General features: G+C 57.6%; 58 protein-coding genes, 1 tRNA gene and 2 pseudogenes (1 of these 61 cut by a window edge). 34 read left to right on the top strand and 27 right to left on the bottom strand.

The annotated features are described in order from the left end of the window. The 5 genes from ACIGDJ_RS22090 to ACIGDJ_RS22070 all read right to left on the bottom strand — a co-directional run. Positions 1-1,211: the 5' portion of a hypothetical protein gene (locus ACIGDJ_RS22090; protein ID WP_157830865.1), read on the bottom strand. Its footprint begins 649 nt before the window's first position; only the first 1,211 of its 1,860 coding nucleotides appear in the window; it begins with the start codon at positions 1,209-1,211; its stop codon lies off the left edge, out of view. 157 nt (positions 1,212-1,368) lie between these two features. Continuing rightward, positions 1,369-4,881, bottom strand: a complete 3,513-nt coding sequence (locus ACIGDJ_RS22085; RefSeq protein WP_397479562.1) for a calcium-binding protein — start codon at positions 4,879-4,881, stop codon at positions 1,369-1,371. 212 nt (positions 4,882-5,093) lie between these two features. After that, a complete protein-coding gene (locus ACIGDJ_RS22080; protein WP_313005553.1) occupies positions 5,094-5,723 on the bottom strand; it encodes a LysE family translocator in 630 nt (209 codons plus the stop codon). 86 nt (positions 5,724-5,809) lie between these two features. Beyond that, on the bottom strand, positions 5,810-7,159 hold the full coding sequence (locus ACIGDJ_RS22075; RefSeq protein WP_101157485.1) for an NCS2 family permease: 1,350 nt from the start codon (positions 7,157-7,159) through the stop codon (positions 5,810-5,812). A 235-nt stretch (positions 7,160-7,394) separates the two neighbouring features. Further along, the gene (locus ACIGDJ_RS22070; RefSeq protein WP_101157483.1) at positions 7,395-7,841 is read right to left on the bottom strand and encodes a MarR family winged helix-turn-helix transcriptional regulator; all 447 of its coding nucleotides are present in this window, start codon (positions 7,839-7,841) and stop codon (positions 7,395-7,397) included. An 81-nt stretch (positions 7,842-7,922) separates the two neighbouring features. Between ACIGDJ_RS22070 and ACIGDJ_RS22065 the strand changes: the two genes are divergently transcribed. Then, positions 7,923-9,089 carry a PLP-dependent aminotransferase family protein gene (locus tag ACIGDJ_RS22065; RefSeq protein ID WP_101157481.1) on the top strand — a complete coding sequence of 389 codons (1,167 nt, stop codon included), beginning with the start codon at positions 7,923-7,925 and terminating at the stop codon, positions 9,087-9,089. A gap of 87 nt (positions 9,090-9,176) precedes the next feature. Here the strand turns inward: ACIGDJ_RS22065 and ACIGDJ_RS22060 are convergent, their stop codons facing one another. From ACIGDJ_RS22060 to ACIGDJ_RS22040, 5 genes are all read right to left on the bottom strand, one after another. Next, the gene (locus tag ACIGDJ_RS22060; protein ID WP_101157479.1) at positions 9,177-9,548 is read right to left on the bottom strand and encodes a glutathione S-transferase N-terminal domain-containing protein; all 372 of its coding nucleotides are present in this window, start codon (positions 9,546-9,548) and stop codon (positions 9,177-9,179) included. Positions 9,549-9,651: 103 nt separating this feature from the next. Further along, complete coding sequence (folE, locus tag ACIGDJ_RS22055) at positions 9,652-10,197, bottom strand: GTP cyclohydrolase I FolE (RefSeq protein ID WP_016773769.1); 546 nt, start codon at positions 10,195-10,197, stop codon at positions 9,652-9,654. Between the two features lie 77 nt (positions 10,198-10,274). Then, positions 10,275-10,832 carry a Smr/MutS family protein gene (locus tag ACIGDJ_RS22050; protein ID WP_016773770.1) on the bottom strand — a complete coding sequence of 186 codons (558 nt, stop codon included), beginning with the start codon at positions 10,830-10,832 and terminating at the stop codon, positions 10,275-10,277. A gap of 73 nt (positions 10,833-10,905) precedes the next feature. Beyond that, positions 10,906-11,226, bottom strand: coding sequence for a hypothetical protein (locus ACIGDJ_RS22045; RefSeq protein ID WP_016773771.1), 321 nt, complete (start codon positions 11,224-11,226; stop codon positions 10,906-10,908). 130 nt (positions 11,227-11,356) lie between these two features. After that, positions 11,357-11,947 (bottom strand): cysteine hydrolase family protein, encoded by a 591-nt coding sequence (locus ACIGDJ_RS22040; RefSeq protein ID WP_101157477.1) that lies wholly within the window; start codon positions 11,945-11,947, stop codon positions 11,357-11,359. 239 nt (positions 11,948-12,186) lie between these two features. Between ACIGDJ_RS22040 and prmB the strand changes: the two genes are divergently transcribed. Further along, positions 12,187-13,095, top strand: coding sequence for a 50S ribosomal protein L3 N(5)-glutamine methyltransferase (gene prmB / locus ACIGDJ_RS22035; RefSeq protein WP_101157475.1), 909 nt, complete (start codon positions 12,187-12,189; stop codon positions 13,093-13,095). A gap of 137 nt (positions 13,096-13,232) precedes the next feature. Here the strand turns inward: prmB and ACIGDJ_RS22030 are convergent, their stop codons facing one another. Then, a complete protein-coding gene (locus tag ACIGDJ_RS22030) occupies positions 13,233-14,024 on the bottom strand; it encodes a hypothetical protein (RefSeq protein ID WP_313005540.1) in 792 nt (263 codons plus the stop codon). Positions 14,025-14,123: 99 nt separating this feature from the next. Beyond that, complete coding sequence (locus ACIGDJ_RS22025) at positions 14,124-15,077, bottom strand: alpha/beta hydrolase (protein WP_101157553.1); 954 nt, start codon at positions 15,075-15,077, stop codon at positions 14,124-14,126. A gap of 130 nt (positions 15,078-15,207) precedes the next feature. Between ACIGDJ_RS22025 and aroC the strand changes: the two genes are divergently transcribed. From aroC to mtnC, 5 genes are all read left to right on the top strand, one after another. Continuing rightward, entirely contained in the window at positions 15,208-16,299 is a 1,092-nt protein-coding gene (gene aroC, locus ACIGDJ_RS22020; RefSeq protein ID WP_397479563.1) for a chorismate synthase, read from the top strand. A 34-nt stretch (positions 16,300-16,333) separates the two neighbouring features. Beyond that, positions 16,334-17,479, top strand: coding sequence for an MFS transporter (locus ACIGDJ_RS22015; RefSeq protein WP_397479564.1), 1,146 nt, complete (start codon positions 16,334-16,336; stop codon positions 17,477-17,479). After that, the gene (locus ACIGDJ_RS22010) at positions 17,476-18,102 is read left to right on the top strand and encodes a methylthioribulose 1-phosphate dehydratase (RefSeq protein WP_101157468.1); all 627 of its coding nucleotides are present in this window, start codon (positions 17,476-17,478) and stop codon (positions 18,100-18,102) included. The genes ACIGDJ_RS22015 and ACIGDJ_RS22010 overlap by 4 nt, the downstream gene beginning before the upstream one ends. Before the next feature lie 91 nt (positions 18,103-18,193). Next, positions 18,194-18,739 (top strand): 1,2-dihydroxy-3-keto-5-methylthiopentene dioxygenase, encoded by a 546-nt coding sequence (locus tag ACIGDJ_RS22005; protein WP_397479565.1) that lies wholly within the window; start codon positions 18,194-18,196, stop codon positions 18,737-18,739. A gap of 4 nt (positions 18,740-18,743) precedes the next feature. Next, positions 18,744-19,427 (top strand): acireductone synthase, encoded by a 684-nt coding sequence (gene mtnC, locus ACIGDJ_RS22000; protein WP_101157466.1) that lies wholly within the window; start codon positions 18,744-18,746, stop codon positions 19,425-19,427. 126 nt (positions 19,428-19,553) lie between these two features. On the opposite strand, the gene ACIGDJ_RS21995 is transcribed toward mtnC, so the two are convergent. Continuing rightward, the gene (locus ACIGDJ_RS21995) at positions 19,554-19,832 is read right to left on the bottom strand and encodes a DUF3509 domain-containing protein (RefSeq protein ID WP_016773780.1); all 279 of its coding nucleotides are present in this window, start codon (positions 19,830-19,832) and stop codon (positions 19,554-19,556) included. 384 nt (positions 19,833-20,216) lie between these two features. Between ACIGDJ_RS21995 and ACIGDJ_RS21990 the strand changes: the two genes are divergently transcribed. The 10 genes from ACIGDJ_RS21990 (at position 20,217) to ACIGDJ_RS21945 (ending at position 29,381) form a co-directional block, all read left to right on the top strand. Next, positions 20,217-22,055: a long-chain-acyl-CoA synthetase gene (locus ACIGDJ_RS21990; RefSeq protein ID WP_397479566.1), complete on the top strand. Its 1,839-nt coding sequence runs from the start codon at positions 20,217-20,219 to the stop codon at positions 22,053-22,055. A gap of 96 nt (positions 22,056-22,151) precedes the next feature. Beyond that, positions 22,152-22,670, top strand: coding sequence for an ankyrin repeat domain-containing protein (locus ACIGDJ_RS21985; protein WP_101157462.1), 519 nt, complete (start codon positions 22,152-22,154; stop codon positions 22,668-22,670). A gap of 134 nt (positions 22,671-22,804) precedes the next feature. Beyond that, entirely contained in the window at positions 22,805-23,335 is a 531-nt protein-coding gene (locus ACIGDJ_RS21980; protein WP_101157460.1) for a hypothetical protein, read from the top strand. Between the two features lie 71 nt (positions 23,336-23,406). Next, positions 23,407-23,598 (top strand): PLDc N-terminal domain-containing protein, encoded by a 192-nt coding sequence (locus ACIGDJ_RS21975; protein ID WP_101157458.1) that lies wholly within the window; start codon positions 23,407-23,409, stop codon positions 23,596-23,598. Positions 23,599-23,842: 244 nt separating this feature from the next. Beyond that, positions 23,843-24,718 carry a polyamine aminopropyltransferase gene (gene speE, locus ACIGDJ_RS21970; RefSeq protein ID WP_016773785.1) on the top strand — a complete coding sequence of 292 codons (876 nt, stop codon included), beginning with the start codon at positions 23,843-23,845 and terminating at the stop codon, positions 24,716-24,718. Between the two features lie 222 nt (positions 24,719-24,940). Continuing rightward, on the top strand, positions 24,941-25,174 hold the full coding sequence (locus ACIGDJ_RS21965; RefSeq protein ID WP_041479357.1) for a hypothetical protein: 234 nt from the start codon (positions 24,941-24,943) through the stop codon (positions 25,172-25,174). Positions 25,175-25,383: 209 nt separating this feature from the next. Further along, positions 25,384-25,731 (top strand): ribonuclease E inhibitor RraB, encoded by a 348-nt coding sequence (locus ACIGDJ_RS21960; RefSeq protein ID WP_101157450.1) that lies wholly within the window; start codon positions 25,384-25,386, stop codon positions 25,729-25,731. 477 nt (positions 25,732-26,208) lie between these two features. Then, on the top strand, positions 26,209-27,618 hold the full coding sequence (locus ACIGDJ_RS21955; protein ID WP_397479567.1) for a circularly permuted type 2 ATP-grasp protein: 1,410 nt from the start codon (positions 26,209-26,211) through the stop codon (positions 27,616-27,618). 12 nt (positions 27,619-27,630) lie between these two features. Beyond that, positions 27,631-28,581, top strand: coding sequence for an alpha-E domain-containing protein (locus ACIGDJ_RS21950; protein ID WP_101157446.1), 951 nt, complete (start codon positions 27,631-27,633; stop codon positions 28,579-28,581). Further along, the gene (locus tag ACIGDJ_RS21945) at positions 28,578-29,381 is read left to right on the top strand and encodes a transglutaminase N-terminal domain-containing protein (protein ID WP_397479568.1); all 804 of its coding nucleotides are present in this window, start codon (positions 28,578-28,580) and stop codon (positions 29,379-29,381) included. Before ACIGDJ_RS21950 ends, ACIGDJ_RS21945 begins: the two co-directional genes overlap by 4 nt. Before the next feature lie 117 nt (positions 29,382-29,498). Here ACIGDJ_RS21945 and ACIGDJ_RS21940 read toward each other — a convergent pair whose 3' ends face one another. Continuing rightward, positions 29,499-30,278, bottom strand: coding sequence for a c-type cytochrome (locus tag ACIGDJ_RS21940; protein ID WP_397479581.1), 780 nt, complete (start codon positions 30,276-30,278; stop codon positions 29,499-29,501). A 619-nt stretch (positions 30,279-30,897) separates the two neighbouring features. Between ACIGDJ_RS21940 and ACIGDJ_RS21935 the strand changes: the two genes are divergently transcribed. From ACIGDJ_RS21935 to ACIGDJ_RS21925, 3 genes are all read left to right on the top strand, one after another. Then, positions 30,898-32,103 (top strand): acetyl-CoA C-acetyltransferase, encoded by a 1,206-nt coding sequence (locus ACIGDJ_RS21935; protein WP_397479569.1) that lies wholly within the window; start codon positions 30,898-30,900, stop codon positions 32,101-32,103. A gap of 24 nt (positions 32,104-32,127) precedes the next feature. Then, on the top strand, positions 32,128-34,272 hold the full coding sequence (locus ACIGDJ_RS21930; protein WP_397479570.1) for a 3-hydroxyacyl-CoA dehydrogenase NAD-binding domain-containing protein: 2,145 nt from the start codon (positions 32,128-32,130) through the stop codon (positions 34,270-34,272). Between the two features lie 92 nt (positions 34,273-34,364). Further along, on the top strand, positions 34,365-35,087 hold the full coding sequence (locus ACIGDJ_RS21925; RefSeq protein WP_101157433.1) for an amidotransferase: 723 nt from the start codon (positions 34,365-34,367) through the stop codon (positions 35,085-35,087). Positions 35,088-35,169: 82 nt separating this feature from the next. Here the strand turns inward: ACIGDJ_RS21925 and ACIGDJ_RS21920 are convergent, their stop codons facing one another. The 3 genes from ACIGDJ_RS21920 to ACIGDJ_RS21910 form a co-directional block, all read right to left on the bottom strand. Continuing rightward, the gene (locus tag ACIGDJ_RS21920; protein ID WP_101157431.1) at positions 35,170-36,141 is read right to left on the bottom strand and encodes a magnesium and cobalt transport protein CorA; all 972 of its coding nucleotides are present in this window, start codon (positions 36,139-36,141) and stop codon (positions 35,170-35,172) included. A 134-nt stretch (positions 36,142-36,275) separates the two neighbouring features. Next, positions 36,276-36,998, bottom strand: coding sequence for a 1-acyl-sn-glycerol-3-phosphate acyltransferase (locus ACIGDJ_RS21915; RefSeq protein ID WP_101157429.1), 723 nt, complete (start codon positions 36,996-36,998; stop codon positions 36,276-36,278). Positions 36,999-37,218: 220 nt separating this feature from the next. Continuing rightward, positions 37,219-37,908 carry a crotonase/enoyl-CoA hydratase family protein gene (locus ACIGDJ_RS21910; protein ID WP_313005511.1) on the bottom strand — a complete coding sequence of 230 codons (690 nt, stop codon included), beginning with the start codon at positions 37,906-37,908 and terminating at the stop codon, positions 37,219-37,221. Between the two features lie 295 nt (positions 37,909-38,203). On the opposite strand from ACIGDJ_RS21910, the gene ACIGDJ_RS21905 reads away from it, so the two are divergent. From ACIGDJ_RS21905 to ACIGDJ_RS21885, 5 genes are all read left to right on the top strand, one after another. Then, positions 38,204-38,293 (top strand) — tRNA-Ser (locus ACIGDJ_RS21905). 203 nt (positions 38,294-38,496) lie between these two features. Further along, on the top strand, positions 38,497-38,715 hold the full coding sequence (locus tag ACIGDJ_RS21900; RefSeq protein ID WP_150638705.1) for a hypothetical protein: 219 nt from the start codon (positions 38,497-38,499) through the stop codon (positions 38,713-38,715). A 129-nt stretch (positions 38,716-38,844) separates the two neighbouring features. Continuing rightward, positions 38,845-39,156, top strand: coding sequence for a hypothetical protein (locus tag ACIGDJ_RS21895; protein ID WP_125916036.1), 312 nt, complete (start codon positions 38,845-38,847; stop codon positions 39,154-39,156). A 597-nt stretch (positions 39,157-39,753) separates the two neighbouring features. Next, positions 39,754-39,993 carry a hypothetical protein gene (locus tag ACIGDJ_RS21890; RefSeq protein WP_397479571.1) on the top strand — a complete coding sequence of 80 codons (240 nt, stop codon included), beginning with the start codon at positions 39,754-39,756 and terminating at the stop codon, positions 39,991-39,993. Continuing rightward, entirely contained in the window at positions 39,990-40,238 is a 249-nt protein-coding gene (locus ACIGDJ_RS21885; protein WP_397479572.1) for a hypothetical protein, read from the top strand. Before ACIGDJ_RS21890 ends, ACIGDJ_RS21885 begins: the two co-directional genes overlap by 4 nt. On the opposite strand, the gene ACIGDJ_RS21880 is transcribed toward ACIGDJ_RS21885, so the two are convergent. From ACIGDJ_RS21880 to ACIGDJ_RS21860, 5 genes and pseudogenes are all read right to left on the bottom strand, one after another. After that, positions 40,222-41,406, bottom strand: coding sequence for an Arm DNA-binding domain-containing protein (locus tag ACIGDJ_RS21880; protein ID WP_397479573.1), 1,185 nt, complete (start codon positions 41,404-41,406; stop codon positions 40,222-40,224). The genes ACIGDJ_RS21885 and ACIGDJ_RS21880 overlap by 17 nt on opposite strands. A gap of 106 nt (positions 41,407-41,512) precedes the next feature. Then, entirely contained in the window at positions 41,513-41,683 is a 171-nt protein-coding gene (locus tag ACIGDJ_RS21875) for a hypothetical protein (protein ID WP_178081155.1), read from the bottom strand. Then, positions 41,673-41,924, bottom strand: a complete 252-nt coding sequence (locus ACIGDJ_RS21870; RefSeq protein WP_397479574.1) for a hypothetical protein — start codon at positions 41,922-41,924, stop codon at positions 41,673-41,675. Before ACIGDJ_RS21870 ends, ACIGDJ_RS21875 begins: the two co-directional genes overlap by 11 nt. Positions 41,925-41,988: 64 nt before the next feature. Then, the gene (locus ACIGDJ_RS21865; protein ID WP_150638700.1) at positions 41,989-42,282 is read right to left on the bottom strand and encodes a hypothetical protein; all 294 of its coding nucleotides are present in this window, start codon (positions 42,280-42,282) and stop codon (positions 41,989-41,991) included. Positions 42,283-42,297: 15 nt separating this feature from the next. Beyond that, positions 42,298-43,845 (bottom strand): annotated as a pseudogene (locus ACIGDJ_RS21860) (bifunctional DNA primase/helicase); the annotation flags it as partial. Between ACIGDJ_RS21860 and ACIGDJ_RS21855 the strand changes: the two are divergent. Then, positions 43,838-44,479 (top strand): annotated as a pseudogene (locus ACIGDJ_RS21855) (hypothetical protein); the annotation flags it as partial. The pseudogenes ACIGDJ_RS21860 and ACIGDJ_RS21855 sit on opposite strands and share 8 nt — an antisense overlap. Positions 44,480-44,601: 122 nt before the next feature. Here ACIGDJ_RS21855 and ACIGDJ_RS21850 read toward each other — a convergent pair. Next, positions 44,602-45,447: a fimbrial protein gene (locus ACIGDJ_RS21850; protein ID WP_397479575.1), complete on the bottom strand. Its 846-nt coding sequence runs from the start codon at positions 45,445-45,447 to the stop codon at positions 44,602-44,604. A gap of 512 nt (positions 45,448-45,959) precedes the next feature. Here ACIGDJ_RS21850 and ACIGDJ_RS21845 point away from each other — a divergent pair. Next, complete coding sequence (locus ACIGDJ_RS21845; RefSeq protein WP_263469639.1) at positions 45,960-46,178, top strand: hypothetical protein; 219 nt, start codon at positions 45,960-45,962, stop codon at positions 46,176-46,178. A gap of 488 nt (positions 46,179-46,666) precedes the next feature. On the opposite strand, the gene ACIGDJ_RS21840 is transcribed toward ACIGDJ_RS21845, so the two are convergent. Together ACIGDJ_RS21840 and ACIGDJ_RS21835 are read right to left on the bottom strand one after the other, a co-directional pair. Next, a complete protein-coding gene (locus ACIGDJ_RS21840; protein ID WP_397479576.1) occupies positions 46,667-47,659 on the bottom strand; it encodes a hypothetical protein in 993 nt (330 codons plus the stop codon). 38 nt (positions 47,660-47,697) lie between these two features. Further along, positions 47,698-48,381: a hypothetical protein gene (locus ACIGDJ_RS21835; RefSeq protein ID WP_397479577.1), complete on the bottom strand. Its 684-nt coding sequence runs from the start codon at positions 48,379-48,381 to the stop codon at positions 47,698-47,700. 1,245 nt (positions 48,382-49,626) lie between these two features. Here ACIGDJ_RS21835 and ACIGDJ_RS21830 point away from each other — a divergent pair. The 7 genes from ACIGDJ_RS21830 to ACIGDJ_RS21800 all read left to right on the top strand — a co-directional run bounded on the left by ACIGDJ_RS21830 (position 49,627) and on the right by ACIGDJ_RS21800 (position 53,614). Then, positions 49,627-50,058 carry a LexA family transcriptional regulator gene (locus tag ACIGDJ_RS21830; protein WP_101157414.1) on the top strand — a complete coding sequence of 144 codons (432 nt, stop codon included), beginning with the start codon at positions 49,627-49,629 and terminating at the stop codon, positions 50,056-50,058. Then, positions 50,045-51,325, top strand: coding sequence for a Y-family DNA polymerase (locus tag ACIGDJ_RS21825; protein WP_397479578.1), 1,281 nt, complete (start codon positions 50,045-50,047; stop codon positions 51,323-51,325). The genes ACIGDJ_RS21830 and ACIGDJ_RS21825 overlap by 14 nt, the downstream gene beginning before the upstream one ends. A 71-nt stretch (positions 51,326-51,396) precedes the next feature. Next, on the top strand, positions 51,397-51,717 hold the full coding sequence (locus tag ACIGDJ_RS21820; RefSeq protein WP_016773801.1) for a YbjQ family protein: 321 nt from the start codon (positions 51,397-51,399) through the stop codon (positions 51,715-51,717). 189 nt (positions 51,718-51,906) lie between these two features. Then, positions 51,907-52,095, top strand: coding sequence for a hypothetical protein (locus ACIGDJ_RS21815; RefSeq protein WP_101157408.1), 189 nt, complete (start codon positions 51,907-51,909; stop codon positions 52,093-52,095). A 306-nt stretch (positions 52,096-52,401) separates the two neighbouring features. Next, complete coding sequence (locus tag ACIGDJ_RS21810; RefSeq protein ID WP_016773803.1) at positions 52,402-52,773, top strand: hypothetical protein; 372 nt, start codon at positions 52,402-52,404, stop codon at positions 52,771-52,773. 135 nt (positions 52,774-52,908) lie between these two features. Continuing rightward, positions 52,909-53,328: a YMGG-like glycine zipper-containing protein gene (locus ACIGDJ_RS21805; RefSeq protein ID WP_397479579.1), complete on the top strand. Its 420-nt coding sequence runs from the start codon at positions 52,909-52,911 to the stop codon at positions 53,326-53,328. A 118-nt stretch (positions 53,329-53,446) separates the two neighbouring features. Continuing rightward, positions 53,447-53,614: a hypothetical protein gene (locus ACIGDJ_RS21800; RefSeq protein WP_016773805.1), complete on the top strand. Its 168-nt coding sequence runs from the start codon at positions 53,447-53,449 to the stop codon at positions 53,612-53,614. A 73-nt stretch (positions 53,615-53,687) separates the two neighbouring features. Here the strand turns inward: ACIGDJ_RS21800 and ACIGDJ_RS21795 are convergent, their stop codons facing one another. Both ACIGDJ_RS21795 and ACIGDJ_RS21790 read right to left on the bottom strand, forming a co-directional pair. Continuing rightward, positions 53,688-54,116 (bottom strand): DUF6896 domain-containing protein, encoded by a 429-nt coding sequence (locus tag ACIGDJ_RS21795; RefSeq protein ID WP_101157402.1) that lies wholly within the window; start codon positions 54,114-54,116, stop codon positions 53,688-53,690. Then, positions 54,113-54,736: RHS repeat-associated core domain-containing protein (locus tag ACIGDJ_RS21790; protein ID WP_397479580.1), on the bottom strand; the 624-nt coding region annotated here is incomplete at its 5' end. The genes ACIGDJ_RS21795 and ACIGDJ_RS21790, both read right to left, overlap by 4 nt.

Below are 54,736 nucleotides of genomic sequence, written 5' to 3'. Positions count from 1 at the left end.
AAGGTGTTGGCCACTGATTGCGAAATAGGCTCTTCGAAAAAGCGTTTGCCGGGGTGGATTTCACCGGGATCGTTACCGATGCGAAACGTGGCGACCGGTTGCATTGAAGGCGCGGTGCGCAGCATCTGTTCAAACGCCTCGAAGCGAGCCGGCACAAAGTCCGGATGCTGCACGAAATAGACTTTCGGTGTGCGATTGGAGCCAACCGGCACGATCGGGTAATGAAACCAGCCCAGTTGGATTGACTCCAGAGCGGGAGGCTTGTTCAAGTGGCCCCAGGGTAACCAGAAAAACGGCGTCTGCTCGTTCGCTACGCTGGCGTCAGGCGCCGACGGGGGCGCTAGCACCGTCTGCTCGCTGGCATCCAGACGCACGCGTTTGTTGCTGCCGATAGTCGGCTCGGCGGTACGGCGAGGCACGCCAGTTGAAATTCCGGAGTGTGCTTGTGTGGTTTTCCGTCGCCAGAGCAGGCTGTCGGGGATCTGTTCAAACACGATGTCGGGGGCACTTCGGCTTGTCGCCGAGGCATGCTGGTATTCGCCATGCGGATTCTTGCGGACCATCACCGTGCCTTCTTCGGTGTCGACGAAGGCTTGCTTGAGCTTGTTGTAACGGATGCCAGCGGTCGACAGTTCCGCTCGGGTGAGAGTGTTCGCATCCTCAGGCGAAAGGTAGGCGAGGAGGCCGGTATCCGTGGCTGAGTTTCGCGCCTGGCCGGATGGCCAGCCGGGCCGCTGAATATGCCAACTGGCGTGCCCTTCAAGCTTCGTCAGGGACGGGCCGGCCACGCCTGGCGCGAACGTCATCGGCACGTAATAGCGGCCTTGCACATCCTGTTCGACGAGAAAGCGTCCTTCGCCGCCGAGTTGCGCGTAAGTGCGCTGGTCCGGGCCGGTGAACAGTCCGCTGTTTTCGCCTATCGGGGTCAGCTCGCTCAGGCGATTTTCGGGCCAGGCGACGGCATGGCGTGGGACGCTGACTGATTGGGCGGCTGGTCCCGGCATCGTGCTGACGGTGATCACGGCAGGGGCGATGTCTGCAGTACTCGACGAGGCTTTGGTCGATTCGACGCCGGATAACCCGGTGTCAGGCAGCCTGACGTTGCTGCGAGTACCTGAGCCCGATTGAACAGGTCGGGTGGTAACGGTGGTGTCGGCTGCCGTCGTCACAGCAATCTTTTTCGGTGGTTTGACCATGTGCAATTTACTCATTCGGTTTTGATATCGAGCGCTATCAGGGGCTCGCCGGATTCTTCAGGCGCACGCGCACGCGCACGCGTGGCGCAAAAGTCTGATCCGGAACAGGATGTGGAGGTTGGGTCGTTGCTGCGGCGCGGGCGTGGTCAGTGCTGACCAGCGGTCGCCCGCGTCATGCCGGTGGGACATCGAGGGCAGGCGGATTGAAAATGTGCACATCCTGATGGCTGCACCGATTGATGACTTTCAACCTCGAATATTCGACGCGGGATTTGTCGCTACGCAGGATCCAGCGATGGGCCGCAAAGCTGTAACTGAATGCGCCAAAAGCGTTGTCGGCAAAGATGATGTTGCGCACTTTGACCTCTTGGCTCGCCATCGATGCGAAAAGTTCAGGCAGGGCCTCTGCCGCGTCGGGCGCAGCAAAGAACCGCGCATCGAGGCCATCCTGATAGACCCGGTCGAAAGAAAGATCCACCACATGGACGATGCCTTTTTCAGTGATGACGCGGATCTGGTCGATCAGGTCTTCACTTTCATAAACCGGCAGGTGCACCGTGCAGGTACCGATCTGCAATTGGTTGTTTTCCAGTTTGACCTCAACCTTCCCCAGCGCTGTCGCGTCGAGCTCCCAGGTGGATGAGTAAGGCAGCCTGACCACCGCGTTGGCCAGTGCGCCCGGAGTTGTCAGCTTGATGGTCCGGTCGACGACAAGATGAATCAGGTAGGTACCACCTTCACCCTCCAGTGTTTCCAGTGCTGTCTGGTTGGCTCCGGGCGCAATAACGGCGCATACATTTTTGGCGCTGAGCTTCCACGCTTCGTTCGTTGGTAATTGGTAAGTGAACTGCCGCGCACGAAACTCAAGGGGCAACTTCAGTGCCGTCGTCCAGCACTTGAAGGCATTCGCCTGGTAGTTGTCGTCGGCAGGGGCGGCGTCGGTTTCCGCCGTAAGCTGCGCATTCAGTGCAACGCCGTCGTTGAATATCAGCAGGTACTGGTGACTGGGGCGGGCGGCCATGGTGCGCAGGATCTTGACCATGTTCCTTGGGTCAGAGCCGCCTCGCGCCCAGGCAAAATGTTGCAGCGTCAGGGTTTTATCACCCAAGTGATAGGTCAGGTCGCACGCGGCCAGCAGGTCGCTGTTTTTTGCCGATTCCCTGGCGCGGAAATGAGCTTCGACCTTGTTCAGTTCGTTGCTGGCGTAATCGAGGTGAATACAGGTAATGACGTCGGGTCGTTCGGCCGAATAAAACGTAGTGCTTTGCCCGGCGCGCGGCAGAAAATAACGCGCTTCATGCTGATGCAGGGTCCAGCATTCAGGGTTGTAATGAATGACCGGCTTCGCAGGCTTGCCGTGTTTCAGGATGAGCACTTCGATATCGACCGTCTCGCCGCTTTCGATTGTTTCCGGCAGGTCCGGTCGCAACACATAGCCGTCATCGGTCAGGAACGTCAGTTTGTTGTTTTTCAAGCGGCGCTGTTTGTTGATCGTTTCATAGACTTCATGGATGAAGACCACGCATTTGGGCCTGTCGAGAAACTCGAATCCTGACGTAATGACCAGCGAGTTCTTTTCAATGGCCCAGCTTTCGATCAGGCTGATTCGCCATGCAAATTCGATGGTACTTTCCTGCTTACCGTCTTCGATGATGCAAAAACGACCGTCCTGATGAGCGATGAAGTACTCATCGATACCTTCTTCTCCCGAAGCAATCGCATCTTTGTGCAGCAACCGGATTTGATCGTTGCCGGCACCCGCTTTTATCGTGTCGCGCCCGCGGGATTTGATGATGTTACGTTGCTCGGTGCCCGTGACGACGCTTGCCGCACTGTTCAGTGTTTCCACGTTCTCGATGCTTTCCAGAAGGCTGTGGAATGTAAAATCGGCCCCGTCGTCGGCATCGGGATTGGGCTTTCTCACTTGCAGCGTGCCGGCCTGCAAGTCGATGTCATGGCCCTGTTGCGTGAGCTTGAGGCCATCCAGCGCCAGGGTGTCGTTACCTGCGCCGCCCCTCAACTTCGAATAAGCCGAACCCTCGGCGTTTTTCGAGATGGAATCGCCGGCCGACTGGAATACGAAGCGATCGTCCTTTTCGCCACCGGTCAGGTCTTTTATTCCTGAGCCGTACTGGAAGATATTCGATTTCTTTTCCACGCCTTTGATCGAATCCTGGCCATCGCCGAGCAGCCACAAAATACGCTTGTCGTCGCCAGCAACCCCCAGCACCGCGCCGGGGGTGTCCTTGGTGACGCCTTCGCGAGCATCGATGGTGTCATCGCCACCGCGGATCACCGGGACGTTTTCGGTTTCCCAGGCATCGATTTTCGTCCACCAATTGCGTTTCCACACTTGCCTGCTGACCAGATCGACTTCGAACGCGCCATTGACCACCGCTTCGGTGGAATCCTTCAGATCGACGTCCAGCAATCGGCGGGCATTGCGCTTGAGTTGCTCGGTGTGCTGGATCAGGGTTCTGGCCCGGCTGTAGCGATCCTTGACGCCTTGCTCGACGTCCATCATGCAGAACGAGAAAAAGCCCGAGCGCCAGCGTTCGCCGACGGTGAGTTCGATGTAATCATCGATGTCGTCGACGATGCGTACCGCGCCGTAGATCTGCGATCCAATGGCCAGCATCGCGCCGGCCAGCAGCCCTGCCGGCCCCACGAACGACAACCCTGCCAGCGCAGCGCTACCGAGAATGATCGTCATGGCGGCGCTGGTGATGCTCAAGCCGGCGCTGACGTAATGGTCGATGGCCTCTTTGCCGGTTGCGTTGCTCGCGGCATTCAGCGAGCGGACGGCGGTGTACACATCGAATGGTAATGTCAGTGCTCCGCCAATCAGTCCGCCGGATCGACCGAGCCGCACCGCAAACCTGGTTTTAGCGAAGTCCTTGAAAGCGCTTTGTCCGGCCGTCAGCATCTCGGCGGCGATCTTGCTGACCCCGATGTCGATGGCAATGGAACCCAGTTCCGAGGCAATCCCCACGCTGTTGATCACGACTTCAGCGTTATCACCGGCCTTGACGGCCTGAACCACGCCACGCAAACCCATGAATATGCCGAACGCCTGAAGTCCTACGCTCGAGCCGACGGTCAGGTGCGTCTTGGCCGTGGCAACCCAGCGCCGAGTGTTTTGCGGTAACTGGCTGTGCTGCAAGTCGAGTTTCTGTGCCGAGCCGAGGAGTTTCTTGATCTTGCTGCGGTAATCAGATGAATCGATGTCATTTTGCGGGTTATCGCGGATGAGCGGCGGGGCGGTCAGCGGGCGGCGGCTGGCCATGTCGAAAAGCAAGGTCGGCAACAGGTAGGCATTGCTGCCGCTCGAAGACTTCATGTGCTGTTCGATAGCACTGGCGCTGAACTGCAAGGAGTTGATGAACGATCGTGGGGGAATGCGGAAAAAGGTGTTGTCACGGGTTAAAGGTTGGCCATCCATCGTTGCCCCCAGAGCATCGAGAGAGGCCCGGGTAATCGAGACTTCACCGATCTGGAAAGGGCCGAACACCGAGTCGTTGAATTTCAACTGATCGAGTTTGCTTTTATTCGAACTGGCCGCTGCGTTGTCATTACCGTCGTTGAAATCGATGGTCGAGGCGTTATGTTCATTGGTCTCGATCTTCATATCCGTGATGACGACCGGGTCAGTTTGAATCGAGGCTTCGCTTATCAGGGTGGCCATGTGAACGTCCTTGTTCTGGCGGGTTGTCGTAAAAACACGCCGAGATAGTACGAGGAGCGTTCCAAGCATGTATATCAACGGGTTGTTGCGGTGTATTGCGCGGCCTGCAGGAGAGTCGGGAATTGCCGACAGGCGAGGAGAGCGCCAGCCTGGACTGAACAGTTCAAGTCAGACTGGCGGGGGTTCGATAGACCGCGACGCGGTCAAGGATCTCAGTGGCTGCTGAGCAACGACGCGGCGCCGGCACCGCCGAACAGACCCGCACTGATGCGGTTGAACCAGCTCTGGCCCTTGCCGCTGCGCAGGTAACGCGCGGCGCCGTGGGCCCCGAGGCCGTAGGCCAGTTTGCACAGCAGGTCCAGCACGGTCCAGGTGGCGATCATCACCAGCAGTTGCGGCAGGAAAGGTTGCTCGGCGCTGAGGAACTGCGGCAGGAACGCGGCGAAAAACAGGATGTCTTTCGGGTTGCTCGCGCCCAGCACGAAGGCACGGGTGAACAGTGCGCGAAAGCGTGGCACGGGCGCCGTTTGCGGGACGTCGGCCCCGACCGATGGCTGGCGTGACTGTTGCCAGCTCTGCCAGGCGAGGTAGAACAGATACAGCGCGCCAACGATTTTCAGCGCGCTGAACAGTTGTTCCGAGGCTAGCAGCAATGCGCCAAGCCCCAATGCCGACGCACTGAGCAGGCAGATTGACGCCGTCACACCACCCAGAAATGCCGGGTAGGAACGACGCAAACCGTAATTCAGACTGTTGCTGATCATCAGCAACGAGAGCGGCCCCGGTATCAGGATCACCACCAGTGCAGCACCACTGAACAGCAGCCAGGTTTCCAGACTCATCGTTTTGCTCCTTTGTTGTTATCGAGATGTGCAAAAGCCCCACCCCGTAAGGGTGAGGCTGTGTTGAAGCCTGAACCGCGCAGCGCTTACAGAAAGATGAACTTGGCGATGAAGATCGCGCAGAGCACCCACAGGCTGACGGAAATTTCCTTGTACTTGCCGGTACCGGCCTTCAATGCCACGTAGGTGATGAAGCCCAGTGCAATGCCGTCGGCGACCGAAAAGGTCAGCGGCATCATGATCGCGGTGACGATGGCCGGAATCGCGTCAGTGGCTTCGTCCCATTCGATGTGGGCCATGCCGCCCATCATCAGCATTGCCACGTAAATCAGTGCACCAGCGGTGGCATACGCGGGAATCATGCCGGCCAGCGGTGCGAAAAACATCGCCGCTATAAATAGCACACCTACGGTGACGGCGGTAAGACCAGTCCGACCACCCGCGGCCACGCCGGCAGCACTTTCCACGTAGCTGGTCACCGGCGGAACACCGACCACCGCGCCGAAAACGCTGGAAGCACTGTCGGCTTTCATGGCGCGGGAGAGGTTTTCGATACGACCATCAGGGTTGACCAGGTTGGCGCGCTGGGCCACGCCCATCAGCGTGCCGGCGGTGTCGAACATGTGCACGAAGAGAAAGGCGAGCACCACGCTGATCATGCTGACATTGAATACGCCGGCGACGTTCATCGCCATCCAGGTGGGTGCCAGGCTCGGCGGCGCAGACATGATGCCCTGGTAGTGGACGAGGCCCAGGCCCCAGCCAGCGAGGGTGACAGTGATGATGCTGATCAGGATCGCGCCAAACACGCGGTGATAGCTGAGGATCGCGATCATCAAAAAGCAGATCGCCGCGAGCAGCGGGCCGGGTTCGCGCAGCGAGCCGAGTTTGATCAGCGTGGCCGGGCTGTCGACAACGATACCGGCGGTCTTCAGACCGATCAGGCCCAGGAACAGACCGACCCCGGCGCCCATCGCAAAACGCAGGCTGACCGGAATGCTGTTGAGCAGCCATTCGCGAATCCGCGAAAAGGTCAGGAACATGAACAGCACGCCCGAGACGAACACCGCGCCGAGGGCGGTTTCCCAGTTGTAGCCCATGGTGCCGACGACGGTGTAGGTGAAGAAAGCATTGAGGCCCATACCCGGCGCCAGGCCTACCGGCCAGTTGGCGTAGAGTCCCATCAACAGGCAGCCGAGCGCGGCGGCGATACAGGTGGCGACGAAGGCTGCACCGTGATCGATGCCGGCATCGGCCATGATGTTCGGGTTGACGAAAATGATGTAAGCCATGGTGATGAAGGTTGTCAGACCGGCAATCAGCTCGGTCTTCACCGTGGTGCCATGCAAGCTGAGTTTGAACAGACGCTCCAGCAGGCCATTGCGTAATGGCGGCGTGAGCTCGAGCGGCGGTGCTTCGGATTTGCGGCTTTCCACAGCGAGTACTCCTCAAGAGTTTTATTGTTATTTCCAGGGCCGGACCCATGAGGGGTGGCAGCGGCCCTTTGAGGCATACGCGAATTTGTTGACCGTGTAGTCAGGAACTCGCACGCAGTGGATTATGCTTTTGTGTACAAATAAAGCAAATATTGTTTTGGGGTTTGTCGCCGATTTTTTTGCTGATAGGGATATATGGCTCCCTTCGCGAGCCGGCTCGCGAAGGGCGGTCCCGTCACTCAAGATGTGTCTGACTTCCTCCTAGCGCCAGATTCACCGCGAGCCAACCACTCACCGCCGCTTCCCCAGCCTCGGCAAAAACGCGCTCCAGCAATTTCACCTGCTCACGGCGCAGCGCCTGTTCAAACTTTGCGCCTTCTGCGGTCAGCTCAAGCAGGCGCTTACGCTTGTCGGTCTGCGACGCCACGCTGTCGACCAGATGCATTTCCTGCAACTGGCGCAGTGGCATGTTCAACGCCTGTTTGCTCACGCCCAGTAGGGCCAGCAGCTCTTTCACGCTGAGGTTCGGGTAGCGCGCGATGAAAAACACGATGCGCTGATGCACCCGCGACAGTCCGCGGCGCTCGAGCATTTCGTCCGCCTTGGCAGTGAACGCCTGATAGCCGAAGAAAAACGCTTCCATCGCGTGTTGTTGGCTGGTCGGATTTTTAAGGTCAAGCATGTTGACGTACTCGCTCGCGCTGTCGTAATTTCAGTCAACCAGTTTGACTCATTTTCTGCCTGCCTTGCTACGGTGACCCCCATGGCTTTTTCCGAACGTGTCACGCGCCTTAAAAGTTCTTTGATCCGCGAAATCCTTGCTGCCGCCCAGCGGCCGGAGGTGATGTCGTTTGCCGGTGGCTTGCCCGCCGAGGCCATGCTGCCGAAAGTCGAGTGGGCCGACATGCCGCTTTCGCTCGGCCAGTACGGTATGAGCGAAGGCGAACCGGCGTTGCGTGAAGCCTTGGCGGCGGAGGCGAGGGCGATCGGACTTGAATGCCAGGCGAGTCAGGTGCTGGTAGTCAGCGGCTCGCAGCAAACCCTGGATCTGGTAGCCAAGTTGTATATCGACAAGGGCACGGAGATCTTGCTCGAAGCGCCGACCTATCTCGCCGCGCTGCAGATATTCCAGCTGTTCGGCGCCGGCTGCCTGACCGTCGCGCAAGAGGTCGACGGCCCGAATCTGGCGCAATTGCGCGAGCGCCTGGAGCGGCATCGTCCCGCATTCATCTACCTGATCCCGACATTCCAGAACCCGTCTGCCGTGCGCTACAGCGAAGCCAAGCGTGCCGCCGTCGCTGCGTTGCTTGATGAATTCGGCGTGACGCTGATCGAAGACGAACCCTACCGCGAACTGACGTTCGACGGCGCCAGCGCCAGACCGATCGCCGGCCGCTTGCAAAGCGCCAGTTGGATCTACACCGGCACCGTGTCGAAAACCCTGCTGCCGGGATTGCGCGTCGGCTATCTGATCGCCAGCCCCGACCTGTTTCCCCATCTGCTGAAACTCAAGCAGTCGGCCGATTTGCACACCAATCGCATCGGCCAGTGGCAGGCGCTGCAATGGATCGGCTCGGAGAAATATCAACAGCATTTAAGCGAGCTGCGCGAGTTTTACCGGCAGCGGCGCGATGCCTTCCAGGCGGTACTGGAACAGCACTTTGCTGACTTGGCAGATTGGGAAACGCCTCAGGGCGGGCTGTTTTTCTGGCTGACGTTAAAGCAACCGCTGGACACGCGATCGTTGCTCAATGAGGCATTGGCCAATGATGTGGCGTTCATGCCGGGTGAGCCGTTTTTTCCCGAGCCGGACGCGCATCACGGACATTTGCGCTTGAATTTCAGCCACATCGATCCAGCGCGGCTGGATGAAGGGTTGAAGCGGTTAGCGGCAGTCGTGCGTCGGGCGCAATTGGAGAGGGCGGCCTGAAAATAACAAACCGGCCTGAGGGCCGGTTTATTTTTGTCTGAGTACTGGCTTGCCAGCGATGGAGTAATCAGCCAAAGCCCAACCACATCAGACCGCGGCGAACCGCTTGTCCAGATAATCAATGATCACCTTGGACTCATACATCCAGGTCGTCTGGCCATTCTCTTCAATCCGCAGGCAAGGCACCTTGATGCGGCCGCCCTGTTCCAGCAGGGTCTGGCGGTCCAGCTCATTGTTTTTTGCATCTTTAAGCGCCACCGGTACATTAAGGCGATGCAGGGCGCGGCGGGTCTTCACACAAAACGGGCAGGCGTGGAACTGATACAGAGTCAGATCCTTGGCGGCGGCGTCGACTTGCGCCTGAGCGGCGGCGGGGCGTTGTTTCTTGCCCGGGCGGGTGATGAAGTCGGCGAAGATAACCAGTTGGCCGAGGCCGACACGAAGCGCTTTGACGAACACGTTGAAAGCCTCACGGTGCGAATAAAGAAAGGCGCGCAGCTTACCCGATTTTTCACTGGCGAAAAAAAACCGGCGATCAACGCCGGCTCTTTTCTGTCGCGAATTACTTGATGAGGCTGAGGAATTCGCTACGGGTTGCCGCGTTTTCGCGGAATTCACCGAGCATCACCGAAGTGATCATTGATGAATTCTGCTTTTCGACACCGCGCATCATCATGCACATGTGTTTGGCTTCGATCACCACGGCCACGCCCAGCGCGCCGGTAACTTGCATCACCGCATCGGCGATCTGGCGGCTGAGGTTTTCCTGAATCTGCAAACGGCGGGCGTACATATCGACGATCCGCGCGACTTTCGACAGGCCCAGCACTTTGCCGCTCGGGATGTAGGCAACGTGGGCCTTGCCGATGAACGGCAGCAGGTGATGTTCGCACAACGAATACAGCTCGATGTCCTTGACCAGCACCATTTCGCTGTTGTCGGAGCTGAACAGGGCACCGTTGGTGACCTCTTCGAGCGTCTGTGCATAACCACGGCAAAGATACTGCATGGCTTTGGCGGCACGCTTTGGCGTGTCGAGCAGGCCCTCGCGGGACACGTCCTCGCCCAATTGGCCGAGAATCGCGGTGTAATTCTGTTCCAGGGACATGAAACTACCTGTGGGGATTTTCGCAAAGGGCAAGGGTACGGTGGCGGACACAACCCTGCAAGTTCGGTGTGACGGCTTTATTCGTCGCGACCTTCCATCATTGTCCGTTTGAGCATCACATAAACCGCGCCAGCGCCGCCGTGGCGAGCCTGGCAGGAACAGAAACCGAGCACTTGCGCATGCTGGCGCAGCCAGGTGTTGACGTGGCTTTTGATCATCGGCCGCTTGCCATCCAGGCGCACAGCCTTGCCGTGGGTCACGCGCACGCAGCGGATTTCAAATTTCGTCGCTTCGGCGAGAAACGCCCAGAGAGTTTCCCGGGCCTTTTCCACGCTCATGCCGTGCAGGTCGAGGCTGCCTTCGAACGGGATCTGCCCGACCTTGAGCTTGCGCATCTGGCTTTCCTGCACGCCGTCCCGGGACCACATCAACTCGTCTTCCGGGCCGACATCGATCACGAACTGGTCGGAGAGGCCGTCAATGATGGTGGTGTCGCTGCGCACGGTGGCGGACTGACGCAGCTTGGCGATCTGCGCGCGGTCAGCCTTGGGTTTGCCGGTGTCGGCGCGGTCGTGCTTGATCGGCTTGACGCCCTGGATCGCACTTTTGAACAGAGAAAAATCGTCGTCTTGCATGTCAGCCTCCGCGAAGGGCGGCCAGTTTACCCAAGTCGACAGAAAACGGCCCGGCTAAAAGCCAGGCCGTTGGTCAGTCATGTTTTTTCATCAGATGCGGGGACATGTTCAATTCCCGCGATTGCCGCGCACGACGGCGGCAGCGGCGCCACAGGGCAACGCCGAAATACAGAAACAGCAAACCGACTGCGAGCATGATCGCCGAGCCCAGTGGCGAGGCGTTCAGGTCACCCAGCGCTGGCGGGCGGCCGAGCAGGCTGGCGGCGCCGGCCATCGCCAGCAGCACGCCGAACGTCGCCAGAATGGCCGAGATCGCCGCGCCAAATCGAAAACGCCAGTTGCTTTGGCCTTTGGGCCGCAAACGGCGTGCGTCAAATCCATCGGATAACTTCATTCCGACCTTCCTCAATGGTATCGGCCCTTCGACCGGGAGTTGACCGGGTTGTTCCTGAGGCTATGGCATTTGCGGCAAATCAGCGGATATAGCGGATGAGCGGCGCCAACGCGCCGCTCCAAGGGCAGGATCAGATCAGATCCTGAGTCCTGGCCAGGGTGGCGAAGTTGTCGGCCATGATCGCCATTTCCGCTTCCTGCACGCGTTCGGCGCTGAGCACGCCGCCCTTGAACGGCAGGTCGCGAGTCGCACAGGCATCTTCGACCAGGGTGCAGCGGAAACCGAGGTTCTTCGCCGCACGCACCGTGGTGCTGACGCTGGAATGGCTCATGAAACCGCAAACGATCAGATCCAGTGAGCCGAGGTTCTGCAGACGCTCAAGCAGCTCGGTGCCATGGAACGCGCTCGGCAGCAGTTTGCCGATAATGGTTTCATCGCCTTGCGGTTCCAGACCGGGAATGAATTCGCCACGTTCGCCCTGGGGGTCGAACAGGCCACCAACGGTGCCGAGATGGCGCACGTGCACGATCGGCCGACCGGCGGCACGGGCTGCGGCAACCACTTGTTTGATGTTCGCGACGGCCGCGTCCATGCCGCTCAGGGCGAGCGGGCCACTGAGGTATTCCTTCTGGGCATCGATGATGACCACGGTGGCATGGCTCAGTGTGGCCGCTGCGTAACCGCGACCGCTGAGTTGAAACATCGTTTTTGGAACGGACATTCTGGGGCTCCTCGGGGTGGGGCTTTTGCGACATTGTCCTCTGGCTGAGCGGTTCTGTGAATCGCTACCATCGTAGGCGCCGTCGTTCTTGGCCTGCAGCCTTGTCAAGTTACACGTTCCGTTCAATGCCTGATGCAAAAAAAAGAAATCTCCTACCGTTGCAGCGCGGTTTTTCCTGCGTCGTCGTCGCGCGTTTTGGCTGGTAGAATCGCCAGTCGTTTTTTCTGGAGTTCTATGCCGTGATCACTTCCCGACTTCGTACCCTGCGCGACCACATCCGTTGGGCCGTCAGCCGCTTCCATGGGGAGGATCTGTTTTTCGGCCATGGCACCGACAACGCCTGGGACGAGGCGCGTCAGCTGGTTCTGGGCGCTTTGCACCTGCCGTGGGAAATCGCCGACAGCTATCTCGATTGTGCGCTGGAAGATGACGAACTGGTCAATCTGCAGCGCATGCTCAAGCGCCGTATCGAAGATCGCGTGCCCACCGCCTATCTGCTCGGTGAAGCTTGGTTCTGCGGCATGTCGTTCATTGTCGATCAGCGCGTACTGATCCCGCGTTCGCCGATTGGCGAGCTGATTGAAAACCGCTTCGCGCCGTGGATCGGCAACGAACCGGCAAGGATTCTCGACCTGTGTACCGGTTCCGGCTGCATCGGTATCGCCTGTGCCTACGAGTTCCAGAATGCCGAAGTGGTGCTCGCTGATTTGTCATTTGAAGCGTTGGAAGTGGCCAACCAGAACATCGAGCGCCATGGCGTTGATGAGCGCGTCTACACGGTGCAGGGTGATGGTTTCGATGGCTTGCCGGGTCAGCGTTTCGATCTGATCGTGTCGAACCCGCCCTACGTCGACGCTGAAGATTTCGCCGACATGCCGGATGAATATCAGCACGAGCCGGAACTCGGTCTGGCCTGCGGTGATGATGGTCTGAATCTGGTCCGGCGCATGCTCGCCGAAGCAGCGGACCACCTGACCGAGAAGGGCTTGCTGATCGTCGAGGTGGGGAACAGCCAGGTGCATGTCGAGGCGTTGTACCCGGAAGTCGATTTCGCCTGGCTGGAGTTCCAGCGCGGCGGGCATGGCGTGTTCATGCTGACAGCCGAGCAGTGCCGCGCGCATCAGGCACTTTTCGCCGCTCGCGTCTGACCTCTTTAGGGACGCAGAGCGTCCCGGGCTGCATTCCCACGCAGAGCGTGGGAACGATCGGATCGCAGCCTTCGGCAGCTCCTACAGGATGTACATGAGTCCAGTGCAAGAGCTGCCGAAGGCTGCGATCTTTTGATCTACCGGTGTGTAGCAATCCAGATCAACAACCCCGCCTGAAACACCGCAAACGCCACCAGACACGTAATGGTGAAGCGCAAACCGGCATCTTCACGCTTGAACTTGCTGACTTTCTCTTCCTGCTTCTTCAGCTTCACTTCCTGTTCGGCCAGATTCTGCTCGGCCTGCTGCAGCATCTGCGCGGCTTCCAGAATCTCGACGATCTGCAGTTTTTCGCTGTTCCAGTCACCAAGCAGATCACCGACCTGCACAGCCTTGATGCTGCCTTTCAAATGCTGCGCGTCGGCGTAAGCCACATCAAAACCGTGTACGCGCAGAAAGTGGTCACGACGCAAGCGAGTGTCCTCGTTGAGCGCGTCCTTGTTGTTCAAGTCCATGGCTTCAACGGTGTATCCCGGCCAGCGCTTCTTTGCCCAGTTGATGCCTTGCGCGGCCATGAAGCGGCCGATGCCGCGATTCAGCGGTTCAATCTGCAAGCCGCTGTCGGGACCGAAACTCACGCGTTTTGCAGCGTGGTCGACCCACACATCAAGATGATTCTGCTCTTTGCGCACGCGCTGGTTCGGCAGTTTGATCGCCATGCGCATCAGACTGCGCTCTTTGCTGTTGCGCTCGGCGTAACCGAATTCGACGAAGCGCAACGGCCGGCCACCGGTATTGCGATCGGTCTGCAGCGGCGCCAGACGGAGCATCTTGTGGTGCTCGGCCTGAACGTCCGCCCACGGCAGCTCGACTGCGGGTGGCGCATCTTTTTCGGCGCTGATGTCGGGTGAAGTCTGGGTTTCAGTCATAACGGCGAGATCCTGTCCAAGCCCTGCTTGCCGCCAGACGTTGCGCTGGCGACAAAGGCTTATCGGCCGTTTTCTGCGAGGCTGGAGGGTAAAAGGCAGTTAACTTGCACGAATTCCCTCAATAAAGTCGATGACGGCAGCGCCCAGTTCGGCGGCCAGGGGCAAATTCGGGTCCTTGTAGGAGGCCAGTTGCCGCTTCATGTCGTTGTGGACGATGCGCAGCACGTGATTCATGCCTTCGATCACCGTCAGTTGCGCGTCCGGTTTCGCCGCCTTGAGCAGCTTCGCATCCTCGGTGCCGACCTGGATGTCGTTGCTGCCCTGGACGATCAATGCCGGCATTTTCAGCTGTGCAAAAGCTTGCGAGGGATCCTGACGAAACAGTGAAATCAGATACGGCTGCACGCTCGGGCGAAAGATCACCTGTAACGGTTGCGGCACGTTGTCATCGGTGTGGCCGGCCTTGAGGCTGTCGAGCAGTTCGTTGCTGCGCAGCATCAGTGGTGGCGGCAGGCTGCGCGCCAATTGTTCGCGAATCACCTGATCGACCGGCCGCGCACTGCCGGACAACGAGATCACCGCCGCCGCGTCCAGCTTCGGCGCAGCGAGGCTGGCGATCAGCGCGCCTTCGCTGTGGCCGAGCAGGATCAGTTTGCCGAAACGCGGGTCGGCCTTGAGCTTTTGCCCCCACGCCACGGCATCCGCCGCATAGCCTTCTACTGAAAGATTACGTTCATCAGGCGCGGCCGCCAGGCTCGCCGCGACGCCGCGCTTGTCGTAGCGCACGCTGGCGATGTTGTGTTTGGCCAGCACCCAGGCCAGACGTTTGAGGCTGTCATTGCGTCCACCGTCCGGGTTGTTTCCGTCGCGATCTGTAGGACCTGAGCCAGAAATCATCAGAACAATCGGCACCGGGCTGTCGGACTTGGGCAGCAACAGCGAACCGAAAAGTTCGCCGTTGCCGGTGTCCAGAGTGACCGGGCGTTGCAGGACTGTCGCTTGGGCAAAGCCGGTAAAGAGGGTAAGACTCAAGATCAGAACTCGCAGCATCATCACGCCATCATTGGTCAAGGTGCCGGTTGGACTCGCCAGCACCGCTAAGGTTCGAGGATGAACTACTCGGTTAGCCTGCGTATACTGGCGCGCATCAAGAATTCGGGTTTGATTTCACGGAGCGTCCTGCATGTCCGGCAATACCTACGGCAAGTTGTTCACTGTCACCACCGCTGGCGAAAGCCATGGTCCGGCGTTGGTCGCCATTGTCGACGGCTGCCCGCCGGGCCTGGAGATTTCTCTGGAAGACCTGCAGCGCGACCTCGATCGCCGCAAGCCGGGGACCAGCCGCCACACCACCCAGCGCCAGGAAGCCGATGAAGTCGAAATCCTCTCCGGCGTGTTCGAGGGCCGCACCACCGGTTGCTCGATCGGCCTGCTGATCCGCAACACCGACCAGAAGTCCAAGGACTATTCGGCAATCAAGAATCTGTTCCGCCCGGCTCACGCCGACTACACCTACCATCACAAATACGGCGAACGCGACTATCGCGGCGGCGGTCGCAGCTCGGCGCGCGAAACCGCGATGCGCGTGGCGGCCGGCGCGATCGCAAAGAAATACCTCGCGAGCCAAGGCATCGTCATTCGCGGCTACATGAGCCAGCTCGGCCCGATTGAAATTCCGTTCAAGACCTGGGATTCGGTGGAAGAAAACGCCTTCTTCAGTCCTGATCCAGACAAGGTGCCGGAGCTGGAAGCCTACATGGATCAGTTGCGTCGCGATCAGGACTCGGTCGGGGCGAAGATCACCGTGGTCGCTGAAGGAGTGATGCCCGGTCTTGGCGAGCCGATTTTCGACCGCCTCGATGCCGAACTGGCCCACGCGCTGATGAGCATCAACGCGGTCAAAGGTGTCGAGATTGGCGCCGGTTTCGCCTGTGTCGCCCAGCGCGGCACCGAACACCGCGATGAACTGACGCCGCAAGGTTTCCTCAGCAACAACGCCGGCGGGATCCTCGGCGGCATCTCGTCTGGACAGCCGATCGTTGCGCATCTGGCATTGAAACCGACCTCGAGCATCACCACGCCGGGCCGCTCGATCGACGTGAATGGCAACCCGGTCGACGTGATCACCAAGGGCCGTCACGACCCGTGCGTCGGTATCCGCGCGACGCCGATTGCCGAGGCGATGATGGCCATCGTGCTGATGGATCACCTGCTGCGTCACCGTGGGCAGAACGCCGATGTGCGCGTGAGCACGCCGGTGCTGGGCCAGCTCTGATGGCTGCGCTCAAAGCCGTCGCGGCATAACCGGCGTGGCGGCGCTTCCTTACTGGCGGCTGTCCAGTTTCTATCTGTTCTATTTCGCCTTGCTCGGTTCGACAGCGCCGTTTCTGGCGCTGTACTTCGATCACCTCGGCTTCAGCGCCGCCCGTATCGGCGAGCTGGTGGCGATTCCGATGCTGATGCGCTGTGTGGCGCCGAACATCTGGGGCTGGCTCGGCGATTACACTGGCAGGCGTCTGGCCATCGTGCGCTTTGGCGCGGTGTGCACGTTGCTGACCTTTTCGCTGATTTTCGTCAGCCAGACCTACGCCTGGTTGGCGATGGTCATGGCCCTGCATGCATTCTTCTGGCATGCGGTGCTGCCGCAATTCGAAGTCATCACCCTCGCGCATCTGCAAGGGCAGACGTCGCGCTACAGCCAGATTCGCCTGTGGGGCTCGATCGGTTTCATCATCACCGTGGTGGTGCTGGGGCGGCTGTTCGAATGGCTCAGTCTGGACATTTATCCGGCGGCGCTGGTGCTGATCATGGCTGGCATCGTCCTCAGCAGTTTGTGGGTGCCGAATGCGCAGCCGGCGCAAGGCAGTCGGCTGGCGGGTGAGGGCTTTCTCAAGCAATTGCGCCATCCCGGCGTGTTGGCGTTTTATGCCTGCGTCGCGCTGATGCAGGTGAGCCACGGGCCGTATTACACCTTTCTGACTCTGCACCTTGAACGCCTCGGTTACAGCCGTGGCGTCATCGGCATGCTCTGGGCCGTGGGCGTGGTGGCGGAAGTGCTGATGTTCATGGCCATGAGTCGCATTCTGGCGCGATTTTCCTTGCGGCGCGTGCTGTTGGCGAGTTTTCTGCTGGCGGCGTTGCGCTGGGTGTTGCTCGGTTCGTTTGCGGAATTTCTCTGGGTGCTGTTGTTCGCCCAAGTGCTGCATGCCGCGACCTTCGGCAGTTTTCACGCGGCTGCCATCGCTTTCGTGCAACGTAGTTTTGGCGCCCGCCAGCAAGGCCAGGGCCAGGCGCTTTACGCGGCACTGGCCGGCACCGGGGGAGCGTTCGGCGCGCTGTATTCCGGTTACAGCTGGAACGCCCTCGGCCCAACATTGACGTTTAGTATCGCCAGTCTCGCAGCGCTTGCCGCTGCCGTTATCATTGCCACACGCATGCAAGAGGACAGGCCATGAGCCTTACCCGTGAACAGCTCGCCCAGCAGATCGTCGACGCCGGGCGTTTTCTCTATGGCCGGGGCTGGTCGCCAGCCACCAGCAGCAACTATTCGACACGCCTGTCGCCAAGCGAAGCGTTGCTGACGGTGTCGGGCAAGCACAAGGGCCAGTTGGGTGTGGATGACGTACTCGCCACCGATCTGTCCGGCAATAGCCTGGAGCCGGGCAAGAAACCCTCCGCCGAAACCTTGCTGCACACCCAGCTCTACAGTTGGCGCGCGGAGATCGGTGCGGTGCTGCACACTCATTCGGTGAATGCCACGGTGCTGTCGCGTCTGACCCCGGAAGATTTCATCGAGTTCGAAGACTACGAATTGCAGAAAGCCTTCAGCGGCATCTCCACTCATGAATCGCGGGTGCGTGTACCGATTTTCGACAACGATCAGGACATTGCGCGCCTCGCCGCCAAGGTGCAGCCTTGGCTCGACGCCCATCCTGATTGCGTCGGTTATCTGATTCGCGGCCATGGTCTCTACACCTGGGGCGCGCAGATGAGCGACGCGCTGCGGCAGATCGAGGCCTTTGAATTCCTGTTTGAATGCGAGTTGAAAACCCGCAGCGTCATGAACCGCCAAGGCTGAGTTCACCAGAAACAGCCGTTTGCCTGATGACATGCCGCGCCCGACCGGCCTTCAAGAGCCGGACGGCGCCGCCGCTACCGAGGATTTGCCCATGAGCAGCCTGTCCGTTTATCACGTTTCCAGCCCCGAGATTCCCAACAAGGTGCTGACCCATTTCGAAGACATCGCCTCGACGTTGGCCGAGCAAGGCGTGCGATTCGATCGCTGGCAAGCCGCCACGAAGATCCAGCCCGGCGCCAGTCAGGAAGAAGTCATCAGTGCTTATAAGGAACAGATCGACAAGCTGATGACCGAGCGCGGTTACATCACCGTCGATGTGATCAGCCTCAACAGCGATCATCCGCAGAAAGCCGAATTGCGCGCCAAGTTCCTCGAAGAACACCGCCATGGCGAAGACGAGGTGCGATTTTTCGTCGCCGGGCGTGGCTTGTTTACCCTGCACATCGACGATTACGTCTACGCCGTGCTTTGTGAGAAGAACGATCTGATCTCGGTTCCCGCCGGCACCAGGCACTGGTTCGACATGGGCGAGCATCCGCATTTCGTGGCGATCCGTCTGTTCAACAACCCGGAAGGCTGGGTTGCCAATTTCACCGGCGAAGACATCGCCGGCCGCTTTCCGCGTCTGGAGGACTGAAACCGTGTCGATCAAAGTAATTCTCACCGACATCGAAGGCACCACCAGCGCGGTGAGTTTCGTGTTTGACGTGCTGTTCCCCTACGCCGCCAAACATTTGCCGGACTTTGTGCGCCAGAACGCTTCGCGTGCTGATGTCGCCGAACAGCTCGACGCCGTGCGCCGCGACAGCTTTGAGCCGCAGGCCGATGTTGAACGGGTTGTTGAAATCCTCTTGAGCTGGATCGCCGAGGATCGCAAAGCCACGCCACTCAAGGCCTTGCAAGGCATGGTCTGGGCGCAGGGGTACCGGGCCGGGCAGTTGAAAGGGCACGTTTACCCGGATGCCGTTGCAGCATTGCAACGCTGGCATGCGGCGGGCTATCAGCTGTTTGTTTACTCGTCCGGTTCGATCCAGGCGCAGAAGCTGATCTTTGGATGCTCGGAGGCCGGGGATCTGACGCCGCTGTTCAGCGGGTATTTTGATACGACATCGGGCGCCAAGCGTGAGGCGCAGTCCTATCGCAATATTCAGCAGGCCATAGGTGTCGAGGCAGACGAAATCCTGTTCCTGTCGGACATCGTCGAAGAGCTCGACGCTGCGCAGTCAGCCGGACTGAAAACCTGCGGCCTGGCGCGTGAAGGCGGCGAATTGGCAGGGCACGTGACGGTGGACACTTTTACTGGAATCGAACCGGAAGCGTTCTGAGTTAATCCAAACGAAATGTGGGAGTGGGCTTGCTCACGAAAGCGGTGTATCAGCCAGCATCTCTGTCGGCTGATACACCGCTTTCGCGGGCAAGCCCCGCTCCCACATTTTTTTGTTTAAGGCTGATTACAGCGAGTGATAGGTCGGCAGAGCAAAACGCTGCTGGCTCTGCAGCATTGCAATTTGCGGCAGCTCGCTGGCCTGTTCGGCCAGGTCACGGCGGATCGCGCTGATCGCCCACGACAGTTGGTCACCGGCATGCAGTTGCTGATACGAGAGTGCGCGTTTGAAGACTTTGCCGTCGCTGCTACGCAGAGTGAGCAGGATGCCACCGTCAGGACGTGGGGCAGTGCTGACTTCGTAGTTGGAGAACAGCGATGTAAATTTTTCTTGAATCAGGCTCATGTCATCAGCTCCGTATGTACTTGAATGGCAAGCATGCGGAGGTAGTTGCAGCGTTTGTGCCAGCATTGATGATAAATAAATCCCTTTAAAATCAGCATTTTACAAGCAATGCATTTTGCAGGCGTCGTGCAATCTGCATGAATGGCCATCGTGCATCCTGCATTTTGCGTGATTTTTCCTGGCAGAACGGAACCAAACGTCCGTACCAGAATCAGCGCTTTCCCCACCGGTGTCTCGGGATACAAATCATTGCAAAAACCGCGTGTACAGCCCCGCGAGCGCTGACGTACTTTCCCTCTCGACCCTCGACACAAACGTCGGTCGCTGCCATTACCCGATAACAAGAACAGCGACCCGCACGCCCGGGTCGAACGGGGAGCTTTCATGCGTCATGCGCCAAGCGACACGATTACCTGGGGCATGATGCTCCGCAAGCTGCCGATGATCGCCAAGGCCATCCCCCGGGTGGTCAAAGGCATGAAGGCAGCCAACGTCACTGATCCCACCCAAACGTGTGGCCTGGGCTGGACTTTCGAGCAAGCGACGCTGCGCAATCCAGACGGCGTGGCGTTACTGCAGGATGACGTTGCATTGACCTACACTCAGGCCAACCAGTGGGCCAATCGCATCGCCCATTACCTGAGCGAGCAGGGCGTTGGCAAAGGCGATGTGGTCGCGGTTTTCATCGAGAACCGTGCGGAACTGCTGGTGACGATCCTGGCGCTGGCCAAACTCGGCGCAGTCAGTGCGCTGCTCAATACCTCGCTGATGCGCGACTCGCTTATCCACAGCATCAATCTGGTCTCGCCGGTCGCCATCGTGGTCGGCGAAGAGTTGACTGCGGCCTATGCCGGCGTGCGTGACCAGGTGTCCATCGCAGCACCGCGCACCTGGTTTGTCGCTGATCACGACACCTACAGCCATCCGGGCATCGCGCCCGAAGGTTACGTCAATCTGATCAGTGCCAGTGCCGACGCCTGCAGCGATAACCCGCCAAGCAGTGCACAGATCTTCTTCGACGATCCATGCTTCTACATCTACACCTCAGGCACCACCGGCCTGCCCAAGGCCGGGGTATTCAAACATGGGCGCTGGATGCGCAGTTCGGCGAGCTTCGGCATGATCGCCCTCGATATGCGCCCGGATGATGTCGTCTACTGCACTTTGCCCCTGTATCACGCCACAGGCCTTTGCGTGTGCTGGGGGTCGGCGGTCAATGGCGCTGCTGGCTTCGCCATCCGTCGCAAATTCAGCGCCAGCCAGTTCTGGAATGATGTGCGCCGGTATCGCGCCACCACCATCGGCTATGTCGGCGAACTGTGCCGCTACCTGGTCGAGCAACCGGCCAGCGCCGATGACAACCGTCACGAGGTGCGCAAGATGATCGGCAACGGCCTGCGCCCCGGTGCCTGGGCCGCGTTCAAGACACGTTTTGCCGTCGAGCACATCTGTGAGCTGTACGCGGCGAGCGACGGCAATATCGGTTTCAGCAATATCCTCAATTTCGACAACACCGTCGGTTTCTCGCTGATGGCCTGGGAGCTGGTTGCCTACGATCACGACAGTGGCGAGCCGTTGCGCGGCGAGGATGGTTTCATGCGCAAGGCCGGCAAGGGCGAGCAGGGCCTGCTATTGGCGCGGATCGACGACAAGGCGCCGCTGGACGGCTACACCGATCCGCAGAAAACCGCCCGCGTCGTACTGCACGATGTGTTCAACAAGGGCGATCGCTTTTTCAACACCGGCGACCTGCTGCGCAACATCGGTTTCGGCCACGCGCAGTTCGTAGATCGCCTCGGTGATACCTATCGCTGGAAGGGCGAAAATGTCTCGACCACCGAAGTCGAGAACCTGTTCTTGCAGCATCCGTTGATCTCTGAAGCGGTGGCCTATGGGGTAGAAATCCCCAATACCAACGGACGTGCGGGAATGGCGGCGATCACGCCCGCCGAATCCCTGGCCACGCTGGATTTTGCCGAACTGTTGAGTTTTGCCCGGCAACGCATGCCGGCTTATGCCGTGCCGTTGTTCTTGCGGGTGAAAGTAAAAATGGAAACCACCGGGACCTTCAAATACCAGAAGACTCGCCTGAAAAAGGAGGGCTTTGACCCCGGACTCACGGGCGATGACCCGATCTTCGCCTGGCTGCCTGGCAGCGAAACCTATGTGCATGTCAGTGAGCAAATCCTCACTGAAATTCAACAAGGCAAACATCGATATTGAGTGTGGCTATTGGGGCGCTCGGAAAAAACCAAGTGACAGCCACCGTCGCGCTCGGGAAACTGTCGGCCTTCCGATAGACCGAAAATGGAGTGCCCCATGTCCGACCAAAGCCGCCAGATGACCCCTGAAGAAGCTGCCGAATTCACTGAGCAGGTTTTCAACAAGGCGCGCGACGGTGATGCCGAAATGCTTGATCGCCTGGTCACCGCCGGGCTGCCGGTGAACCTGAAAAACAGCAAGGGCGACACGCTGCTGATGCTTGCCAGTTACTACGGCCATATCGATGCGGTGAAGGTTCTGCTTAAACACAAGGCCGATCCGGAAATGCGCAATGGCAATGGCCAGAGCCCGATTGCCGGTGCAGCTTTCAAAGGCGACCTGGCGGTAGTCAAAGCACTGGTCGAGGCGGGCGCCGAGATCGAAGGTTCCTCGTTCGATGGCCGCACGGCATTGATGATGGCGGCGATGTTCAACCGCGTTGAAATCGTCGATTACCTGATCGGCCAGGGCGCTGATCCACAAGCCAGGGACGCCAATGGCGTAACCGCGCTGGATGCGGCGCGAACCATGGGCGCGGTGGATACCACTGCGCAGCTGGAGAAGTTGTTGGCTTGATAAACGTCAAGACATCGCAGCCTGTACTCGGTCAAACGCAGAATCTGTAGCAGCTGCCGAAGGCTGCGATGTTTTGCTTTTCTGCGCTATTCTTCGCGCCCGCAAAATCTACCTTCGCCACAGGATCCGCCCTCATGAAAGCCGCACTCGTCGAACTCATCAGCAAAATCAGCTCCGGCTGCATGGGCGAGGACGAGATCCTGAAAGTCGCCGACGAAGCCGCGCAGGCCTACGCTGATGCCGATGCGTTTCTGGCAGCCAATCCGGACATCAACTACGACGACACCTTCCCGATTCCGCTGGGTGAGTGGGTGGTGGTCGGCAGCCTGCCGGAAACCGTATTGTTCCAGGCCGACACCTACGTCGATCTGTTCGCGCAAATCGTTGCCTCGTTTGGCCCGGGTGTGGATTTCAACCTCAAATCCAAACAATTGGCCAAGACCGAAGCGCTGACTGCACTCAACCGCATCCAGGTGCAGATGAGTAGCCTGAACAAGGAAAACGGCGGTTACACGCTGATGAACTTCAGCCAATTGCTCGACGATGAGCTGCAGATGGTCCTTGTCTACGGGAACGATGTGCCGCGCGTGCTCGAGTTATGCGCCGAGATTGGCATCGCCGCTGCGCCGGCGCTGGAAGCCTTGAAGGTGGCCGTTCACGTCTGAACGCAATAAAAGGGAACCCTGCGCGCGACCGTCTATCCTAAAAGTGCATGCCACTATTCTGGAGCGACACCATGGGTTCCACGTTCAACGGTCTGATTGGTCTGATCATTCTTGCCCTCGACATCTGGGCCATCATCAACGTACTGAAAAGCGGCACCTCCACCGGGATGAAAATCGTCTGGGTGTTGCTGATCATCTTCCTGCCGGTGCTCGGCCTGATCATCTGGGCGATTGCCGGGCCACGGGGCAACGTGCGGATCTGAATCAGCTAACACCGCAATACCCTGTAGGAGCTGCCGAAGGCTGCGATCTTTTTGGGACGCAGAGCGTCCCCAGTTGCATTCCCACGCAGAGCGTGGGAACGATCAAAGATCGCAGCCTTCGGCAGCTCCTACAGGAATTGTGGTTGTGAGGTTCGACCTGTCATCTTCGGCAACGTAGAATGCGCGCCTTTCCCGGGCAATCGTCCCCACGATGACGCCCGCGCATTTATCGGAGCACCTGACCATGACCGTCACCAAGACCAGCGAGTACCTGGAAACCCTCTACGAAGGCTACGGCCAGCGTTTTCGCATGGAAAAACTGCTGCACGAAGTGCGCACCGAGCACCAGCACCTGGTGATCTTCCAGAACCCGCGCATGGGCCGGGTCATGGCGCTGGACGGCGTGATCCAGACCACCGAAGCTGACGAATTCATCTATCACGAAATGCTCACCCACGTGCCAATCCTCGCCCACGGCACTGCCAAGCGCGTGTTGATCATTGGCGGTGGTGACGGCGGCATGCTGCGCGAAGTGACCAAGCACGCCGGCGTCGAGCACATCACCATGGTCGAAATCGACGGCACCGTGGTCGACATGTGCAAGGAATTCCTGCCGAACCATTCCGCCGGTGCCTACGACGACCCGCGCCTGAACCTGGTGATCGATGACGGCATGCGTTTCGTCGCCACCACCACTGAAAAATTCGACGTGATCATCTCCGACTCCACCGACCCGATCGGCCCGGGCGAAGTGCTGTTTTCGGAGAACTTTTACCAGGCGTGCCACCGCTGCCTGAACGAAGGCGGCATCCTCGTCACCCAGAACGGCACACCGTTCATGCAGATCGACGAAGTCAAAACCACCGCCGGTCGCCTGCGCAGTCTGTTCCCGGACTGGCACTTCTACCAGGCCGCCGTGCCGACCTACATCGGCGGCTCGATGACCTTCGCCTGGGGCTCGACCAACCCGGCCTACCGCAAGCTCAGCCGTGAAACCCTGCAGCAGCGCTTCATCGGCAGCGGCATCGTCACGCGTTACTACAATCCGGAGATCCACATCGGCGCATTCGCTCTGCCGCAATACGTGCTGCAAGCAGTCAACAAGCCGAGCAACGACTAAGACGACCCTGCAAAAGTCCCTCCCTGTGGGAGCGGGCTTGCTCGCGAAGAGGCCGTGCCATTCGACATTGATGTGACTGGCACACCGATTCTCGAGCAAGCCCGCTCGCACATTTGTCTGTGCGTTTTTCACGATCACGGCTGTAATCCTTTTGAACCAACTATCGTGCGAAAAAGTCGAGATAGAGGTAAGCCCATTTACGGGTTGATCGAGGAGGCACTGATGCAAAAGTGGAAAGTCACTTTCGTGGATGATCACGGCGAAATTGTTGATGAAGTCTTCGAACGTGAGGAATGCCCGTCCGATGATGAAGCCGCGCGGCTCATCAAGGAGCGGCTTCTTCCGGTCGCCGCCCAGCTGGATCTCAACGATCTGGAAGGGCGCACCGCCGATGCCGGGGTGAAAAACCTCAAAACCCAGAACGGCATCGAAATCCGCAGCATCACACCTGTCTGAACACTTCCTGTCATCTCGTAAACCAGACCTTGGCAGCGGCGCTCTCTTGGGGCTACTCTGCAAGCGAGATCAGCGAATGGATCGCTAAGGTCTGGTCTTGTCAGCTACATGCTTGTTTCCCGCGCGCAACCACGTTGCCGTAGTACTTAGGCCAAAAGGCCCGGGGCGGGAATACGGAAAGTCTATCCATCAATCGAGGGGGACGATTCATGAGCACAGCCTATCAAGAAGACATCAGCAGCAAGGTTCTGCGCCGCATGAAAGAAGGCGGTTTCGATTTTTCCCGGTTCCATCCCATCGAGTTCTACGCGATTTTCCCGGACGAGGAGCGGGCGCGCAGGGCAGCAGGCAAATTTCGTGGCGAGTCCATCAATGCCCAGGTCAGTGCGCGCGACGATGGTGCCTGGTCGCTGGAATTGAGCAAAGTGATGTACGCAACCTATGACGACATCGGCGATTTTGAACAGGGCTTCTCCGCCGTGGTCGAGCCGTTGGGCGGCATCATCGAGGGTTGGGGCGTGAAGCAGGAGGTGCGCAATCGTTACCGCTTGAATTGATCTTGCGCATTGTCTGTCGAGCAACGGCTGACCTTCGGGTCGGCCGTTGTCGTTTCTGGCCTGTGCACATCGCTGCGGCAAAACCCTGAAACAAGAATCCCGGGCAAAAAAAAGCCACCGGAGAGGGTGGCTAAAAGGGAAGACGGTTATGCAGTGAAGTCTTGGCGGGACGGGGCTGCCAAGGCAGTTCAGATCAATTGAGCTGGCTACGTCGCCGCACCTTGCCGGTGAAGTTTTGCAGCGAATGCGCGGATTATCCGCAGGCGCGGCCGGGCAGTGAAATCAACTCTGACTATGCTGGTGATAGGCGATGCAATGCGTCGCAATGAAGCGGGGGCAATCGGGCCGGGGCATTTGCCGCACAGGAATGGTGCGCTGCCTTTTGCGTGGATCTACAACCGATTGATATCAAAGCGTTTATGCCGATGGCACGGGCCTTGCGAAGGCCTGTATGTCCGGAGTGACAAGGAGTACGGCATGATCCGCACCTATTTTGACGAGATGTACGATGCTGGCGGCCTGGTTCGCCCGCATTACCGGGAATTTGCCCGTTGGCTGGCCGAGACGCCTGACGAGTTGCTCGCGCAACGCCGCCGCGAGGCCGATCTGCTGTTTCACCGTGCCGGTATCACCTTCACGCTCTATGGCGATGAGCAGGGCACCGAGCGCTTGATTCCGTTCGATACGATTCCTCGCAGCATTCCCGCCAGTGAATGGCGGATAGTCGAGCGCGGCTGTATTCAGCGGGTCAAGGCGTTGAACATGTTTCTCGCCGATCTCTACCACGAGCAGCGCATCATCAAAGCCGGGATCATTCCCGCCGAACAGGTGCTGGCCAACGAGCAATACCAGTTGGCGATGCAGGGCCTGGATCTGCACCGCGACATCTACTCGCACATCTCAGGCGTCGATCTGGTGCGCGATGGCGATGGCACTTATTACGTCCTCGAAGACAATCTGCGTACACCCAGCGGCGTGAGCTACATGCTCGAAGACCGCAAGATGATGATGCGCCTGTTCCCCGAACTGTTCGCCGCCCAGCGCATTGCGCCTATTGATCACTATCCGAACCTGCTTCTCGACACCCTGAAAAGCTCAAGCCCGATCGACAATCCCAGCGTGGTGGTGCTGACGCCGGGCCGCTTCAACAGCGCGTTTTTCGAGCACGCGTTTCTGGCGCGGGAAATGGGCGTAGAACTGGTGGAAGGCGCGGATCTGTTCGTGCGTGACGACAAGGTGTTCATGCGCACCACTGACGGCCCGAAAGCGGTCGACGTGATCTACCGTCGCCTCGACGACGCATTCCTGGATCCGCTCGCGTTCAACCCTGACTCGATGCTCGGCGTGCCGGGGCTGCTGTCCTCCTATCGCTCTGGCAATGTGGTGCTGGCCAATGCCATCGGTACCGGGGTCGCGGACGATAAATCGGTGTACCCGTTTGTCACTGACATGATCCGTTTCTACCTCGACGAAGAACCGATTCTGAAAAACGTGCCGACCTGGCAATGCCGCAATCCGTCTGAACTGTCCCACGTACTGGCCAGTCTTGCGCAACTGGTGGTCAAAGAGACTCAAGGCTCCGGCGGCTATGGGATGTTGGTAGGGCCGGCCGCGACGACGGCGGAAATCGATGCCTTCCGCGAGCGCATCAAAGCCAAACCGCATGCCTACATCGCACAACCGACGCTGTCGCTGTCGACCTGTCCGACGTTTGTCGAAAACGGCATCGCGCCGCGCCATATCGACCTGCGCCCGTTCGTGTTGTCCGGGCGCGAGACCCGAGTCGTGCCCGGTGGGTTGACGCGTGTTGCGTTGCGTGAAGGCTCCCTGGTGGTGAATTCGTCTCAGGGCGGCGGCACCAAGGACACCTGGGTAGTCGAGGATTGAAGGAAGCTTGCCATGTTAAGTAGAACTGCCTCGGATCTGTACTGGATGTCGCGTTACCTGGAGCGTGCGGAGAACCTCGCGCGCATGCTCGACATCAGTTATTCGCTGTCGCTGATGCCGCAGGACGGGCGCGGCGACGGTCTGCACGAACTCGCCATGCCGTTGCTGATTACCGGCACTCTCGAGGATTACCTTGAACGCCACGGCGATCTGCACGCCGAAAGGCTGCTGCATTTCTTTGCGCTGGACGCTGCCAACCCGGCCAGCATCTACAGCTGCCTCGGCGCGGCTCGGGCCAGTGCCCATGCGGTACGCGGGCGAATTACTGCGGACATGTGGGAAAACATCAACGCGACCTGGCTGGAAATTCGCGGGATCGCCGAACAGGGCCTGAGCCGCTACGGCATGAGCCGTTTTTGCGAATGGATCAAGGAGCGTTCGCACCTGTTTCGTGGCGCGTCCTACGGCACGATCATGCGTAACGACGCGTTTCGCTTCATTCGTCTGGGCACGTTCATCGAGCGCGCGGACAACACGCTGCGTCTGCTCGATGCCCGCTACGAAATGGCCGGCGATCAGGCCGAAGCGGTCAGCGATGGCACGGCCCATGCCTATTACCAGTGGAGTGCGCTGCTGCGAGCCTTGTCGTCGTTCGAGGCCTATACCGAAATTTATCGCGATGCGCCCGGCGCCCGGCATGTCGCCGAATTGCTGCTGTTGCGCGCCGATGTGCCGCGTTCGCTGCGTGCCTGTACCGAAGAAATCGACCAGATCCTGGCGCAGTTGCCGGGCGCCAATGGCCGCCCCGCACAGCGCCTGGCGGCGGAAATGGACGCTCGCCTGCGCTACACCGGCATCAACGAGATCCTCGAAGAAGGCCTGCACGCCTGGCTGACTGAATTCATTCCGCTGGTGCGCCAGTTGGGCAACGCCATTCACAGTTCCTATCTGGAGGCTGCATGAGACTTTCCATAAGTCACGAGACCACCTATCACTACGAAGATCAGGTGCGGGCGAGCATCCAGTACCTGCGCCTGACTCCCCACGACAGCGAGCGTCAGCATGTACTCAGTTGGCAACTCGACCTGCCGCGTCCGGTGCGAGCGCAGCTCGATCCGTTTGGCAACATCCTGCATGTGCTGACCATGGACGAGCCGCACGAAGCGATCATTATTGGCGCCCGTGGTCAGGTCGATATTGATGAATTGCGCGAGGCCGAACACGAAAGCCAGTCAGCGCTGCCCTTCCTGCGCTTCACGCGGCTGACCGAAGCCGACGAAGCCCTGCGCGAGTTTGCAGAGAAAAACTGCAAGCAACGCCGTGATCGCACCGCGCTGATCGACTTGATGCATGGCCTGAATCAGTACATGACCTACACCCCTGGCTCTACCGAAGTCGACACCAGCGCCGCAGAAGCATTCGCTGGTCGCGCCGGGGTTTGTCAGGATCATACCCATGCGTTTCTGGCCTGCGCGCGCAGCCTCGGCGTGCCGTCGCGTTACGTGTCGGGTTATCTGTATAGCGAAGATTGCGAGCATCTGGCCAGCCATGCCTGGGCGGAAGCGTGGCTGGATGACGCGTGGTACAGCTTCGACGTGACCAACCAGCTGGCACGCCCCGAACGACATCTCAAACTGGCGGTGGGCCTGGATTATCTTGATGCCTGCCCGGTACGTGGCATGCGCCGGGGCGGTGGCTGCGAGCAGATGCACGCGAAGGTGTTCGTCTCGCCGACGCCGGTAATTTCCGTGCAGCAACAGTAATTGCGGGGCCTTGTAGGAGCTGCGGCACGCTGCGATCTTTTGATCTTATCTGTAAAAAACAGGATCAAAGATCGCAGCCTCGTTGCACTCGACAGCTCCTGCAAAGTTTTCTGCTGATCAGGGTTTAACTTTGCGCCCGGCCATGTGCATGAGATAGCCCACCAGCATTTCGAGATCCCCGTCCGGCAACACCTGCGTCGAAAACCCCGGCATCTTCGCCTGCGGCCACTGGCGCAAACTCTGCGGGTCGCGAATGTAACGCTTCAAGAAATCAGCACCGAAATACTCGGTCGGGCTATACGGAATATTCAGATCAGGCCCGAACTGCGCATCCCCGGCACCATTCAACCGGTGACACGCCAGGCAGTTTTTCTGAAACAAGGCAAAACCCTGGTTCACCGGATCATCGGCCTTCAAGGCACGATCCGGCAGCAGGGCAGGGAAGCGCTGGGCCACTGGCGCCATCAACTTGATGCTGGCGACTTCGAACGGCCACTGTTCGGGGCTGATATTGCCGGCATGCGGATCAGTCCAGACCAGATAGAACGGCCCGGCGCTATGCTTGCCCGCCGACAACGGTGGCCACGGCTGCGCCGGATCCTCGATTGCCAGCCATGCTCGTGCGCCGTCCCTGTCAAGCAACGGCGCAGCCGCCAATTCTGCGGCAAAGCCGTCCAGCGCCACCGCTTGCAAGTGATCTTCGGGCTTGACGCCGATCAGCAGCGCTGCCACAGGCACAACTTGATAGGTCATGTCTTTTTTGTAGGAAACATCATTGTTGATCGTGAGGGTTTGCACTTGAGGATGCTTGAGTAATTCCTCGGTCTGCCAGGTGCGGCTGTTTGCGCCTAACTGCAGGTCCAGTTGTGCGGCAGCCAAGGGCAAGCTCAGCAGCATGGCTGCGAGCGCAATGAGCGTTTTCAAATGATCGCCGTCCGTGTCGGGGGAGTGCGCAAAGGTTGGCACAACCACGCTGGCCCGGGTAGCGGGCCAGTCACATTTTCAGTGGCGATATACAGCACGCGCCGCTTGAGTCAGCCGATGACCTTGGTCAGATTCGGCAAGATCAACAACAGCGTCGTGGCAAAAAGAATGAGTCCTGCTTGACGTACTTTCGGTTGTTTGAACATGGCTTGACCGCCTTTATTGTTATTTCCTGATGCATGCCTGACCGCATATCCCTGACAGCATGCGTTGCACTTCCTGTTGGAGGACGCCCGTCTCGGCAAAACCCGACGACGATGGCGTACATGTTCACCTTAGGGCCCACGTCAGCGGTGGCTTAGATCCATTTCATATGGAGCGCTCGCGAAAAGCTTTAAAAAACACATGAGGCGTATTGCCAGCTTCTTCGCCGCCCGCTGGCTAGACAACTCGGTGACCTGAACCGGTTCACCTGAGACCCGATGACCGTCCGTCTGAGCGTGTGCGTCAAGCGCTTTGAGCAATGTGGTCATTGCCTGGCAGTCTGCTCGGGGCGAAAGTGAAGCGACCATAGATCAGGTTCGAGGACGTCATGACTGAAGCTTTGATTTTCGATGCCTTACGCACCCCGCGCGGCAAAGGCAAGGCCGATGGTGCGCTGCACAGCGTTAAACCGGTCAACCTGGTGGCGGGTTTGCTGAGTGCTTTGCAGGTGCGCACCGCGCTCGATACCAGTCAGGTCGATGACGTCGTCCTCGGCTGCGTCACGCCGATTGGCGATCAAGGTTCGGACATCGCCAAAACGGCGGTGCAAGTGGCCGACTGGGACGTCAGTGTCGCCGGCGTGCAGATCAACCGTTTTTGCGCTTCAGGTCTGGAAGCCGTGAATCTCGGCGCGATGAAAGTGCGTTCAGGATTCGAGGAGCTGGTGGTGGTCGGTGGCGTCGAGTCGATGTCACGGGTGCCGATGGGCAGCGATGGCGGCGCCTGGGCCCTGGATCCGCAGACCAATTTGCACAGCCACTTCACCCCCCAAGGCGTCGGCGCCGACCTGATTGCCACCCTCGAAGGCTTCAGCCGGCAGGACGTCGATGCCTACGCCCTGCATTCGCAACAGAAAGCGGCCCGCGCGCGGGCTGACGGCTCGTTCAGCAAGTCGCTGGTGCCGGTGCAGGACCAGAACGGCATCATCCTCCTTGATCACGATGAATTCATTCGCGCCGAATCGACCCTCGAAGGCTTGGGCAAGCTCAAGCCGAGTTTCGAAATGATCGGGCAGATGGGCTTTGACGCCACGGCGTTGCGGGTCTACAGCCATGTCGAGCGGATCAACCACGTGCACACGCCTGGCAACAGTTCCGGGATCGTCGACGGCGCGGCGCTGATGCTCATCGGCTCCGAAGCCAAGGGCCGCGCGCTGGGTTTGCAGCCGCGAGCGCGCATCGTCGCCACAGCCGTTACCAGTACCGATCCGACCATCATGCTCACCGGCCCGGCGCCGGCGACGCGCAAAGCGCTGGCCAAGGCCGGACTGCGTGTGCAGGACATCGACCTGTTCGAAGTCAACGAAGCGTTTGCCTCGGTGGTGTTGAAGTTCCTCAAGGACATGGCGGTTGACCCGAACAAGGTCAACGTCAACGGCGGCTCGATTGCTATGGGCCACCCGCTGGGTGCCACCGGTTGCGCGATCCTCGGCACCCTGCTCGATGAGCTCGAAGCGCGACATCTGCGCTACGGCCTGGCGACGCTGTGTGTCGGCGGCGGCATGGGCATCGCCACCATCATCGAACGGCTCTGAGCCCCGACTTCAAGGAACCCTGTTATGAGCGAAGCCATTCGTTACGAAAAAGGCCAGGACGGTATCGTCGTGCTGACCATGGACATGCCGGGCCAGAGCGCCAACACCATGAACGCCGTGTACCGCGAGGCCATGGCCGCTTGCGTTGCTCGCCTGGCAGCGGAAAAAGACAGCATTGCCGGGGTGATCATCACTTCTGCGAAGAAAACCTTCTTTGCCGGCGGCGACCTCAATGAACTGATCAAGGTCGGCAAGCCCGAGGCCAAAGCCTTCTACGACATGGTGCTGACGCTCAAGGCGCAGTTGCGCAGCCTGGAAACCCTCGGTAGGCCGGTGGTCGCGGCGATCAACGGCGCTGCGCTGGGTGGTGGTTGGGAAATTTGCCTGGCCTGTCATTACCGCATCGCCGTGGATGATGCCTCGCTGCAACTCGGTTTGCCGGAGGTGACGCTGGGGCTGTTGCCGGGCGGTGGCGGAGTCGTACGCATGGTGCGCATGCTCGGCATCGAAAAAGCCCTGCCGTATCTGCTCGAAGGCAAAAAGGTGCGCCCGCAACAGGCGTTGCAGGCCGGGCTGATTGATGAACTGGCAGCGAATCATGATGAGCTGCTGGCCAAGGCGCGCGCCTGGATTATCGCCAACCCGGCGGCAGTGCAGCGCTGGGACGTCAAGGGTTACCAGATTCCCGGCGGGACGCCGTCTAACCCGAAAGTGGCGCAGATGCTGGCGATCGCGCCATCGATCCTGCGCGCGAAAACCCAGGGCACGCTGCCGGCGCCGGAGAAGATTCTGTGCGCGGCGGTGGAGGGCGCGCAGGTCGATTTCGACACCGCGCACCTGATTGAAACCCGCTACTTCACCGAACTGACGACCGGGCAGATCTCGAAAAACCTGATTGGCACGTTCTGGTTCCAGTTGAACGAGATCAACGCTGGCGGTTCAAGGCCGCAAGGTTTTGCGCCTCATAAAACGCAGAAGGTGGGTGTACTTGGCGCCGGCATGATGGGCGCGGGCATCGCATTCGTCAGCGCCTCGGCCGGTATCGACGTCGTCCTCAAGGACATCAACCTCGCCGCTGCCGAGAAGGGCAAAGCGCATTGCGCGGCGCTGCTCGATAAGAAAGTCGCCCGTGGTCAAATGACTGCCGAACAGCGCGAAGCGGTGCTGGCGCGCATCGTTGCGAGCGAAAGCGATGCCGATCTGGGCGGTTGCGATCTGATCATCGAAGCGGTGTTCGAAGATCGCCAACTCAAAGCCAAGGTGTCCGCCGCCGCGCAACAGGTAGCGGGTGGCGAAGCGGTGATCGCTTCCAATACGTCGACGCTGCCGATCACCGGTCTGGCGACGGCGGTGCCCGATCAAAGCAAATTCATCGGTCTGCATTTCTTCAGTCCGGTAGAAAAAATGCCGCTGGTGGAAATCATCAAAGGTGCGCAGACCAGCGCCGAAACTCTCGCTCGCGGTTTCGATTTCGTTCTGCAAATCAAGAAAACTCCGATCGTGGTCAACGACAGTCGCGGCTTCTTTACCTCGCGGGTGTTCGGCACGTTCACCAACGAAGGCATCGCCATGCTGGGCGAGGGCGTCAGCGCGCCAATGATCGAGACCGAAGCGCGCAAGGCCGGGATGCCGGTCGGGCCTCTGGCAATCTCCGACGAAGTTTCCCTCAGTCTGATGAGCCATATCCGTCTGCAAACGGCCAGGGACCTGCAGGCCGAGGGGCAAACGCCGATCGAGCATCCGGCCTTCGCCGTGATTGACTTGATGCTCAATGAATTCAAGCGATCAGGCAAAGCTGCCGGAGGCGGCTTTTATGAGTACCCGGCGGGAACCTCAAAGCGTCTGTGGCCCGAATTGAAGACGCGTTTCGAGAAGCCCGACGGACAGATTCCAGCGAAGGATGTGCGTGATCGTCTGTTGTTTGTGCAGGCCATCGAAACCGTGCGTTGTGTGGAGGAGGGCGTGTTGACCTCGACGGCGGATGCCAACGTCGGCTCAATCTTCGGCATTGGGTTTGCCGCATGGACCGGCGGTGCGCTGCAGTTCATCAACCAGTATGGCCTGAAGGACTTCATCGCCCGTGCGCAATATCTGGCGGAGCAATATGGCGAGCGATTTACGCCGCCAGCGCTGCTGCTGGATAAAGCGGCGAAAGGTGAAATGTTCTAAGGCAAGCGGGCATTTCGGGGCTTGCCTTGGCCTGGTGTTTCAGGGCAGGCTCTGGGGTGTTCATTATTCCCATCACCTGTCAGGTATTTTTTATGCCGTTGCGCATCTGCATTCTCGAAACCGACATCCTGCGCCCCGAGCTGATCGATCAGTATCAGGGCTATGGGCAGATGTTTCAGCGCCTGTTTTCGCAACAACCGATCGCCGCTGAGTTCACTGTCTACAACGTGGTGAAGGGCGAATACCCAAGCGACGATCAGACTTTCGATGCGTACCTGGTCACCGGCAGCAAGGCCGACTCGTTCGGTACCGATCCGTGGATTCAAACTCTCAAGACTTATCTTTTGAATCGCTACGAGCGCGGCGACAAACTGCTCGGCGTGTGCTTCGGCCATCAATTGCTGGCGTTGCTGCTTGGGGGCAAGAGTGAGCGAGCATCCCAGGGGTGGGGCGTCGGCACCCACAGCTACAAGCTGGCGGCCAAGGCTCCGTGGATGAGCCCGGTGCGCGAGGAGCTGACACTGTTGATCAGCCACCAGGATCAAGTGACCGAGCTACCGGAGAATGCGACGGTGATCGCCTCCAGCGATTTCTGCCCGTTCGCGGCTTATCACATCAACGATCAAGTGCTGTGCTTCCAGGGTCACCCGGAGTTCATTCACGATTACTCGCGCGCACTGCTTGAACTACGGCAGGAAGCGCTGGGTTCGCAGATCTACAGCAAGGGTGTTGCCAGCCTTGAGCAGGAGCATCACGGCGCTACGGTCGCTGAGTGGATGATGCGGTTTGTGGCGCACAAGCCGGAAGCTGCCTGACACTTGCAAGTTCCAAAGATCGCGGCGGCAGCTCCCACATCGAAATTCTGTAGGAGTTGCCGAAGGCTGCGATCTTTCTTTTCTACAACCACCCCGATCGCTTGAAGCTCGCCCACAAGCTCACACAACCCACCGCAATAAACCCCAGCACCGCAAAATAACCGTAATGCCAGGTCAACTCCGGCATATTCTCGAAGTTCATCCCGTAAATGCCCGCCACCGCTGTCGGGAATGCCAGAATCGCCGCCCATGCCGCGAACTTGCGCTGCACCACGCTTTGCCGGGAGGCCTCAAGCAGCACACCGATCTCGATGGTCTGGCTGGCAATGTCCGCCAGCGTGCTCAGGTCTTCCATCTGCCGCGTCACGTGGATCTGCACATCGCGAAAATACGGGCGCATGTTCTTGTCGATGAACGGGAAGCTGAGCTTTTGCAGCTCTTCGCCGATTTCCACCATCGGCGCCGCATACCGACGCAAGCGCACCACGTCTCGGCGTAAACCGTGCAGCTTCTGGATGTCTCGCTCATTGAGAGCACTGCACAACACGTTGCGCTCCAGCTCATCGATCTCGGCGTGGATCGCTTCGCCTACCGGCTGATAGTTCTCGATGACGAAATCAAGCAGCGCATACAGAACGAAATCCTCGCCATGCTCCAGCAACAGTGGACGCGCTTCACAGCGTTGGCGCACATGCGCGTAAGACGCGGAGTGGCCGTTGCGCGCAGTGATGATGTAACCCCTGCCGGCGAAGATATGCGTTTCGATGAATTGCAAAACGCCGTTTTCGCGAACCGGTGAGTAGGTGACGATAAACAGAGCGTCACCAAAGGTTTCCAGTTTCGGTCGGCTGTGTTTTTCCAACGCATCTTCAATGGCCAGTTCGTGGAGATTGAACTGGCGTTGCAGGTTGGATAACTCCTGTGCGTCCGGTTCTTCCAGACCAATCCAGACAAAGTGGCCCGGTTTGGCAGCCCAGGCAGCGCCTTCGTCCAGAGAAATATTGGTGACTTTCTTACCCTCGCTGTACACCGCAGCGGCAACAACTCGACCCATGGTGGTAATTCACTTCTTCTTGGCAGATGGCAGGGGAAACAAGGCTTCAGCTTAGCCGTGTCGCTGCTTGAGAGTCAGTGAAACTTGTACAGTTCAGCTGGCAAAAGAAAACCCGCACGGGGCGGGTTTGTTTTTTACGCGGCTTGCAGTTGCCGATCCATCGACTCAATGCACTCGCGCATCTGCTCGCGGCATCGCTCGATGAGCTGGGGCATGTCATCCATGGTCAATCCGACTGTAGGAATCGCTGGCAGCGAGCGTATGAGAACGTTGCCGCTGCGCCAGCGATTCAGGCGCATGTGCTTGACGTAACTGCTCACGCACACTGGAACGATTGGCACGCCGGCAGCAATCGCCATCTGGAACGCGCCTTTCTTGAACGGCAACAACTCTTCTCCGAGGTTGCGCGTGCCTTCCGGAAATACCCAGATCGAGGTGTCTTTGTTCTGCAGGGTGTGGGTGGTCGTCAGCATCGACTGCCGCGCCTTGTGCGCATTGCCACGGTCGATCAACACATTGCCGGCCAGCCAGAACAACTGGCCAAACAAAGGCACCCACTTCAGGCTTTTCTTGCCGATACACACGGTGCGGCGCGGGACTACGTTGCCGAACACGAAAAGATCGTAGTTGGATTGGTGGTTGGCGATGATCACGCAACTGTCAGGCTTGTTCATCAAGCCGTTGACCTCGGACTTGACCCGCAAACGCAAAATGCGCATTGCTGGCAGCGCGTAGAGGCGGGCGCACAGTCGGCTGTTGTCCGGGTTGAACGGGCGGCACAGTCCAAGGATCACGCCCAGTACGCCCGCCAGAATAAAGTGCAGGCCCATCAACAACATACGAAACACGAACAGCATTTTGCAGGCCCACCGGGACAAAAGGTGGCGCAGTGTACGGATGTGCACTGTTTTCGGCAATTGCTGCTATAGAGTCCGGAGATGGCCGATGTTTAAGCGCATGTTTCAGCATTGCTCGTCAGGCGCGTCCTAGAGCTTCTAGCGAATCTTCAACGCCCGCTGTAAGAAAAAGCCCGACACGAGGGTCGGGCTTTTCATTAGCACGCGGACGTTGGACGAATCAGCCCAAATGCTGTTGGTCCTGGACGATGGCATCGTCGAGGATTTCCAGCAAATGCTTGCGCACTTTGAGCTTGGTGTTCTTGTGCGCGAGCATGTTGATCTTCTTCAACTGACGCGCGGCAGCCAGAGCAGCGCCCTGTAATTCTTCCGCAGTCACGACCTTGTCGAGGAAGCCTGCGTCAACGGCACCTTGCGGATCGAACATCTCGCCATTGATTACCGAACGATGGAAAGCCGAACGCCGCAAGCGATCACGTGCCAATTCAATACCGGCGTGGTGCATGGTCATGCCGATCTGCACTTCGTTCAGACCGATGCTGAACGGGCCGTCGACACCGATGCGGTAATCGGCGGACAACAGCAGGAAAGCGCCCTTGGCCACGGCATGTCCCGGACAGGCAACGATCACCGGGAACGGGTGAGAGAGCAGGCGACGGGCGAGTGTAGAACCGGCTGTCACCAGCGCAACGGCCTCTTTCGGCCCTGCCGTCATCACCTTCAGGTCATAACCGCCCGAGAGAATTCCCGGTTGGCCGGTAATGATCACCACGGCCCGATCCGCCACCGCCTGATCCAGCGCCGCGTTAAACGCCGCAATCACATCCGGGGAGATGGCATTTACCTTGCCGTTGTTCAGGGTCAGGGTCGCGATACCGTCTTCGAGGTGGTAGGCAATCAACTCGCTCATGACGCTATTCCTTTTAGAAAGATGGGCAGACGTTACCCACCGCCGCAAGCCAGGTAAAGCGCCGTGACTGACCTGTCAGTCACCGTTTAGCACTTCGGCCAGCGCGGCGCGCCTCTTGCCTTCTATAAAGGAAGCGCGCGGCCCACCCGAGATTGGCGGGTTTGCCATCGTGCTCACAGGCCGAACGTTGGGTGCTCTCTTAAGCGCATGAAAATTCTGAAAAAAAGTTTGCCATCAGAAAAGCTTTCGACTACATTAGCGCGCCTCGACAGACAGAAGATGTCTGCAGAGATACGGTGAAGTGTCCGAGTGGCTTAAGGAGCACGCCTGGAAAGTGTGTATACAGGAAACTGTATCGAGAGTTCGAATCTCTCCTTCACCGCCACATTCAGTAAACGCAAGCCCCTGATTTTCCTAGAGAAAGTCGGGGGTTTGTGGTTTTTGATGTCTGAAAAAAGGCCATATGGGACTGAGATGGGACTGGCGCACTATATCGGTGCGTAAATAGTGCCTGCTGAATGGATCATTGCCTTCATCATCCATCTGATGAACTAGGCTTCTCCAAACTTAGGTACAAGGACGACTTCCATGCCATATGACTCAGACTCCAACATTGCTACGGCAGATGCTCTGACATTGCTCCTGCATAACCAGCATGCCCTGGCGGCGGCGATTGAAGAGATTAGCCATTGGATTTCAGGGGCTGGCGCAGACGTTGTTGCCGATAATGCCGTTGCAGCTTTGGAAACACTGGATATAAACGCAACGGCGATTACAGGTGCGATCATGCGGCTACGGCAGCGCTAGGGGCGTCCTGGTTGGCTGCAATCGGCCAAAAGCGGACGCTCAACGCACTTTTTTCCAACCCAAAGCGGTCGTCATCATGTTCAAGTATTATTGCGCCGATGCTCGGACTGTTCATAGGTAGGTTGATGCATGGCCAGAAGCGTTAGGCTTCAACAGAAACTTCATTCAAAGTATCTGATTGAGGTAGCGGGAGAGGTGGTGCTTGATGACTGCCTTGTTGAAAAGCTATGGGCGCTCAACAGAGGTGACAGGTTTGAGTTGAATTCACGATCCTTCGGTTTTGGACCTGTTCAAAAATACCGCTTGGAATACGCGATAACGAGAGGCCCCATTCCTGGGCATTGGCTCTACAAAGAATTTGACCCAAAGGAACTGACATTATTTTTTACGGCAAAAGACTTTGCCGGCATTTGTCATGGCTGGACCTTGTTTGACGAGTGACCATTCACGGTTCGCTGCCTGGGAGGCAGCTTCTGGCCAATAGCCGTGATTAAGCGACCAGCGTAATCTTTCGGCCTTCTCGCACAATTGAGGCAAGCAACAGATGACGGAACAGCTTTGCGTTGTATTCATTCCGGCGCTTTCGGTGGCTTTGCAAAGCGCCGAAACGAACAAAGGCTCCCCACTTACAGAGTCCGAGGCACTCAAAATTCGTGATCACGCGACGTGTGTTGCAGTTCCATTCGACGTCGCCCTGGATATGGAGAACGAACGTGGGTTCCGGGACTTAGTCGCCGAGGACTGCTGGAATGAATGGCAACGACTACGGCTCTCAATGAAGAAATGCCCCCTCTGAATTGCACCCGTACTCAGTCATAAGATGCAGTCTTCACCTGCCCATTGCTGCTGAAATGAGAGGCAGCTATTGGCCGATAGCGGCCTTAATGACCTGTTCATTGAATTCCAGCCTATGTTCAATCGGCCCCCCCACCAGGCTCAGGTGTGGGGGCCTTTTTTTGTGGCCGTGGAAGCCGGTCCCCCCAGGGCTGGTCTACCATTCCCTCGATATCTGGTTGATCTCGGGACGTGGGAGTACGCATGACTGATACCTTGGCAGCACTGAAACTGCCGAACGCAGTGGAGGTGCAAACCCTGAAACTGCTGCACCAAATTGAACTGGCACACACGGCTGACGACCTGTTTCGCGCCAGTGATCGTGCCGAAGGTTTTGTGCTGGGCCTGGAGGCGGTCAAGGCGCTGAACGCGGCCAGTATCGAAGGTTTGTATAAGATCTTCGAGGCGGCGGCCACGGCGCGGCGTCAGGAGCACGAGCAGTGATCGGCGAAGGTATTCACGAAGAGGTGTTGCGCGCCCTGGTCGAACAACACGCGGTGCGCGAATGCCTGGTGGCCAGGATCAACGGCGGCCCCGACTGGGGCCTGTCGATTCGCCTGGGTGGCAGCGGCGCACGCTGGGTGCCAGTGCGCTCGCGGCGGGAGCCGCTTCGCACCTGGGCCAGCTTGACCGCCGTGGGACGTTTTGCCGAAGGCGTGGGCCTCAGCGGATTCAATGTAGAGCTGTAACCGGTGACAGCTTCAAGGCCATTTGCAACATCCCCACCACATCCGGTCCGTCTTCATTGATCCACGTCCCGTAGTGCTGACGGATCATGTTGCCGTTGGTGTGGCCCATCTGTTCGGCGATCCAGTCGATCGACGCGACCCCGGTGGTCAGCAACTGGCTAGCGTAGGTGTGCCGGCATTGTCCCGGCCCCCGATAACGAACGCCGGCGGCGAGCAAGTGCGCCTTGAAGAAACGATCGCGCACCACGAAGTCATTGGCATGCGGCAGCCCGGTTTTGGTGTTCAGGAACACGAAGTGAAGTTTGTGTTTTCGCACCGTCTTGTTGTCCCGCTCAACCACCTCCACGGTTTCCGCTTTTCGGTTGCGGTTCAGCGCATCGATCTTGCGCAGGGCGTCCCACGCCGGTGCCAGAAGGCGCACCCGCCGCGTGGATCGGCGGGTTTTCGTCACGCGATAAGCGCCGCGCACTTTGGACCGGCGAAAGGTCACCGTGCCTTGCGCCAGGTCGACGTCCTCCCAAGCCAGGGCAATGGTTTCCGATACCCGTGGACCTGCCCACAGCATGAACTGCACCATCAGCAGTTCTTGCGTGCGCTGGGTCGGGGTTTCGAGGATCTGCCGGATTTCGGCGCGGGTGAACGGGTCCGGCGCTTCGGGATCCGGCAGACGCACCATCAACCCTTCGGTCGGGTCGTGCGCGACTTTCATGCGCGTGCGATACAAGCGGAACACCTGGCGCACATTGCTGATGATATCGCGGATGGTCTTGTTCTTCAGGGTTTTGGACAGCGTGTCCTGAATCCATTCCTGCAGGTCCAAGTGATCGATCTGGTTGATCTGGACCTTGCCCCAGCGCGGGCGCACATGCACTTCGGCCTTGTTGGCGTAACCTCGGTAACTGGAAGCCGCGACACTGTTGGCCTTGATTTTCAGCCACAGATCCAGGTAATGGCCGAAAGTGTTTTCCACCAATCTGGTCGAATTGGGAAAGTGCCGCGCGTAGTCGAAGGTACCGGTCTGGATCTCGTACTCGATGATTTCGGCCAGGCGCTTGGCCTGGGCCACGGTGGCCGGTGTGTTGCCGCCCGGGAACGTCTCCCGGCATTTCTCCCCGTTGTACTGAAAATAGATCCTCACGGACTTACCGCGAGTTTCAACCCCACTCATGTAAACCTCTAACGCTGTATTCGTATGTCGACAGTCTGACGATCGGAAACAAAAAGGCCCGTTTCCGGGCCAAGTATCTGCGGGTGCGTCTTCTGGTGGACGCGGCTTATGCCTTGGGCTTGGGATGGCGCAGATGAGCGTTCAGCCGCTGACGCCGCCGGCTGCATTTATCGTGATTGCCCTGGGCTCGCCATTTGCCGCACTGATCGCACACGCTGGTGTAATCGATGTTCCAGGGAAAGCGGCGCACCGGTGTTACGGCTGGGTCACTGGACATGGCGTGAGTCTCCTTCTGTGGCGGGGCGGGCGAGTAGCTGACTGATCACGGCGGCATCCGTCGCGCTCAGATCGCCCATGCGGCTGGCCATCTGGCTCAGGCTTTCCAGGCGCGTGCGGGCCTCGGGGGTTTTGTGCACCAGGTAGCCGATGACGGCGGCGCCGATAATCGCGGTGGCCACCAGGTGGCGCGCCGGTGTGGTAGCCTTCGCGCCGCTGCTGCTGTGGTTCTGTGCTTGCATGGTTAGGGTCCTCAGTTGTAGTCGGGTGTCGGGGAGCTGCAACTCCTCGACACTGTTTTTTTCCTCAGTCCTTACGTGCCAGGTGGATCACCAGGCCTTCGAAACGCGGCTCATGTTCAACACATGACTGCCATTCCAACACCCGCAAAATCTGTTGCCGGCTGCAGTCGTCCACGAGGATTTCGCGCTGCCCAGCGGCGGCTCGAACTTCCAGCATCTGCAGCAAACCGTCCTCTGCGTAAGCACCGGCCTGAATGATCGGCGCGCGTTGTCCCGCCAAATCCAAACGGTCTTGCACCGACTGGAGCTTGTTGGTGTGGCCGTCGCCGGCATTGCCCATAAACACTTGGATCTGCATCGGTCTTGCTCTCCTTTACGCCTTGAATGTCCAGCACTTGACCGTGGTCGGCCGGGGTTGGGAAACAGGGTTGCGGTGATTGAAGGCGGCGCGCACGGCGCTGTGCACGGCCTTATTGCTGTCGAGAAATTTGCGCGAGCGCGACTCCTTAAGCAGGTCGCGCAACGTGGCCACGTCCGCCAGCTTCTGTTTGTGTTCGGCGGCGCGCTCGCAGAATTCGTTGAGGTTGATAGCAATCACCGCCGGGTCACTGCTGTGGTCGACCACCGGGTCTTCGCTCAAGGATTCGAGGTAGTCATAGACTTCCCAAAATTCGGCGACGGCCGGATGGTCGGAGCTGATCGAGGCCTGGCGTTCAATCGCCATCCGAACGATCTGCCGCTGCGTGGCAGCGACCTGCGGATCACTGAGTTTCAGCACCAGGCGCAGACCATCCAGCAGCGATAACAATTGCGCGTGGTTCTTGCTGATGCGCTCGACCCGGATGTAACCGCGCAGGTCGTAGCCGCAACTGCTGCAGTTGCCTTGCTCGCTCGCATAGGCCGTACCGCAGGCAAAACAGTGCGTGTGCAGACGGCGCAGCTTGGCTTCGTGTTCGGGCATGCGCTGGGCGAACAGATCGAGTACGGCAGATTCTTTGCCCACCGCTTTCAAGAGGAAGTGGCTGAGGGTGCCGCCGTCCAGTGCGTTCAACTGGTCAGCGGCAGCACGGCTTTCCGGGGTGACAGTCGGGCGTACAAAGTGCAGCTTTACGATGCGCGTCATGATCGCTTCGTGAGCCACCACGGCGGCGTTCTGGCTGATGGCGATCGTTCCGCGAAAGGGCGGTTCATACGTCTCGTTGCCCGCTGTCTTGACGCCTTTGGTGGCCAGCGTGCCGCCGCCGTAGAAGTCTTTCAGCTCGTCCCATTCGAAGGTTTTGGCGTGCGCCCGATCGTCGCTGTGGCGATCGGCCTCAAGAAACACCACCGGCATGCCGGACACCTGACCCATCAGGCGCGAACGCCCGGCCTTGGTTGATTTCATCGGGTCGAAACCCTCATAACCTTCGCGGCCGAGCAGTTTCCACAGCAGGTTGAGCAGTGTGGTCTTGCCGGCGCCGGCTTCACCAGTGGCTTCCAGGAAGGGGAAGGACTGGTAACGTGCGCGGATCTGTTCGCAGAACAGCGAGCCGAAAAAGAACACCAGTGCGACGAAGCCCTGGGCGCCGAAACAGGTCCACAGCAACTGTACCCACTTCTCGTTGAAGTCTTTTCCATCGCGCTGCAGCTTGATTGGTACGCCTTTCTGCAGCGTTTTCAGGCGCAGCTTGCCGAACTCGAAATAGTCTTCACTGTTGACCTTGTAGGTGGTGCCGTCCTTGATCGCGAGGTCGCCGTAGACGTAGCAGGCGTATTCCTTGCTGTAGCCGACGTAGTCGATGGTCGACACGGTTTTGATGCCAAACAGCTGATCCTTCATCAACTTGTCGAGCTGCTGGCCGCTGCCGGTGAACATGGCGCCGGCGGCCATGCCGAGCAGGCGTTTCTTGAATTCACTGGCCGCAGACAGCTGACCGCTGGTGCCCAAGGGCGACCAGGTATGGCAGCACAGCGAAGCCGCCCAGCAGCGCGTCGACGCCGATGGCAACTGGCTACGCCAGACCGATGGCAAGATCCGAGATCAGGCGATCGAGCGCGAAGTCGAAGCTCTGGACAACCGCGAGCAGTTCCAGAGCTACACGCAGACGATCGACGACCACTCGACCGAAACTGTGGGTGGTGTGAAAAAGATCGAGGCGCTGGGAGCGCTCAAGCTGATGTCGGGCGGATCCGCGAGCTTGGCGGCAGTGGATGATCTGCACCTAGCGACCGGTCGTGATCTGAACCTGGTTGTCGGAAAGAAGTACAACGCCACTGTGGGAGGCGATATGCAGGAGCGAATTGAAGGGCTGCGCCGAAGCATCGTAGCTAAACAACAGCACCTGATGGCACCGAAGAACTGGATTGGGTCGGAATCGATTAACTTATTTCAGGTTGTTTGCGATGTGCTTAAATTAATTGAGCATATGAATGTGCAAATAGCCATGCATAATCATGGCGTCACGCAAACGCCGAACAATGCGGGCAATTTTACCCTGTATGCATCGCAAGCTTCTACTGGCCTAGTAAAACTCGAAAAAATAACGTTGCAGCCGAAGCCTGCGGTATCGATGTAGTGTGTTTTATTTGTGGATGCACAGTTAAATGCATAATTTTTGAGTCAGCGCTATTAGGCGTAACTCAACGGTTGAAACCAATCAAGCTGCATTGTTTTTTTGTTAGCTGTAAAGTTTTCCGGTTATAGATATTCAATTGTAAAGTTAAGCTCGGCATTGGCTGTGCCAGGCTTCAAGTCTTCGTTATCGATGTGAAAATATGCGGCCGTCATAGGGATTTCAAAGTTTCCTCCTTTTGAATCATAACCGTCATAAATTTGTTTGGTTGTGCCGTCGATTATGGCTGGCTGGCCATTGGAGTGTTTTATCTGGATGCCAATACCCTTGGCTGTGGAACTGGAATTCAATCTGATGACACCATTTCGATAATCGGCAGTCTCGCCGACTCTCGTGAAGCGATAATTTATTTTATTAAGGCCTGCTGGGCAATTATTCAGTTTTATGCCAAAAGCAACAGGCTCAGAGTGGCTTCCCTGTGCCTTCCCAATGTCGCTGAGCGTGAAGGTGCCCATTCGGACATTGATATCCGGTGTTTCGCAGGAGGCTGCGACAACATTCATTTCCGTGACGCTTAGGGTTATCGGGTAAAGTTCGCCATCTCTGTAATAACCCAATATTCCGCCGGGGATTCTTGCACCAGCTTTGATGTCTCCGATTTTAACGATATTAAAACCTAGGATCAAATAGTTGAAAGTATAATCGGGGGCGGCATCCTTTGTGATAGCAGGGTATTGTCCAACTCTCTCCTGGTTAGTGGTCCATTCCCACGCCAAGCCTGTATCTCCTATGGGGTAAGTTCCAGAGGTCGCATTCTGTCCTCGTGCGTCCATACTTCCAGCGGAAAAGCTAGTAGTACAACCAAATCGATTTTTTAGCTCTTTCGCAAAACCATCGCCCCCTATGTATATTATCGTACCGTTGGGCGTATTCGCTGGAACAGTAATGCTGGGAGGGAGTTTGGTGCTCATGGTTACTGGGCCGTGCCCCGCAAGGTAAGTGCAGGTAGCATTTGCACAAAGGGGGATCGTAGCAGCAGCTAAAAGTGATACTGTGCGTAGTAGTGTTGATCGCATTTAAAAAAACCTATTCATAATCCTGTTAAATATCTCAAAAAAGCAGAGGCGCGTTGTATACACGTTGATGTGGCGACTTATTGTGAGATTTTTTATGTCTGACGCATGCGTTGCATGTATTTGATTGAGGGTGGAAGATGGCTGTTCCGTTTAAAATAAGAATGGTCTGTATTTTGGTTGTTGTGTGCGCACGCTAATTGTTTTTTCAGCCGAGTCGACACCACCACGACTGCGCATACGCGCAGCCATCGATGTACTCAATACCGCTCAACACAAAGCCGGTTACTGCCATGCCTGCCAGTGTCGCATCGAGCAGAGTCGGTTAAGGCTGACTAATCTAGCAACGTCCAGCGAGCTATCCGGAGGATGGACTAATCTTACGAGACCACTTTTTAAGGATGGCCACCATGCTGGATAACTCGGAATGCAAGATCGCCACGGCAGATGCTCTGACGTTGCTTCTACACAATCAGCACGCGCTAGGCGCGGCCATCGAGGAGATCACTAAGTGGCTTTCAGAGAGCGGCGTAGCGGATGTTGCAGGTAACGCATTCGTCGCCATGGAAACCTTGGACGCAAATGCACAAGCGATTACAGACGCGATTATGCGACTACGGCGATGCTAGCGAATCTCTAAGCTCTGCACGCGAAAAGGCTGGAGTCCACGAGACATCAGCCCTGCGAGTGTTCAATCGTTTGCAACGAATCGATCTCTATAAAAAATCGGTGAAAAAGCACTTATCCCCCTCCCGCCGGCGGGTTGCGCATCGCCTTTTTGTGAAAACGGAAACGTTGTACGAATTGACGCTCCGGCCACGTAGGCTGGTGGCCTCCTGAGCTAACTGGTCTTTGCACGCTGTGCAGAGTTTTGAAAAGAAAGGTAAGGAAGTTTGCACAACGAACGTTGAGGTGTTGGTGGGCGGAAGGGAAATTGAGCGCCGAGTTCATTGAGCCAAGCCTTGAAAAACCCGGCTTTTTCAGCGTTTTTTAAATGCGATCACGTTGAGTAATCAAGTAAAACGATGGCGACGGCATGACTCGGGGAGGTCGCCACAGCCCAACGATCATATGGGCGGTGGGCAGCGGATCGTCCTATTTGGACTGCGACTACATTTCACAGGGAATTGCTTCTCGTCAAACCGAGACTCAATCCTTGGGGAAGATTTTCGATTGCGATAAGTGCAAGGTTATCGGTGATGATTCGACCATCATCCAACAGCACAAAAGACGGAAACCACTGGAGCGTCTCGTCATCGAACTCATAGACCAACTGTCGGCTGATTTTTCCTAGCCCCTTCAGCCTTGAGATCAACCGGGCTGCTTGTGCCGCTGCGCCGGCCAACAAATCCATCGCTTGACGTAGTTTTTTTTCGTCCTTGCCTCTGAATAAAAAAGAGACTTGGCAACCGTCCTGATGAGAGTGGAAGTCGAGTATAGGACTGCGTCGATCAGCTAATCGGCTAAACAGCTTCCGAACCCACGCATGGATTGCGGGATAGGTTGCTTTTCCAGCCTCTGAAGCCAAAGCCTTCACAAAAGGATTCCAGACGAGGATCACATAAGGTAGGCCAATGCGAATCAGCTCTTGAAAAGTCTCTGCTGAGTTATGCGAAAGCTCAGTGTGTTCGACTCTGATAGGAGCATCGCTGGTGACTTGCTCCAGCCAAGCTGGGTCCACCTCTCTTGAGTCCGTTCCGATCTCTATCCACACATCATTTAGTAACGCTGGAAGCTGCTGAGGAGGCGGCACCGGGATGCCAGTATTCACTCCCAGCCCACGAAAGCTCAAAACGTCTCCGCCAGCGTAATAACCTAAAACCGCGGCGATAAACTTCCGACCGTCAGCAGTTTCAAAAAACGCACCCTCAAGTATTTGTCCTTTTGGACGTCCAGGGTCATGATTTTCAAGAAGGACAAACGGATCGCTGTTTATTGTCGCAACCAGTATATCTGGATCGACATCAACCAATAATTGGCCTTCATTATCGCGATCATCTGTCCAAACCACCGCGCGCACAACTTCGCCATACGCCCTACCTTGATGTCGCTTTTCCGCTTCAACCACCCATTGGAGGGCAGCGGGCGTTTCGTGAATAAAATCTGTCATGGGATACCAACTCTCCGATCGTGCTGACAAACAGATACTCAGCTTTCTTTCTTGCTACTCAGAGTCTCAAACTTTTCTTTGGTGAGCTTTTTCGTTTCTGCATACCCTTGGAGGTACCAAGAAAGGATCGAGGTCGTCTCCCTGAAGCAATTCAAAACCTCAACCCAGCTAGAATCAGAAAATTTCAAATCAGTGGCTGATATCTCAAACTCAATGGTTCGAGAAGCGTCCTCGATATTCGAGATCGAGTCAGTGATATGCGCCCCCGAAAAATGCACGTAGCCACACAGATTTTTGTAGACGTCGGGAAGCCAGGGATACTCGGCCTTATGTGTTTCAACCAAAAAAGCATCTGACAGGGGCTGTTTGCCGCTGCGGTCCGTCATCCTGTTGATCGGCACTCCCTTCATCACATCTGTAGCAAACTGATGAGGGTCAGAGACTAACCACGCGGCTGAAAATCGCAATGCGGTGTCTATATGCATTCGTAACATTGAGCGTGCACACACCATATTCCAGGATCGGACCATTGCCGCCGTAGCACTTGAGGTACTGACGGTTCGCTTAATTGCGGCGAATACCATCCAGTCCAACGGGTACATCGGACTGCCAGAGGGACCGACGACATCCATGCAAAGCTTAAGCAGTGCGTCCTTGTCCCGTTCCAGCGCCTGCAAAAGCGCCTCGACTTGCTCGCTACGCGGTGGGTGACCATTGTCCATATCTCAAACTCTCCTGATTCAATTTGAAAGCGGCGTCTTTCCAATTCGAAATACCGCGCCAAGAAATGGAAGGCCATGATCGAATCGCAGACTAGCAGCAATCAGTGAGCGCCTCGTCACTTGAACAGGCGGCTGGAGGCTTTACCACGAAATAATCCGTCCAATTTAGGAAGATTTCTATTCGGCACATATACACAGGCGCCCGCTTAGATCGCTGATTTATAAGGCCTCGCCCAACAAATAGGGTTGTCTTACTCGGGCTCATAATCCTTTTGTCCACGATTCAAGTCCGTTGCTCGACGAGCATTTTTGACCCTGTCATGAAAAGATGAGCGCGGATTACTGCGCTCGCGCTGGAATACATCGAACACCTCACGCGTCGTGCTCCCGGGTAAAGCATCTTCCCTTGGCATAGGTACTGGCTCCATCTGAAAGAAACCAGATAGCAGCGAGAGTGCTCCAGATTAAACCCGAAAGCGGTTGCTTGGGATTCGCCGTATGGATATTTTTCAAACGTGGGCTGGGAAAAAGGTAATTTTGGTAAGCGAGATGTAGAAATGGGCTACACCCCTTGTGGTGCCTGGCTTTCAGTCATTACCTCAAGAGGTAATTTTAGGTAAGAGTTAGGGTAATAATTTCTGAAGTGCCCCATTTTACTGGGTTTGAGGGCTATCAGGGATTACTCGTAGGAAGGGTAATTTTCTAACTTCATACTTACCAAATTATTACCTTTAAGGAATTCTCCCAACGCCACGATTTTCAAGGCCTCCAGAGGTTGGCTCATGCTGTATTACCAAAATTACCTTTTTCCCATGGGTCAACATGAAAGGTCGAAATGGCTTTCGCGACCCTGTTCTGCAACCTGGTGCGCAAAACCCATGGGACTGCCATGGGACTGAGATTAAAAATCTCGCTCCTCTGCAGCCCTTATAAACCGGGGGGGTGTGCTCAAAAAACCGCAAACGGGTAGTTTCGAATCTCTCCTTCACCGCCAAATTCAGTAAACGCAAACCCCTGATTTTCCTAGAGAAAGTCGGGGGTTTGTGGTTTTTGGCGTCTGGAAAAAAGGGCAGTAACGAACAACTGGGATCGACGATCTGGAATGTATGGCGGCGTGCCTTTCTTTCCGAGAAGTTGTACAAAACCCTGTCACCCGTCGAAATCTCCTACACGCCTCATTGACCCCTTGAACCGTCCCGAGTTTACTGTATGCGCATACAGTAAATTCACTATCAGGTTCGTATCATGAGTGTCACCATCCTCGGCCCTTTGTCAGGCGCGGGCGAAAAGCTTGCGCTGTATTCGTTTCGGATTCCCGCCGGTTTTCCTTCGCCGGCGGCCGATCACATTGAAAAGCACATCTCTCTGGATGAGGTTTTTGATATTCGTGCGCCGCACGTTTATCTGGCGAAGATCGAAGGCGAGAGCATGCAGGACGCGGGGATATTTTGCGGTGATCTGGTGATCGTCAATCGCAGCCTGAACGCCGAGCACGGCGATATCGTGATCGCTGGGCTCAACTCCGAGCCCGTCTGCAAGCGCCTGCACATGCGCGATAACGCCATCATTCTTCTTTCAGCCAACAGTAAATATCCGCCTCGTTACGTGATGGAAGGAGATGAGCTGGTGATCTGGGGCGTGGTGACTTACAGCGTGCGCGACCATGGCAAATCGTGAGCAGGTCTTTGCGCTGATTGATTGCAACAGCTTCTATGCCAGCTGTGAGCGAGTTTTTCGACCCGATCTGGCGAAGACGCCGATTGTGGTGCTGAGCAATAACGATGGCTGCGTGATTGCGCGCAGCTACGACGCCAAGCCCTTTGTGAAAATGGGCGCGCCGTATTTTCAGATTCGTGATGATCTGCGCCGCCACGGTATCCAAGTGTTCAGCAGCAACTACGCGTTGTACGGCGACATGAGCGAGCGGGTGATGACGATCATCGAATCCATGGTGCCCGCCGTCGAGGTGTACAGCATTGATGAGGCGTTTGCCGATCTGAGCGGCATACCAGGCGACCTTACCTTGTTTGGCCGGACCATCCGCTCCGCTGTTTATAAACGCACCGGCATCCCCGTCGGCGTCGGCATCGCCCCTACGAAAACGCTGGCCAAGCTTGCCAACCACACTGCGAAACGCCTGCAGGCGCACACCGGTGGCGTGGTCGACATCTGCGATCCGGTCAAACGCGACTGGGTGCTGCGCAACACCGATGTCGGCGAAGTGTGGGGCATCGGTCGGCGCATGAAAGCTCATCTTGAGAGCATGCAGATCAGAAGCGCGATGGACCTGGCCAGGGCTGATCCGTGGACACTTCGGCGCAAGTTCAGCGTGGTGATCGAGAAGACCGCGCGCGAACTGGGCGGCACATCGTGTCTGGAACTGTCCGAAACCGAGCCGCCGAAACAGGAAATCTGCAGCCGCCGCATGTTTGGCAACCGTTTGACTACCATCGAACCGATCAAGGAAGCCGTGGCGACTTATGTACATCGAGCGGCGCAAAAGCTGCGGGCACAGAATTCACTGTGCAAAAAGATCCGCGTGAGTATCCGCACGGGCATGTTCAATCCGCAGGAGGCCAAGTACGCCAATGGCGCGCTGATTGAATTGCCTTATCCGACAAACGACGTGCGACTGTTGAGCAAGTTGGCGAGCGAGGCGATTGACCGATTGTTCCGGCCGGGTTTCAAGTACAGCAAGGCTGAGGTGTTATTGATGGATCTTCGGCAGCCCGGAGAGTTTACCGAAGACCTGTTTGCAGATTCTCAACCCCAAGCGGCGCAGAAGGTGATGGGCGTACTGGATCGAATCAATCAGCGATGGGGCCATGGAACGTTGCGCGCGGGAAGTGTGCCAGCCGATCCGGATTGGGGGATGCGGCGGGAGATGATGAGTTCGAGTTTTACGACGAAGCTGGATCAATTGTGGGTCGTTAAATGTAATTGAAGCAGCGGGTGCGACGTTTGGTGCCGCGTTACAATCGCCGCTTTCACTTTCGCAGTATAAGGACGACTTTCATGATCATTTCCACCACTCATTCCGTCGAGGGGCGGCAGATCACGGCCTATCTGGACATTGTCAGCGCCGAGTCTGTGCAAGGCGTCAACGTGATCCGCGATATGTTCGCCGGCATGCGCGACTTCTTTGGTGGGCGGTCGCAGACGTTGGAGCGGGCTCTTAAGGAGGCCCGCATTCAGGCAACCGACGAACTGAAAGATCGAGCGCGGGCATTGCAGGCTGACGCCGTGGTCGGCGTGGATTTTGAGATCAGCATGCCGGCAGGCAAGGGCGGCATGGTCGTGGTGTTTGTCACCGGAACGGCGGTGAAGCTGCGCTGAGCTTGCCGTCAAGCCAAAGCTGATTTAGCGAGTGAGCGCTGATTGCAGCGCTTGATCCATTCGTCGGTGATCAATGCCGCTGGACGGCAAGTCCAGTAATGACCGGCTAGTCTCAAAAGCGCTGAGGGACGATATTTTCCAGGCAAAACTGTTTTGCCGGTGTCGACCCGGTTGCGTAGGGGAGAGTCTATGTCAGGTCCATTTATCGAAGATGATGGCGCAGAGTTTTCATTCAACAACTGTGTGCGCTGCGGTCAGTCGGAGTATCAGTCGGGTTTTGGCGAAGATCCGGTCAGCATCGGCAAAATCAAATCTATAGCCCCCAAAGGGCCGAAAGCGAAATTTCTGCCCAAGGTCACGGCAAGGACCAGAAAGTGATTTCATCCTGCACCCCGTCTCTGAGCGGGGTTTTTTATGCGCAAGAATGGGAGATGGAATGCAGGGCGGGCGTTGACATTAATGTCGGTTTTTTTTCACAAACTTTTCACGTTGGTCAACGTAGGGTGAAGCCATCCGTTAGAAAGCAAGTCTCCAGCCCGTCTCCCCAGCGGGCTTTTTTTTGCCCGGCATAAAACCTTTTCCCTGATCGCTGTCCAATCGACGCTGTCGCCGGCGTCTGGACTTTCCTGCGCCGCACATAGATCCCGCTCCTTTTCGTCATCCCGTTTATTTGAGGTTTTCGTCATGCGTTTAACACTGCCTGCTCTGGTTCTTGGCCTTCTGGTTGCTCAAGGTGCGATGGCTGCCGGTGATGGCACCGCTGCGCTGGGCGGTGGCCTGGGTGGTGCGCTGGGTAATGTGGTCGGTCAGAAAATGGGCGGCAGCACCGGTGCCGCCATCGGCGCTGGCGTCGCGGGCGCAGCGGGCAGTGCCGTCGCCGCACGCAAGGGCAGCCGTACCAAAGCGGCGATCGGCGGCGGTGTCGGTGCGGCCGGTGGTTCGGTGATCGGCAACAGCCTGGGCGGTCGCAACGGCGCCACCATCGGCGCGGGTCTGGGCGGTGCGGCAGGCGGCGCAGTCGGCAGCAACCTGGGCAAAGGTCACAAGCGCCACTGAGGCTGATTGCCTGTCAGAAAAAGCCCGGCTCGATGTCGGGCTTTTTCATGGCTGAACGTTTTGTCCGAAATCATCTCCAATCTGCATACGCCCCGCTTGGGCGGATTGTCCCGTTTCGGGAACTGCGAGGTTCATATGCGATTGTCATTATCTGCACTGTTTTTTGGCTTGTTCGTGGCGCAAGGCGCGATGGCAGCCGGAGACGGCACCGCTGCCGTAGGCGGTGGTCTCGGCGGTGCGTTGGGTAATGTGGTTGGCGGACAACTCGGCGGCAGCACGGGCGCGGCGGTCGGCGCAGGTGTTGGCGGCGCGGTGGGCAGTGCCGTCGGCGCGAACAAACGCAACCGCACTGAAGCCGCCATTGGTGGCGGTCTGGGCGCAGCAGGCGGCTCGGTCGTCGGCAACAGCCTCGGCGGCTCCACCGGCTCCGCCATCGGCGCGGGCCTGGGCGGTGCAGCAGGCGGCGCGGTAGGTAACAATCTTGGCGACGACGACGGCGGATCTCATTCCGGCGGCCACAAGCACAAGAACAAACACAAAAATAAACATCGCTGATTGATCAACGAAAACCCGGCCTGGTGCCGGGTTTTTCGTGTCTGGCCGTCAGGCAGAGGAACGATTGGCGGCAGGGCTTTTCGAACGTCATACATCCCACACGATCAAGAGGTTCGCCATGACTCCTGAAACCGAAGGCAAAGAAGAGAAGGGCCCGAGTGGACTGCCGTTTATCAATGACCCGGGGAATGAAGATCCGGGCTCGCTGATGGATGATGCGACAGTGCCGTTGAATGATGCGGATGAGGCGGATATGGAGTATGAGGAGGATGGGGATGAGCAGTGAGTGGAGTAGGGTGGCTTGAAAGTTTGGATTTGGTTTTGAGGGCCTGAGTGAGCAGGCCCTTTTTGTGGTGGGTCTAATCGATTTCTTTTGAGTCGGCCAATACATATAGATTGCTTATGGCTGACATTTTTTTTATTTTTTTTAGATTTATATATTCTTCTAATTCTTTTTCGATGTTGTTTTTGTTGCAATATTTTTTATATTTTGATGGTCTCTCGCGAGCGAAGTTGTATAGGCGCCAAACATCAAATCCATTGATTTCACCGTTAGGGCCATAGTCAAAATCTACACTTCCGGTCGATAAATTGATTCGACAGCCAATACCATGCAATTCATATTTAACGCCTCGCGTGACCCTCCCGCATCGCTTTATTGACTCGGTGCGCCAAAGCCTTCGAATATCTCGAGTGCCAAATTTTCTCTCAAATACCAGAGTGCTGGACTCTACCATAGAGATAAAGTCATTTATCAGGATTTCCAAAGTTTCACTTTGTTCACTCATCTTCTTCTGCGATGCTCCAATCTGTCTAAACCTACGTTGTTTGCTGACTTTAGTACATCTTCAATGCTGTTTAGAGTTCTGTCGTATTTTGTGAGATCGGTTATGAGTCTGATTGTCACATTGGTCGAAGTTTGCCGTGCAGCTGCTGCGCGATGGTGTCCGTTCAGAATGTATAAATGGCCGTCATGTTCTATTACGTCGATAGGTTCCACTGAGTCGTACCCGTTACGCATTTGGCTTTTATAGTCCTCGACTGTCTTGGTTGAGGTCTTTCCCTCGATTGTATGTAATCTTTTCAAAGTTTGTGGATCTATATCGTGAGCAATGGCCGGTACATCCGGCTCCCCCTCATCAACTCTAGCCGAGCCAATCCCACCCGGAACCTCACACCCAGGCTTCTTCGGCGGCGGGCAATTAGACGTCAACCCCAACGGATCCACCCACCCCGTCGGATTCGGCACGTACTGGTATTGATTCAACCCACCCGCGAGCTTCACCGGGTCCGGGGTCAGATACCGCCCCAATCTCGGGTCGTAATACCGGTGCCGGTTGTAATGCAGCCCACTTTCAACATCGAAGTACTGCCCCTGAAAGCGCAGCGGTTGATCCAGATAGTCTTC

Origin of the sequence: Pseudomonas sp. NPDC079367 (assembly GCF_044542195.1) — a bacterium.
GTDB lineage: Bacteria > Pseudomonadota > Gammaproteobacteria > Pseudomonadales > Pseudomonadaceae > Aquipseudomonas.
This window is presented reverse-complemented; position numbering and strand designations above follow the sequence as displayed.

Excerpts from the sequence above, each read along its gene's own strand:
- ACIGDJ_RS22070 (WP_101157483.1), bottom strand. The coding sequence starts at position 7,841 with ATGCTTGACCTTAAAAATCCGACCAGCCAACAACACGCGATGGAAGCG.
- ACIGDJ_RS21930 (WP_397479570.1), top strand. The coding sequence starts at position 32,128 with ATGAGCGAAGCCATTCGTTACGAAAAAGGCCAGGACGGTATCGTCGTG.
- ACIGDJ_RS21840 (WP_397479576.1), bottom strand. The coding sequence starts at position 47,659 with ATGACAGATTTTATTCACGAAACGCCCGCTGCCCTCCAATGGGTGGTT.
- ACIGDJ_RS22010 (WP_101157468.1), top strand. The coding sequence starts at position 17,476 with ATGAGCCTTACCCGTGAACAGCTCGCCCAGCAGATCGTCGACGCCGGG.
- ACIGDJ_RS21870 (WP_397479574.1), bottom strand. The coding sequence starts at position 41,924 with ATGCAAGCACAGAACCACAGCAGCAGCGGCGCGAAGGCTACCACACCG.
- ACIGDJ_RS22005 (WP_397479565.1), top strand. The coding sequence starts at position 18,194 with ATGAGCAGCCTGTCCGTTTATCACGTTTCCAGCCCCGAGATTCCCAAC.
- ACIGDJ_RS21895 (WP_125916036.1), top strand. The coding sequence starts at position 38,845 with ATGGCCAGAAGCGTTAGGCTTCAACAGAAACTTCATTCAAAGTATCTG.
- ACIGDJ_RS21980 (WP_101157460.1), top strand. The coding sequence starts at position 22,805 with ATGAAAGCCGCACTCGTCGAACTCATCAGCAAAATCAGCTCCGGCTGC.
- ACIGDJ_RS21995 (WP_016773780.1), bottom strand. The coding sequence starts at position 19,832 with ATGAGCCTGATTCAAGAAAAATTTACATCGCTGTTCTCCAACTACGAA.
- ACIGDJ_RS22025 (WP_101157553.1), bottom strand. The coding sequence starts at position 15,077 with ATGATGCTGCGAGTTCTGATCTTGAGTCTTACCCTCTTTACCGGCTTT.
- ACIGDJ_RS21830 (WP_101157414.1), top strand. The coding sequence starts at position 49,627 with ATGAGTGTCACCATCCTCGGCCCTTTGTCAGGCGCGGGCGAAAAGCTT.
- ACIGDJ_RS22045 (WP_016773771.1), bottom strand. The coding sequence starts at position 11,226 with ATGAAGTTATCCGATGGATTTGACGCACGCCGTTTGCGGCCCAAAGGC.
- ACIGDJ_RS22065 (WP_101157481.1), top strand. The coding sequence starts at position 7,923 with ATGGCTTTTTCCGAACGTGTCACGCGCCTTAAAAGTTCTTTGATCCGC.
- ACIGDJ_RS21940 (WP_397479581.1), bottom strand. The coding sequence starts at position 30,278 with ATGCTGCTGAGCTTGCCCTTGGCTGCCGCACAACTGGACCTGCAGTTA.
- ACIGDJ_RS21805 (WP_397479579.1), top strand. The coding sequence starts at position 52,909 with ATGCGATTGTCATTATCTGCACTGTTTTTTGGCTTGTTCGTGGCGCAA.
- ACIGDJ_RS21920 (WP_101157431.1), bottom strand. The coding sequence starts at position 36,141 with ATGGGTCGAGTTGTTGCCGCTGCGGTGTACAGCGAGGGTAAGAAAGTC.
- ACIGDJ_RS21975 (WP_101157458.1), top strand. The coding sequence starts at position 23,407 with ATGGGTTCCACGTTCAACGGTCTGATTGGTCTGATCATTCTTGCCCTC.
- ACIGDJ_RS21915 (WP_101157429.1), bottom strand. The coding sequence starts at position 36,998 with ATGCTGTTCGTGTTTCGTATGTTGTTGATGGGCCTGCACTTTATTCTG.
- ACIGDJ_RS22030 (WP_313005540.1), bottom strand. The coding sequence starts at position 14,024 with ATGACTGAAACCCAGACTTCACCCGACATCAGCGCCGAAAAAGATGCG.
- ACIGDJ_RS21815 (WP_101157408.1), top strand. The coding sequence starts at position 51,907 with ATGTCAGGTCCATTTATCGAAGATGATGGCGCAGAGTTTTCATTCAAC.
- ACIGDJ_RS21795 (WP_101157402.1), bottom strand. The coding sequence starts at position 54,116 with ATGAGTGAACAAAGTGAAACTTTGGAAATCCTGATAAATGACTTTATC.
- ACIGDJ_RS21960 (WP_101157450.1), top strand. The coding sequence starts at position 25,384 with ATGAGCACAGCCTATCAAGAAGACATCAGCAGCAAGGTTCTGCGCCGC.
- ACIGDJ_RS21925 (WP_101157433.1), top strand. The coding sequence starts at position 34,365 with ATGCCGTTGCGCATCTGCATTCTCGAAACCGACATCCTGCGCCCCGAG.
- aroC (WP_397479563.1), top strand. The coding sequence starts at position 15,208 with ATGTCCGGCAATACCTACGGCAAGTTGTTCACTGTCACCACCGCTGGC.
- ACIGDJ_RS21880 (WP_397479573.1), bottom strand. The coding sequence starts at position 41,406 with ATGAGTGGGGTTGAAACTCGCGGTAAGTCCGTGAGGATCTATTTTCAG.
- ACIGDJ_RS21935 (WP_397479569.1), top strand. The coding sequence starts at position 30,898 with ATGACTGAAGCTTTGATTTTCGATGCCTTACGCACCCCGCGCGGCAAA.
- ACIGDJ_RS21900 (WP_150638705.1), top strand. The coding sequence starts at position 38,497 with ATGCCATATGACTCAGACTCCAACATTGCTACGGCAGATGCTCTGACA.
- ACIGDJ_RS22085 (WP_397479562.1), bottom strand. The coding sequence starts at position 4,881 with ATGGCCACCCTGATAAGCGAAGCCTCGATTCAAACTGACCCGGTCGTC.
- ACIGDJ_RS21875 (WP_178081155.1), bottom strand. The coding sequence starts at position 41,683 with ATGTCCAGTGACCCAGCCGTAACACCGGTGCGCCGCTTTCCCTGGAAC.
- ACIGDJ_RS21955 (WP_397479567.1), top strand. The coding sequence starts at position 26,209 with ATGATCCGCACCTATTTTGACGAGATGTACGATGCTGGCGGCCTGGTT.
- ACIGDJ_RS21950 (WP_101157446.1), top strand. The coding sequence starts at position 27,631 with ATGTTAAGTAGAACTGCCTCGGATCTGTACTGGATGTCGCGTTACCTG.
- ACIGDJ_RS22040 (WP_101157477.1), bottom strand. The coding sequence starts at position 11,947 with ATGTCCGTTCCAAAAACGATGTTTCAACTCAGCGGTCGCGGTTACGCA.
- ACIGDJ_RS21820 (WP_016773801.1), top strand. The coding sequence starts at position 51,397 with ATGATCATTTCCACCACTCATTCCGTCGAGGGGCGGCAGATCACGGCC.
- ACIGDJ_RS21845 (WP_263469639.1), top strand. The coding sequence starts at position 45,960 with ATGCTGGATAACTCGGAATGCAAGATCGCCACGGCAGATGCTCTGACG.
- ACIGDJ_RS21800 (WP_016773805.1), top strand. The coding sequence starts at position 53,447 with ATGACTCCTGAAACCGAAGGCAAAGAAGAGAAGGGCCCGAGTGGACTG.
- ACIGDJ_RS21865 (WP_150638700.1), bottom strand. The coding sequence starts at position 42,282 with ATGCAGATCCAAGTGTTTATGGGCAATGCCGGCGACGGCCACACCAAC.
- folE (WP_016773769.1), bottom strand. The coding sequence starts at position 10,197 with ATGTCCCTGGAACAGAATTACACCGCGATTCTCGGCCAATTGGGCGAG.
- ACIGDJ_RS21850 (WP_397479575.1), bottom strand. The coding sequence starts at position 45,447 with ATGAGCACCAAACTCCCTCCCAGCATTACTGTTCCAGCGAATACGCCC.
- ACIGDJ_RS21890 (WP_397479571.1), top strand. The coding sequence starts at position 39,754 with ATGACTGATACCTTGGCAGCACTGAAACTGCCGAACGCAGTGGAGGTG.
- ACIGDJ_RS21835 (WP_397479577.1), bottom strand. The coding sequence starts at position 48,381 with ATGGACAATGGTCACCCACCGCGTAGCGAGCAAGTCGAGGCGCTTTTG.
- ACIGDJ_RS21990 (WP_397479566.1), top strand. The coding sequence starts at position 20,217 with ATGCGTCATGCGCCAAGCGACACGATTACCTGGGGCATGATGCTCCGC.
- ACIGDJ_RS21825 (WP_397479578.1), top strand. The coding sequence starts at position 50,045 with ATGGCAAATCGTGAGCAGGTCTTTGCGCTGATTGATTGCAACAGCTTC.
- ACIGDJ_RS21985 (WP_101157462.1), top strand. The coding sequence starts at position 22,152 with ATGTCCGACCAAAGCCGCCAGATGACCCCTGAAGAAGCTGCCGAATTC.
- ACIGDJ_RS22080 (WP_313005553.1), bottom strand. The coding sequence starts at position 5,723 with ATGAGTCTGGAAACCTGGCTGCTGTTCAGTGGTGCTGCACTGGTGGTG.
- speE (WP_016773785.1), top strand. The coding sequence starts at position 23,843 with ATGACCGTCACCAAGACCAGCGAGTACCTGGAAACCCTCTACGAAGGC.
- ACIGDJ_RS21810 (WP_016773803.1), top strand. The coding sequence starts at position 52,402 with ATGCGTTTAACACTGCCTGCTCTGGTTCTTGGCCTTCTGGTTGCTCAA.
- ACIGDJ_RS21945 (WP_397479568.1), top strand. The coding sequence starts at position 28,578 with ATGAGACTTTCCATAAGTCACGAGACCACCTATCACTACGAAGATCAG.
- ACIGDJ_RS21910 (WP_313005511.1), bottom strand. The coding sequence starts at position 37,908 with ATGAGCGAGTTGATTGCCTACCACCTCGAAGACGGTATCGCGACCCTG.
- ACIGDJ_RS22050 (WP_016773770.1), bottom strand. The coding sequence starts at position 10,832 with ATGCAAGACGACGATTTTTCTCTGTTCAAAAGTGCGATCCAGGGCGTC.
- ACIGDJ_RS21965 (WP_041479357.1), top strand. The coding sequence starts at position 24,941 with ATGCAAAAGTGGAAAGTCACTTTCGTGGATGATCACGGCGAAATTGTT.